A 54,876-nucleotide genomic window follows, 5' to 3' on the forward strand; every position below is an offset into this window, starting at 1 on the left:
ATCTCCAGCCAGTCGTCGCCCTCGCCGATGCGGATCTGGCCCTCGTCGAAGGCGCAGCCGATATCGACCTCGGCCGACGGCTCCGTGAAGGGGAAGAAGCTGGGACGGAAGCGCATCTGCACCTCGTCGACCTCGAAGAAGGCCTCGCAGAAGGCCTCCAGCACGCCCTTCAGGTGGCCCATGTGCACGTTCCGGTCGATCACCAGACCCTCGATCTGGTGGAACATGGGCGTATGGGTCATGTCGCTGTCGGAGCGGTAGGTCCGCCCCGGCACGACGATGCGGTGCGGCGGCGGGTTGTTCTCCATCCAGCGGATCTGCACCGAGGAGGTGTGGGTGCGCAGCAGCTTGCGCTCGCCCGCCTCGTCGGGATGGAAGAAGAAGGTGTCGTGCATCTCCCGGGCCGGGTGGGCCGGCGGGAAGTTCAGCGCCGTGAAGTTGTGGAAGTCGTCCTCGATGTCCGGGCCCTCGGCCACGGCGAAGCCGAGATCGGCGAAGATCTCGGTGATCTCGTCCACCACCTGGCTGACGGGATGGATGCGGCCCGTCTCCTCGGGGCGGACCGGCAGGGTGACGTCGACCGCCTCGGTGGCCAGCCTCGCCTCCATCTCGGCCCGCTTGAGCTCGGCCCGGCGGGTCTCGATGGCGGCGGTGATCTCGTTCTTGAGGCGGTTGAGCTCGGGGGCGACCTGCTGACGCTCCGCCGGGTCCATCTTGCCCAGCGAGCGCATCAGCTCGGTCAGCCGCCCCTTCTTGCCCAGCGCGGCGATACGCGCGTCCTCGAGCGCCGCCATGGAGGCGGCGCTCTCGATCGGACCGGTCAGCTCGGTCTCGAGTTTCTGGATGTCCATGTCAAACGCTTCCGCGATAGTTCGGGCGAAGCGTCAGCCGGCGATCTCAGTTCCCGGCGTATTTCGCTTCGTGGGCGTCCTTGGCCTTCTCGACCAGGACCTTGAAGCCGTCGGGATCGCGCACGGCGATATCGGCCAGCACCTTGCGGTCAACTTCGATACCGGCGGACCGCAGGCCGTCGATAAAGACCGCGTAGGTCAGGCCGTGTTCGCGCACGCCCGCGTTGATGCGCTGGATCCACAGGCTGCGGAAGTTGCGCTTGCGGACCTTGCGGTCGCGGTACTGGTACTGCAGGCCCTTCTCGACGCGCTGGCGCGCGATGGAGAGGACGTTCTTCTGGCGGCCGCGGTAGCCCTTGGCCTGTTCCAGGATTTCCTTGCGCCGCGCACGACTGGCGACGCCACGTTTCACACGTGCCATGAGTTACGTCTCCTTGGTCAGCGTTCAGTCGTTGGGCAGGAAGTATTTCTTGACGAACTTGGCGTCGCTGTCGGCCATGATCGTCGTGCCGCGCTGGTCGCGGATCTGCTTGTTGGTGCGCTTGATCATGCCGTGCTGCTTGCCGGCCTGCTGGCGCCGCACCTTGCCGGTGGCGGTGAGGCTGAATCGCTTCTTCGCCCCGCTCTTCGTCTTCATCTTGGGCATTTGCTTCCTCTTGAACATAAGGTGTCGGGAGCCTTGCGCTCCCAAGCTTCTGGGCCGACACGGCATGCCCTGCCGGACGACCGGAACCGCGGCTTATAGCGGCGGGAATGACAGGGTTCAAGTCCTAGCGCGCGAGCTTCTCCATCAGCTCCGCCAGCTTGTCGGCGTCGGCCTCGTCCAGGCGGGCCATGACGTGGCGTTCGACCGCCTGGCGGTAGACCGGCCAGCTCTCGTCCAGGCGCTGGCGGCCCCTGTCGGTGATGGTCAGCACCTGACCGCGGCGGTCCGCCTCGGGACGGCGCCGGGCCACCAGCCCGTCGATGGCCATGCGCTCGACCAGGCGGGAGGCGTTGTACTGGCGCAGGCGGAGTTCGTCCTGCAGTTCGTACATGCGCAGGCCGTCATCGCCGGCGCGTTTCAGCGCCTGCAGCGCGTCGTGCCAGATCACCGGCGGCAGGCCCTGCGCCTTCAATTCCCCCTCGATCCGCGCCGAGAGCTCGCCGGCGGCCTGGCGCAGGCGCGTCCAGGCGCCCATGGCGAGAATCAGCCGCGCGACGCTCAACGGTCCGCGTTCCGGTCTGTGGCTGTCATCGCGGCCCTCCCTGACGCGCGGAACATGCGTCTGCATCCATAGGACGGACCGGCCCCTGTGACAATGCCGCCCGGCGCCGCCGAATCCCGTTGACCGCGCCCCCGGCGGAGGCGTAGCTTACCTAGCGTCAACAGTGAACGGGAGGCTAGGAATATGAAGCCGCCCAAGCAGGCTCGGCTCTGACCCCACGCATACGGCCCGCCGGCGCCGCCAATGAAGCCGGCATCACCGAAAGACGGCGGTCCATCCGCCGCAGACTGCCGGAGAACACATCCTCCGGCGCCCGGAAACAGCCCGGGCAGCGCCGCGAAAGGTTCCGCGGCCGCGACGCGCCCTCCTCTGATGCCGGCGCGCACGCGGAACCCGCACCGGCGGCGCCGAAAGCCAACGGTGCGAAGGGGAAGCCCCGCCGACCACCTCACCGGCGGGGCTTTCTTCTGTTTCAGCGGCCGACGCGCGGCGACAGCAGCAGCTTGACATAGGACCGCAGCAGCAGGACCTGGCGCGCCAGCAGCGGTGGATCGCGCAACGCCTTGGACATCACGATGCCGCCCTCGATCACGGTCGAGAACATGTCGGCCAGATCGTCGAGATCGACCTCGTCGCGGGGCGGATAGGTCGCCACGATGTCGTCGAGCAGGCTGCGGAAGCGCCGCCGCCAGGCCTGCACCGCGCGCGCGTTGATCTCGCGGATCTCGCTGTCGAACAGCCGCTCCTGATAGCAATAGGTCGCCACCAGGCAGCCCGGATGGCCGGCCGGCAGGTCGGCCATCAGCTCGGCGAACAGTTTCAGCCCCACCAGCATGGCCTGCAGCGGGTCGTCGGTCAGTTCGAAGGCGCGGCCGAAGATGTCGTCCAGCACCTGATCGTCGCGCTCGATATAGCGCTCCAGCAAGGCCCGCGCGAGCGCCGGCTTGTCGGGGAAATGGTAGATGAAGCCGCTCTTGGTGATCTCGGCAGCGGCGATGATCTCGTCGATCGAGGTGGCGCCGAACCCCTTCTCCAGGACCGCCTGCTCCGCGACGTCCATGATGCGTTCACGCGTCTCGAAGCCCTTGCGCATCGCATTTCTCCGGCGAAAACCGTATCGCGAGTACGGTTTTTGCCGCACGACCGTCACGCTGGCAACGCCAAAGAGCCGGCCGCGGTCCCCCAGGCAATTGAAACAGCGGCGAAACGCGGAAACCGGGCTTTCCGCACCACGCGTCTTCTATCGCCGTGCGCCCGGGCGCGCGATGGTCGCCTCGCCTGCCGCGGGACGACGCCGCGGCGCATCATGCAGCGACAGGAGATCGAGCCATGAACGCGAAATACCGTGACAACCTCCCCCAGCTTGACGGCGGAATGTTCCTGACCGACAGCGGCATGGAAACCACGCTGGCGTTCCAGATCGGCCTGGAGATGCCGCATTTCGCCGCCTTCGACCTGCTGCGCGACCGGGTCGGCCGCCAGGTGATCGACAGCTACTACCGCCGGCACGTGAAGATCGCGCGCGACCGGGGCTGCGGCTTCGTGCTCGAATCCCCCACCTGGCGGGCCAATCCGGACTGGGGCGCGAAGCTGGGCTATGACGCGCACGGCCTCGACGCCGTCAACCGCGACGCCATCGCCATGCTGAAATCGATCCGCGACGACCTGGAAACGGCGGCGACGCCCTGTGTCATCTCCGGCAATCTCGGCCCGCGCGGCGACGGCTATGACCCGGGCGAGGTGATGACCGAGGCGGCGGCCTGCGACTACCATGCCGCCCAGATCGCCACCTTCGCCAGCGCCGGCGCCGACATGGTCGCCGCGCTGACCATCACCAACACCCCCGAGGCCATCGGCATCGTCCGCGCCGCCCGGGCGGCCGGCATGCCCGCGGCCATTTCCTTCACGGTGGAAACGGACGGACGGCTGCCGACCGGCGAGACGCTGGGCCAGGCCATCCGGGCGGTCGACGCCGCGACCGACGGCTTCGCCGCCTATTTCATGATCAACTGCGCCCACCCGGACCATTTCGCCGGGACGCTGCGGCAGGGCGGCGACTGGATCCGGCGCATCCGGGGACTGCGGGCCAACGCCTCCCGGCTCAGCCATGCCGAACTGGACGCCGCGGAGGAACTGGACGACGGCAACCCTGCCGAACTCGGCCGGGACTATGCCGAACTGCTGTCGCTCCTGCCCGCCACCGCCGTGGTCGGCGGCTGCTGCGGCACGGACCACCGCCATGTGGAGGCCATTGCAGCCCATTGCGTGGCCCCGGCGCGCCAGGCGGCCTGACCATTGCGCCTTCCCGGGCAGCAAACCCCGCCGGTGACGCCGGCGGGGTTTTCTGTATGAACAGCAGTCCCATGACCGTGCTGATTCGCTCCGCCACGCCGGCCGACGCGCCGGCCACCCTCCGCCTCTTTCGCCGTGCGGTCCGGATCGGCGCCGCCGGGCTCTATTCCCTGCCCCAGCGGCGGGCCTGGGCGCCGGCCCGCCTGCCGCTCGCGGCCTGGCGGACCCGGCAGACACGCAACCTGACCCTGATCGCGGAAATCGGGGGCGCGATCGCGGGCTTCGCCGAGCTGCGGCCCGACGGCCATGTGCACATGCTCTACACCGATCCCGCCTTCACCCGGCGCGGCGTCGGCCGGGCGCTGCTCGCCGCCGGCGACGAAGCGCTCGCCGTCCGGGGCGTGCGCCACCGCAGCGCCTGGGCCAGCGCCGTCTCCCGCGCCGTTTTCGAGCGCGCCGGCTACCGGATCACGGGCCGCCGGGTCGCGGCGCGGCGCGGGCAACGCTTCCTAACCTTCCGCGTTGTACGCTGACGCGCGGGTGAAGCTTGCGCCGCACCTCGGTTCCGAGCCAAAAGAGCGAAGCTTGAGATCGTTGACCTGGGGAGGGACGAAATGGATGTACGCACGCTGATGGAACGTTCGGCGACGTTCTACGCCGACCGGGAATGCATCGTCTGGCGCGACCGGCGGCTGACGTTCCGGCAGGCCTGGGACCGCGGCGTCCGGCTGGCCAACGCGCTGCTCGGCATGGGACTGAAACCCGGCGACCGGGTCGGCGTGCTGGAGGACAACTCCATCGAGGCCGCCGACTTCTTCCTCGGCGCGGCGATCGCCAACATCGTCCGCGTGCCGCTCTATGCCCGCGACCGGCGCGAGATGCACCTGCACATGCTGGGACACACCAACTGCCGCGCGGTGCTGGTCGCCGAGCACTATGCCGGCGACATGGACGGCTTCGTCGACGAACTGCCCGATCTGGAGCGCGTCATCGTGCGCGATGGCGGCTACGAGGACTGGCTGATGAAGCAGTCCGCCGAGACACCCGACATCGCGATCGATCCGGACGACAAGTTCATCATCCGCCATACCGGCGGCACCACGGGCCGGCCCAAGGGCGTGGCCTATTCCCACAGGGCCTGGCTCGCCGCCGGGCGCGACTGGTTCTATCTGTTCCCGCCGGTGGAGCCGGGCGATGTCTGCCTGCATGTCGGGCCGATCAGCCACGGTTCGGGCTACCAGTTCCTGCCGGTCTTCCTGGGCGGCGGCTGCAACCTGCTGCTGGACCATTTCCACCCCGGCGAGACGCTGGAGATCATGGAGAAGGAGCGTGTCGCCTACGCCTTCTTCGTGCCGACCATGCTGAACACCATGCTGCAGGACCCGAGCGCCGAGACCCGGGACTTCTCGAAGCTGAAGTGCATCCTGGCCGCCGCTGCGCCCATCGCCGACGCCACCGCGCTGAAAGCTTACGAAGTCTTCGGCGACGCCATGTACCAGGGCTATGGCCAGACCGAGGTGCTGCCCGTCGCCATCATGGGGCCGCGCCAGTGGTTCGCGGAGATCGAGGGCTCGACGCCGCTGCGCGCCTGCGGCATGCCGCTGCCCTATATCGAGGTGCAGATCTGGGACGAGGAGAACAATCCCGTGCCGCTGGGCGATCCGGGCGAGATCGTCGCCAAGTCGGACGGGCAGATGACCGAGTTCTGGAACAACCCCGAGGCCACGGCCGAGCGCATCGTCGACGGCTGGGTGAAGACCGGCGATGTCGGCCGCCTCGACAGGAACGGCTATCTCTACATCCTCGACCGCGCCGACGACATGATCATCTCCGGCGGCTACAACATCTGGCCGCTGGAGCTGGAGAACGTCATCGCCGACCTGCCCGGCGTGGTCGAGGTCGCGGTCTTCGGCGTGCCGCACGAACGCTGGGGCGAGACGCCGATGGCGCTCTGCGTCCTCGACGGCAGCCACGAGGTCACGGAAGACGACGTGATCCGCACCTGCACCGAGCGCCTCGGCTCCTACAAGAAGCCCTCGCAGGTCGTCTTCCGCAAGGAGCCGCTGCCCAAGTCTCCGGTCGGCAAGATCCGCCGCAAGGAGCTGCGCGAGCCATACTGGGAAGGCGTCGACCGCCGCGTCGCGGGTAGCTGACCGGGGCGGCCGGCGGACGGGGTTAACGGCATCTTTACCGCCGCCGGCGAGGATGGCCGGATCGCGAGAAGCCGGGAGCTGGCCCGATGTCCGACGTCTATCTGGAATATACGGTCATGGACGACATGGTCCGGGTCGCCGCCATCGACGAGGCGACGGGTACGGAAGCCATACTGATCGGTCCCGTCAGCGCCGGCCGCAAGGCCCTGAAGCAGGCCGCGATCCAGAAACTGGAATACGTGCTGGCGAAGCAGGCGAAGGCGGCCCGCTCCGACACCCCCCGCCCCGGCTACTGGGCGTAGTTCACCTAATACCGGGGGTCGTTCCGGGAAGTGTTGTCCGGTGTCCTCGGACCTGATCCCGGGCGCCCGGTCCTTCAGAGAATTCAGCAGGCGCGCGGGCCCGCCAGACCATCCCCCCGCGCCATGCGGGGACCCTGTCTACGCCGCCTTGCGCGGCGCCGCCTGGCGGATCTCGCTTTCGACGTAGCCCTCGAACTGGGTGAAGTTGTCGTTGAAGCGGCCCACCAGCTCTCCGGCCTTGGCGTCATAGGCGCCGCCGTCGTCCCAGGTGCCGCGCGGGTTGAGAACCTCCTCGGGCACCTCCGGACAGGCGGTCGGCACCTGAAAGCCGAAGTTCGGATCGGTCTTGGTCGGGACGTTGTCCAGCGAGCCGTCCAGGGCCGCGTTCAGCAGCGCGCGGGTGTAGGCGATGGGCATGCGCCGGCCGACGCCGTAGACGCCGCCGGTCCAGCCCGTGTTGACCAGCCAGCAGGCCGCGCCATGACGGGCGATCTTCTCGCCCAGCAGCTTGGCGTAGACCGAAGGATGGCGCGGCATGAACGGCGCGCCGAAACAGGTGGAGAAGGTCGCCTGCGGTTCGCTGCCGAGACCCTTTTCGGTGCCGGCCACCTTGGCGGTGTAGCCCGACAGGAAGTGATACATCGCCTGTTCCGGCGTCAGCTTCGCGATGGGCGGCAGCACGCCGAAGGCGTCGGCGGTCAGCATGACCACGTTCTTCGGATGGCCCGCAACGCCGGTCGCCGAGGCGTTGGGGATGAAGTCGATCGGATAGGAGGCGCGCGTGTTCTGCGTCAGCGTGCCGTCGTCGAGATCGAGGACACCGCTCAGCGGGTCCATGACCACGTTCTCCAGCACCGTGCCGAACATGCGCGTCGTCGCGTAGATCTCCGGCTCGGCGTCCGCCGAAAGGTTGATCACCTTGGCGTAGCAGCCACCCTCGAAGTTGAAGACTCCGTCATCCGACCAGCCATGCTCGTCATCGCCGATCAGTTCGCGGCGCGGGTCGGCCGACAGCGTTGTCTTGCCGGTGCCGGAAAGGCCGAAGAAGATCGCCGAATCGCCCGCCTCGCCGACGTTGATCGAACAGTGCATCGGCATCACCTGGCGCGCCGGCAGCAGGTAGTTGAGGATTGAGAACACCGACTTCTTGATCTCGCCGGCATAGTGGGTGCCGCCGATGATCACGATCTTCTTCGCGAAGTTGGCGATGATGAAGCAGTCGGAGCGGGTGCCGTCGCGCTCGGGCGAGGCGCGGAAGTTCGGCGCCTGGATGACGGTGAACTCGGGATCGAACCCGGCCAGCTCATCCGCCGTCGGCTGGATGAACATGTTGCGCGCGAACAGGTTGTGCCAGGCCTTCTCGGTAATCACCCGCACGCCCAGCCGGTAGTCGCGCGACGCGCCCGCCCAGCAGTCCTGCACGAAGACCTCCCGGCCGCTCAGATAGCCCTGCACGCGGGCCAGCAGGGCGTCAAAACGGTCGGCGTCGAAGGGCTTGTTGATCGCGCCCCACGAGATCTCGCTCTCGGAAGACGGTTCCTTGACGATGAACTTGTCCTGGGCCGAGCGGCCGGTATGCACGCCCGTCGTCGCGACCAGCGGACCGCCCACGCCCAGCTTGCCCTCGCCGCGGGCCAGCGCAGCGGTGTAGAGCGCGGCGGTGCCGTAGTTCCAGTGCGCCGTCGCCACGCCGTCCAGCCCCAGTCGGTCCAGCCCGTTGCTGCTGATCGTCGGTCCCAGGTTCTCCAAAGCTTCCTCCCGATGGAATAGGTCCCGCCACGGCGTCGGACGCCAGAAACAGATGCGGAAGTAACGCCCTTCTCCGCGTCACCCTGATTCCGCGCGCTGTCACGAAAGAGCCGCAACCATATCCAAGGCGGCGACCGTTTCAACCGGATTTACTGTCACATGCCGTGCGTTACTGTCACATGCCGTGAGAAGGATTCGCAACAGACTTTCGGATTGTTTTCATCCGCGCCCGCGCGCCGTCCTCACCAGCCGGACCAGTTCCGCACGGGCGCCGTCGGCATCCGCAACGGGCTTGCCGAAGGCGACACGGCAGTGCGCACCGGCGCGCGCCAGGTCCGCGCCTTCCGGGTCGACGCCGGTCATGCGCCAGCCGACGCCGTCCTGTCCGCAGAGTACGTTGGCATAGAGGCCGACCGCGTCCGAATGATCCTCGTTCATGTGCCGGACGATGCCCGACTCGGCCCCGGCCAGCGCGGCCGCGCCGGAAACGTCGGTCAGCAGGCTGTCCGCGTCCACCCAGTCGATCCGCCCGAAGCCGGCGACGATGTGGGCGCGCTCGGGCTCGATTCGCCAGAAGGCGAAGTCGCCGAAGCCGGCGTACATGGCCGCCGAGGGGTGACGGGCGAGGAACCGCGCCTTGGCGTGTTCGTCGTCGGTCTTCGCCGCCCGGCCCAGCACGGTGACCCGCGGCCCGGTCAGGCGCTCGCGATGGCCGCCGGTGCCGTCGAACAGCAGCGAAACCCGGTCGTCGCGGGCGAGGTTCTTCGTGTGCTCGGCCAGGGTCGAGATCAGCAGGATCGGCCGCGCCGCATGATCGACCGCCGTCAGCACCAGGGAGCCGTAGGGCCAGCCGTCGGCGCCCAGTCCTGTCGAGAGCACCGCCGTCGGCTCGCTCCGCATCAGCCGCCGCGATTCGGCGGCCGCGTCCTGGCCTGCGCCGCTCATTTCACCATCAGCGCCCAGTAGTCGAGGTCCAGCACCACCGAAGGATCGCGCTTGCCGTCTTCGGCCTTGTCGGGGAAGTCTACGGCCGCGTGGTCCTTGCAGGCGACGGTGCGCAACCGCAGCGCGCCCACCGGCCCCGGCAGGTCGGCGGTCTCCAGCACCTCCGACCAGGCGTAGATGGTGTCGCCCGCGAAGGTCGGCGCGGTATGCGCCCCGCCGTTGATCGCCGCGATCCACATGGCCGGCGCCAGGCCGTTGTAGCTCAGCGACCGCGCGAGACTGATGATGTGGCCGCCATAGATCAGCCGCCGCCCGAACCGGCCCTGGCCCTCGGTGTGCTGGTTGAAGTGCACCCTGGCCGTGTTCTGGTAGAGCCGGGTCGCCATCATGTGCTCGGCTTCCTCGATGGTGACGCCGTCGGCATGGTCGATGCGCTCGCCCGCCTGGTAGTCGCCGAAGCGGTGCGGCTGGCCCACCCAGGCCGCGTTGTAGCCCGCGGCCTCGATGTCGGGGATCGCCAGGTCGCCCGGGTCGACGCGGGCCGGCAGGTCGGGCACCACCGGCGCGGGCGCCGGCGCATTCTCGTCGCGCTTGCGGATCATCACCCAGCGGCAGTAGTCGAGCACCGTCTCGCCGGCCTGGTTGGTGCCGGTCGAGTTGACGTAGACCGTGCCGGTCTTGCCGTTGGAATTCTCCTTCAGCCCGATCACCTTCGAGGCGGCGGCCAGCGTGTCGCCGGGAAAGACCGGGGCCAGGAAGCGGCCCCGGGCGTAGCCCAGATTGGCCACGGCGTTGAGCGAGACGTCGGGCACGGTCTTGCCGAAGACGATGTGGAAGACCAGCCAGTCGTCGACCGGCGCGCCGGGATAGCCCAGCGCCTGCGCGGCCATATCCGCGCTCTGCAGCGCGAAGCGCCCGCCATAGAGCGCGGTGTAGAGCGCCACCTCGCCCTCGGTGATGGTCCGCGGCGTGGCGTGGACCAGCTCCTGCCCGATCTCGAAATCCTCGAAGAAATTGCCTGGTTTGGTCTTGTCCGACATGGGCGCTCCGGCTGGGTTGAGTTGGTGGATGAAGGCGTTTTCCACCTATCACTAATCCTTCGGGGGCTCCACCGCCTCGTCCGGCCGCCGGGACGCCGCGCCGTCGCCGCCCCTTTCCACCACCTCCAGCGGGTTGCGGAAATAGACCTCGCGGTGCGGGAAGGGGATGGTGACGCCGTGCTCCTGGAAGGTGTCCCAGAGCGCCAGCATCACCTTGCCCTTGATGTTGACCACGCCGTCCGCCGGGTCGCGGATCCAGAAGCGCAGCACGAACTTCAACGAGCTGTCGCCGAACTCGACGAAGTGGCAGACCGGCGTCGGCGTCTTCAGCACCCGGTCGGCGGATCGCGCGGCCTCGACGGCGAGTTCCCGGACCTGATGGGGATTGCTGCCATAGGCGACGCCAAAGGCGATCTCCAGGCGGACATTGGTGTCCGTGTAGGACCAGTTGATCACCCGGTTGGTGATCAGGTCCTCGTTGGGAATCAGGTACTCCCGCCCGTCGCGGGTGATGACGGAGACGTAGCGCGCCTGCAGCCTGGTGATCCAGCCGAAGGTCTCGTCCAGTTCGATCACGTCGCCGGGCTTGATCGACTTGTCCATCAGCAGGATGAAGCCGCTGACCAGGTTGGAGATCACCTTCTGCAGGCCGAAGCCGAGGCCGAGGCCCAGCGCGCCGCCGAACACCGCCAGCGCCGTCAGATCGATGCCGGTCAGGTCGAGGGCCACGAGCACCGCGAGCGACAGCACGACGATGCGGAACAGCTTGGCCAGCAGCACCCGCGTGGCCGGCCGCAGATCCTGGCTGGCCTCCAGCCTGCTTTCCACCAGGCGGCTGGCCAGCACCGACAGCCAGATCAGGATGACCGAGAGTCCGATGGCGTTGACCACGGAAAGCGCCGTGATCCGCGTGTCGCCGATGCTCAGGCCGATATTGTCCAGCGCATCCACGGTCGCCGGCAGGATGCCGAGGATGTTCAGCGCCGCCACCAGCCAGATGACGAAGGCGACCGAACGCGCCAGCGCCTTGTTGCGGATGATGCGGGAGATGATGGAAATCACCACCCAGGCCGTGACCAGATTGGCGAGCACGCCGAGCAGTTCGGTCCTGGCCGGCGGCGCATTGGCCAGCACGATGACGGCCAGCCAGAGCAGGATCATGTAGAGAATCTGCTGCCGGCGGCTGACGAACAGCATGACGAAGCGCTGCAGCGTGCGCTGCCCGGCCATCCGTCCGACCAGACCGAGCAGCAGCGGCCCGGAACGGCGCCGCAGCCAGACAGAGGCGAGCAGCAGCCCCAGCGCCAGCGCCATCTGCAGCAGCACCCATCGCTCCAGCACCCGCTCGGTCCAGAAGGCGCGGTCCTGGATCAGCGGCAGGACCTCGCCGATCCACTGACTCAGTTCCTGTACGAGCGGGATTTCCTCCATTCAGGGCGCTATTCGGCCGCGGCCCGTTCCGGCCTCGCGCTGCGGCGGCGGAGAACCCGGCCGGGACCGGCGACGTCCCTGTAGCCCTTGCCGTCATGCACCTGCACCCCGTTGACCCAGGTGCCCTTCAGCCCCGGCGCCTCCCGCACCAGCCGCTCCCCGCCCGCGGGCAGGTCGGCCAGCTTGATGGTCTTCGAGAGCTTCAGCGCCGCCGGGTCGAAGCGGATGAAGTCGGCCGCCGCGCCGGGGCGCAGCTCGCCGCGGCCGTCCAGGCCATAGATCCGCGCCGGCTCCGAGGTCAGCTTGGCGATGGCCTGGGCCAGGGTGAACTTCTGCGCCTCGCGCACCCAGTGGCTGAGGAAATGGATGCCGAAGCCGGCATCGCAGAACAGCGTGTGATGGGCGCCGGCGTCGGAGAGGCTGACCAGGTTGCCGGGCATCGCCAGCAGTTCCGCCACGCGGTCCTCCTCGACGTTCAGCAGCTTGGCGGTGAAGACCGTCTTCAGGTCTTCCGCCAGCGCCAGGTCGAGACAGGCGTCCAGCGGATCCTTGCCCTGCCGCTGGCCCAGATCGGCCAGGGTCAGACCGACCAGGTCCGCGTTCTCCGGCTTCTGCGCGATGGTGATCTCCACCCGGTCCCAGTGACCGTTGAAGATGCGGGTGCCCGACGGCTTCGCCAGATCGTCGCGGATGCGCCGGCGTACGGCCGGGTCGGCGAAGGCGCGCTTCAGTTCCGCGGCGTCCTCGCTGCCGGGCCAGCCGTCGATGGTCAGCATCGGGTAGGCGGCCTCCAGCGTGAAATCCATGGACAGCGGCTGGCAGGAGCATTGCGGAAAGACCGGCCGGCCCTTCTCGCGCTCGGCGGCGCATTCGCGGGCGAGGCCGATGGCGCGCTCGGGCTGGTTGGAATAGTGCAGCAGCGGCGCATAGATCGTCGCCCCCTGCGACAGCTCGGCCAGTTCGCCCAGAAGCGGGATGGAGGTGGCGTTGCCGCAGGTCGCCATCATGATGCCGCCGCCCCCGGCCTCGCCCAGGGTGCGGGCGAAGGCGCGGAACTCGGCGTCGTCGGCCATGCGCGACGGCACGGGCCGGTTGCCGGCGCCGAAATGGTTCTCGAAGGTGGACGAACCCATGCCCAGCGCGCCGGCCGCCAGCGCGTCGCGGAACAGCGCCTGCATTTCCGCCAGTTCCGCCTCGGTCGCGGCGCGCTCGGAGCCCGCATCGCCCATCACCGCCGTGCGCATCACCGAATGCGAGGCCAGGGCCGCGACGTTCGGGAAGGGCCGCTTGGCCTGGATCAGGTCGAGATACTCGTCGAAGCTCTCGAACGACCAGTCGACGCCCGCGTGCAGGCTTTCCAGCGACATGGCCTCCACGACGGAGAGATTGGCGAGAATCGTGTCCCGCGCCGCCGGCGGCGCCGGGGCGATGCCGAAGCCGCAATTGCCGATGACCACCGTGGTGACCCCCAGCGCCGGCGACGGCGAGGCCGTCGGGTCCCAGGTCAGCTGGGCGTCGTAGTGGGTGTGGACGTCGACGATGCCCGGGGCGATGGCGTCGCCGCCGGCGTCGATCTCCTCGGCGCCCCGGCCATCGACCTTGCCGACCGCGCCGACCACGCCGTCCCGGACCGCCAGATCGCCTTCGACCGGATCGTTGCCCAGCCCGTCGTAGATCCGCGCATTGCGGATCACCAGATCCCAGTCGCTCACCGTCGCCTCCTCCCGTTTACGCCGGTGAGGAGTCTGCCACCCGCCCGGACAGGCGGCAATGGCGGGGGCTATTTCGCCTTGCCGCCGAATTTCTCCACCGTGCGGAAGGCGCCGAGGCCGAGCATGCCGAGCAGCACGGTCAGCAGTTCCTCCATGGCAAGATCGGGCGGCATGGAGGCCTGCAGACCGGTGTTGAGAATCGTCCAGGCGAGCAGATCGCGGGCGACGAAGTTGTAGAACAGCGCCATCCCGCAGACCCAGCCGATGAACGGCCGCCAGCCGGCAACGAAGACGGAGCGGTGGCCGGCCTCCACCTTGTTCAGTTCCGCCTGCACCAGCGACGGCTGCATCATCAGCCGGGCCTTGATCAGGCCGGCGGCGCGCTTCTCCTCGTCGGTCTCGACGAAACGGTCGATGATGCCGGCGACGCCCTCGGCGGCGGAGAGCACCGCGCCGCCGAACAGGTTCTGCAGCAGGCCCGTCACCGCGCTGCCTCCGCCGTCGCCCGGCGGCGCTCGGCCAGCAGCATCTCGTGGATTCGTTCCACCTGGACGCCGATCGCGCGGGTGCGTTCGTCCACCTGCCCGACGCCGCGGTCGAGGCGCGTCAGGCCCGTGTCCAGCCCCTCGATACGCCGCCAGATACGCTCCCGCACCTCCGCCGCGCGGACCAGTTCGTGCTCCAGCCGCTGGACCCGCCCGTCCAGCGAAGCGCCCCACCAGATGGCGGCGGCGAGGTAGCCGACCAGACCCAGGCCGCCCGCCAGCAGGGACCGCACCGGAATGGCCGCCGTTCGCGCGGATGCGGCTTCCCCGGTCATCGTCATGGCCGCCGGCATTTCAGGGAAACCGCCGGTGCGGCGTCGCCGGCGCCGGATCGAGCACCCAGGGCGCAAGAGCGGCGGGCAGGATCGCGCCCGGGCGGAGGCGCAGATTGACGTGCCAGCCGGGTTGCGTCTCCGCCGGCGCGAGCTCCGTGTCGTCGGGGCCGAGAACGGGCGGCAGGCGGATCTCGCCCACCAGGTCGATCATGGCCGCGCCGGCGCGGGCGACCGGCTGCGCGGCCACGGGCGCCGGCCAGCCGGCGGCGGCGAAGGCCGCCTCCATCCCGGCATTGTCGGCGAACCTGAGATAAAGGTCGGTGCTGGTCATGCGGTAATCTCCGTGAGCTGGGCGTCGGAAAGCCGGACGGGCCAGAGCGCCGCTTCCTCGAGGCCGATATTGTGGTGGGTGTCCCAGGACTGGGTCGGCTCCGCGCCGACGATCAGATGGGTGAGGCGCGCCGGATCGGGCTGTGCGGGCGTGGCCGTGGCCGGATCGCCCTCGCCGTCGACCTCGAAGACCGATCCAGCGCCGTCGACGGCCGCCGCCACGGCGACCGAAGCCCCCGCCACGCGCGCCGCACCCTCGCCCAGGGCATCGAGGCCGCCCGCGGGCGTCTCGATCACCGCGCCCGGCTTCTCGGCAGCCGCGCCGCCGGCATGGCCGTGCCGGAAGGCCAGATACTGATCGGCGCCGTCCGCGGCGTCGCCGAGGCTGAGCGGATGGGCGTTATCCCCGCCGGCGCCGTCGGGACCCAGATAGCGGTAGCGAGCCAGCAGCGTGAACTCGGCTGCCGCCACGGGATGGGGCAGCGCCACCTGCAGCGCGTCTGCGGGCCGGGTGACCTGGGCGGCCTCGGTCGGGATATAGCTTGAGGCGCGCCCGCCCGCCTCGACCTGGTAGCCGAAGAAGTCCGCGAAGCCTTCTGCCGCGGCTTCCGCCGAACCGAGGTCCTGAGCGTTCCAGGCGGGGAAGGCCCTGACGTCCAGGTAGTCCAGCGCCTGCGCACCGGGATCGGGAAGCGTCAGCCGCCCCCAGCAGCGGACCCAGCCGTCGGCCCAGTGCTCGAAGCCGTGTGCGTCCCAGGCCCCGGTCAGGTTCGTCGTCTCCGCCGTCGAGAAGGGCAGCAGCGCCGCGTCGAACAGCTTGTTCCGGGCGGGCAGCGCGTCGTCGAATACGAAGACCCGGAGGGCCGGATAGACGCCAGGGTCGGAGCGGCGCACCCAGGCGCTGACGGTCAGCGCCGAGCCCGGCTGAAAGCCGCTCAGGTCGATGAACTGGCGCCGGCTGGAGCTGACACCCGATTCGGTATCGGTGACGCGCGTGCTCTGCCCGCCGTCCGGGGCGGTGGCGCCGATGCCGGTCGTGGGCGCGCCGCTGTCGATCCACGGCGCGGCGGCGAGGTCGGCGGACTGCAGACAGAGATTGGTCGCCGCTTCCTCCTTCAGGACGTAGAGCGGCCGGCCCGACTGCGGATCGTGCCACAGCCGCGCGGCGTCCGCGGCGACGGTCGTCAGCCGCCGGCCGGGGCCGGCGGTCGTGGCCGCGCCATCCCTTTCGCAGGTCACGAGGCCCGTCCCGTGGCCGATCGAAGGCGCCAGCACCAGCGCCGGCGGCGGCGTCGCCGGATGACGGCGCAGGAAATCAGCCCGCGCCGCCACCTGGGCGGCCTCGCCGACCGCGCCGAGTTCGGCGGCGACCTGCGCGACCGCGCCTGCCGCAATGCCGACGGCCTCGATCTCCGCGGCGAGCGGCGCCAGCGCCGCGACAGCGGCGGCATCGACGGCGGCCGTCGCCGAGAGGTCGCGCACACGGATGGCGGCGCCGTCGGCGGGCGCAGCGGCGAAACTCAGCGTCGCACCGTCGACGGAATAGTCTTGCGGGTCGATGACGGCGCCGTCGACGGTCACGATCAGGGCCAGATGACTGACCGGCGCGGCGGCGAGGGCGAAATCGGTGCCGGTCCCGTCGCCGGCGAAGGAACTCGCGGCGGGCACGTTCTGCACCAGCGCGGCAATACCGTCCGCATCCTCCTGGGCCGACGCCGCGCTGGCCTCGGCGCTGGCGGCGGAAGCGGCCGCCGACGCCTCCAGCGCGGCCGCGTTCTCGACCTGCTGCAGGCTGGCGCTGAGGGGGCCGGCCACGGGCTCGCCGTCGCCATCGAAGGCAAGCAGGCGGTTGGCCAGCGCGGTCTTCGCCGGGGCCTCGGCCAGCGCCGGGGCGGCGTCGCGATCGGCGAGACGCAGCGTGCGGTCCAGCCGGCCGCGCAGTTCCTGCGCGATCGCGGTGAGGCGGTCCAGCTCCGTGTTCAGCACATCGGCGCGCAGCGCGCCGCCGGGCAGGAAGTCGCTCACGCGCTCGATCGCGGTGCGCCGGGCGATGACGATCTCGACCCCGGCTGCCGGCGCGACGGCGAACGTCACCGCTCCGCCGCCGCTCTCCCCCGCTCCGTCGACGGTGTAGTCCGCGTCGAGGGTCTTCACAGCGCCGTCCGCCCAGACGGCGAGATCGGCCGCCGCCAGATACGGAAAGGGCGCGGCGAAGACCGTGGCCGCGCCGTCGCCCAGATGGGCGATCCGGGGTTCGGTGTCGTTGATCTTGACGTGTTCGTCGCTCATCGCGCGCTCCGCATCGGCTGTTGCATCTGCCGGTGAAGTTACCGGCTGGGCCGCAAGCCGTATCCGCTTTTCGAAGGGGTGCCCAAGCCGGGGCCTTGCTCTAAAGTGCCGCCTGTCGAGACGAGGGAGAGGAAACCAGCATGAGCGTGAAGAAGCCGGCGGTCGCCATCGCCGCCCTGCCCGGCCGGCGGCAGCGGATGATCGAGTGGGCCAAGGAAGTGGAGGGCCGCGGCTTCGCCGGCGTCTTCGTGACCAGCGTGTCGGCCTGCCTGCCCTTCTGCCAGGCAGTCCTGCAGGAGACGAGCCGCATTACCGTCGGCAGCTCGATCCAGCCGATCTACTTCCAGAGCGCGCGGCTGCTGGCCGACAATGCGGCCTTCATGCACGAGATCTCCGGCGGCCGGTTCCGTCTCGGCATCGGCATCAGCCACGCGCCGGCGCTGCAGCGCTATGGCGTGAACAATTCCGGCAAGCCGCTCACCGACATGCGTCGTTATGTCGAGGAGCTGCGCGACGCAGAGCAGGAGGTCGGCCCGCTGCCGCCCGTGGTGCTGGCGACGCTGCGCAACCGCATGCTCGATCTCGCCGTCGAGAAGGCCGATGGCGCGGTCTGGGCCAACGGCCCGCGCGAGATGGTCAGGAAGCAACTCGCCGAGCGTCCGCGCACCGCCGGGGACGACTTCTCCACCTCAGCCATGATCCCGACGGTGATCGACGACGACGTCACCGCGGCCCGCGCCGTGCACCGCAAGACGCTGGCGCGCTACGTGCAGTTGCCCAATTACCGCGCCTACTGGAAGACCGCCGGCTTCGAGCAGGAGATGACCGACATCGAGGCGGCGATCGAGAGCGGCGATCTGGACCGGCTGCCCGGGATCATGAGCGACGAATGGCTGGACAGCACCACGCTCTCCGGCCCCGAAAGCCGGGTCATGGAGGGCGTCGAAGCCTGGTACGAGGCCGGGATCAAGACGCCGATCCTGGTGCCCTCGGCGATCAAGGGCGGCCAGACGGCGGGACTGGCGGCGATCTTCGACATGTTCGACCGCGCCTGAGGCGGCGGGCCGGTGCGGATCGCCCAGATTTCCGACACCCATCTGAGCGACCGCCACGGCTTTTTCCACGACAACTTCCTGCGGGTCGCCGAGGCGGTGAACGCCTGGGCGCCGGACCTGGTGATCCACACCGGCGACCTGTCGATCAACGGCGCCGACCGGGCCGCCGACATCGCCTTCTCGGTCGCCGAGATGGCGCGCTTCGACGCGCCGGTCCTGGTCCTGCCCGGCAACCACGACATCGGCGAGGAGCCGGGCTTCATGCAGCTCGGTCAGCCGACGGACGAACGCCGGCTGGCGCGCTATGGCGCGATCGCGGGTCCGGACCGCTGGGCGCGCGATGCAGGGCGCTGGCGGCTGATCGGCATCAACGCGCAGGTGATCGGCACCGGCCTCGGCCGGGAGCGTGAACAGGACGCCTGGCTCCGCGGCGAACTCGACGCCGCGAACGGCCGGCCGGTCGGCGTCTTCACCCACAAGCCGCTGTTCTTCCCGCGCCAGCTGGGGGAAGGCGACCGCCCGGCGGAAATCTTCCTGCCCGCGGGCGCCAGGGCGCGGCTGTTCAGCCTGTTGCGCCGCCACCGGGTCCGCTTCGTCGCCAGCGGCCATCTGCACAAGTATCTCGACGTCGCCGTAGGGCCGACGCGCTTCGTCTGGGCGCCGGCCACGGCCTACCGCTCCGGTTTGGACGTTGGCGTCGCCCGGCCCTGTCTGGGGTTCCTCAAGCTGGCGTTGTCAGGCGACGCCTTCCGTTTCGAGCTGGTCGAGCCGGACGGCATGGTCGACCGCCGGCTCAAACCCTTGAAGGGCGGCGAACGCTATCTCAAGGACGCGCCGCCCGCGCCCGTGACGCCCGACCGGGCGGCGGAATGACGATCGAGGGGGGTACGCTTGGCGAGCCACCGCCTATCCTGCCGCCTCGACGGCCGGCGCGGCCGGCCCGGATCGAGCGAGGAGAACGGCAATGGCGAAGATCGGCGGCGGCGGCAACACGGCCGCGCTCGAAGCGGCGACAAAACGAGAGGAAGAGGAGGCGCAGCGCCTGGAGGCCAAGAACGATGCGCGCGTGCGCAATCTCAGGGCCCGGCGGGGCGGACGCCGCGCCCTGCTCGCCTTCACCGACACCGCCCCGACCGCGGGCCTGCAGACCACACTGGGCTAGGCAAGCGCAACCTCCGGGACCGGCGCGGCGCGCCCGCTGAATTGTCGCGCCGGCGGTCGGTCGCGTTCTTTCCGAAGGGACGCCGGATCTTGCGGAGATGCTCAGGCATGAATCCCGGGTTCCGGCTGCGCCGGCCCCGGGATTCGGGCATCGGCTATCTCCTGGACGGGCCGGCGGCCCGATCCGGGACCCATGCCTGAGCCTGTAGGCCTCGACCAGGCAGGCCCTCAGACCCCCGGCGCCCAGTTGCCGTGGAAGCCGTGGGGCACGCGGCAGGGGATCTCGGCCACCGCCACCGGTTCGCCGTCCACGTCCAGGGCGTTGAGGATCACCAGATCGCTGCGGTTCTGCTCGGCGCGGTAGACGTTGAACAGCAGCCAGCCGTCGCCCTCGGCCGCATCGGGTGCGCGGGGCACGAACACCGGCTCCGAGACGTGATGCGCCTCGCCGTCGGAGAAGACGGTGCGGCGGTCGCTCTCCAGGTCCGCGTGGACGATCTCCGTCCAGTTGCCCCGGTCGCCCTTGCGGCGCTGCTCGACGGCGGCGAACCAGCCATGGCGGTAGCCGAGGCCGGCGCGACGTTCGTCGAAGCGCGGGAACTCGCCCGGCCGGCCGTCCAGCACCTGCTCCTTCACCTCGTCGCGGGCGGGATCGATGGTCCAGCGCACCAGCCGCGCCGTGGCTTTCGCCGGGTCGCCTGGCGTGCCGTCGGCATGGGGGAACAGCGGCGCGGCCTCGTACTTCATGACGTCAGCGACGATCCGGCCCTCCCGTTCGAAGGCGTTCATCGGGTGGAAGACGTAACAGGACGGAATCTCGATCCAGTGGGTCATCTCCGGGTGCTGGCCGCGCTTCAGCACGCCCAGCCAGCCGGGCTTGTCGGGCTCCCAGGCGAAGGGCGGCCTGCCCGCCATGGCGCGCTCCAGGCTGCCGGTCAGCGGCAGGACGGGAAAGACCACGTGCCCCTCGGTGACGATGAAGTCGTGGATCATCGCGGCATAGGGCGCATCGAAGGCCGCCGCCTGGGTGACGTTTCCGCCGGCGTCGACGACGTGATAGCTCAGCCGGTCGGTGAAATAGCCGCCGACGGAATAGCCGAAGAACAGCATCTCGCCGGTGGCCGGATCGATCTTCGGGTGCGCGGTCATACGCCCGCCGGTCAGGCCGCCGTCGAAATCGAAATATCCCTTCGAGGCGAGATCCGCCGGATTCATCTCGAAGGGCGGATGCGCCTCCTCCAGCGCCAGCAGGCGTCCGCCGTGCCAGACGATGTTGGTGTTGGCGAGGCCGGAGTCCTTCCCGCGCGCCTCGTCCGCCGAGGTCAGGGGATTGCCGAAGGTGCCGAACAGCGCCTCGCCCGCGGCGCGCTCCAGCTCGAACTTGGGCGTCCTGACCCAGCGGTTGGACCAGCCCACGCGGCCGTCGCGGATGCGGAAGGCGTGGACCATGCCGTCCCCGGCGAACCAGTGATGCTGGCGGTCGCGCGGCGGGTATTGCGGGTTCGGCCCGATGCGGAACAGCGTGCCGTCCAGCTCCGGCGGGATCGCGCCGCGCACCACCAGGTCCGGCGCATCCGCTTCCATGAGGAGCGGCGCGTAATTGCCGGAAAGCTGCGGATGGTCGGGAAAGGGCGCGGTCATCGGCAGTCTCCTCGGGCGTTGGCGGCGGTGCAGCCTAGCGCGCAAGCCGGGCAGCCGGAAGCGCGACAGCCGTGACCGACGCTTGACAATAGCGGTAAATTTACACAATATGCCGCCACGCTCGCACCGCCGGCCGATCCCTCGAAGGGACCCGTCGCGCGCGGCCCACCGGTCGGCCCATCTGTCGCGTGACGGACCCCTCCGGCAATCCCGAGACATCACCGGAGAGAATGATGAGCGACACCGTCGATCAGATGTTCCGTCGCGAATACGCGACCAGCGTCCACATCGCCTATCAGCGCCAGGGGACGAAGCTGCGCAACACCGTGCGCAATCAGGACAAGGTGGAGGGCAGTTCCTGCGTCTTCCACAAGGTGGGCAAGGGCGCGGCCTCGACCAAGGCCCGCCACGGCATGGTGCCGACCATGAACGTCACCCACCAGTCGGTGGAATGCTTCCTGAAGGACTATTACGCCGGCGACTGGGTCGACAAGCTCGACCAGATCAAGTCGGGCTCGGAGGAGATGCATGTCCAGGCCAATGCCGGCGCCTATGCGCTCGGCCGCAAGACCGACGAACTGATCCTGGCCGAGATGGACAAGTCCGCCAACATCGTGGCCACCACCGCCGGCGGCCTGACCAAGGCCAAGGTGCTGGAGGCCTTCGAGATGCTGGGCGAGGCCGACGTGCCCGACGACGGCGACCGCTTCGCCGTCATCGGCTGGAAGCAGTGGTCGGAGCTGCTCGACATCCAGGAATTCGCCAATGCCGACTATGCCGGCGGCGACGACCTGCCCTGGAAGGGCACCCAGGCCAAGCGCTGGCTGGGCACGCTCTGGTTCCCGCATTCGGGACTGAACGCCGACGGCTCGGGCAACCGGCTCTGTCACTGGTACCACAAGACCGCCATCGGCCACGCCATCGGCGTCGACGTCCGCGCCGACATCTCCTGGCACGGCGACCGGGCCGCGCACTTCGTCAACAACTGGATGAGCCAGGGCACGGTGCTGATCGATGGCGACGGCATCGTCACCATCCCCTGCGCCGAATCCTGACCGCCGAAGGAGAGCTGAGCATGGCATTCAAGATCGAGGAACTGGAACGCATGGCCGGCGGCGGCGCGGGCTTCGCGATGTGGGGCTATGTCACCGCCGACGACGACCTGGCCGACGTCACCGCGGCCGGCTATTTCGACGAGGCGCGCGACATGCTGCGCGTCGACGACTGGGTCTTCATCCGGGCCGGCGACGGCAGCGGCGTGGCCATCGTCAACGCCAATGCCGGGGGCACGGTGGATCTGACCGACGCCACCCAGATCGGCGCCGCCGACACGGCGTAGCCGCGCGGCGCACGTCCCTTTGGTGTCATCCCCGCCGCCGCACCGCGGCGCGCGGGGATCGACCCCCGGAGATGCACCGCGCCAGACCCTATGCCGATCCCCGTGTTGCGCTGCGCGGAAACGGGGATGACGAGAAATCCTATCCCTCAGCCCAGGAACGCCCCATGGCCCTCAACCGCATCCAGCTCTGCTCGCGCGCGCTGCTCAAGGTCGGCGCGAGCCCCGTCACCAGCTTCGAGGATGGCACCGCCGAGGCCGAGATCGCCGCGCTGCTCTACGGCGTCACCCGGGACGCGCTGATCTCCGGTCATCCCTGGTCCTTCGCCACGGCGCAGCAGGCGCTGCCGGCACTGACCGCAAAACCGCTCGCGGACTTCGACCGCGCCTTCGCCCTGCCGGCCGATTTCCTGCGCGTGCTTTCCGTCGGCGCGGGCGGCTCGGCGCGCGGCCGCGGCGTCGCCTACCGCATTCACGAACGCCGACTGCACGCCAGCGCCGAGAGCCTCAACCTGACCTATGTCTTCCGCCCCGACGAGACGGCCTCCCCGCCTTTCTTCGACCAGGCGCTGATCGCCCGGCTGGCGGCCGAGTTCTGCCTGCCGCTGACCGAGAACACGGCCCGTACGGAAGCGCTCAGCCGCGCCGCCGAGGTCGAGTTCGCCCGCGCCCGCTCCATCGACGGCCAGCAGCAGACACCGCAGGCGATCGAGAACTTCGCCCTGATCGAGGCGCGGTCCTGAGATGGCGCGCCGCACCCCATCGCAGCAGTTCGGCTTCGCCAACGGCATGCTGGACGAGGCACTGCTGGCCCGCACCGACGTCAAGGCCTACTACGCCGGGGCGCGGGACCTGACCAACATGCTGGGCCTGGCCCAGGGCGGGGTCGAGACGCGCGGCGGCTTCCGCCATGTCGCTGAGATCGCGACACCGCCGGGCGAGACCGCGATCCGGCTGGCGCGCTTCGCCTTCTCCTTCGAGACCACCTATCTGATCGTCTTCTCGCACCGGAAGATCGAGGTCTTCGCCGGCGACGCGCTGGCGGCGACCGTCGAGCCGGACCCCGGGACGCCCGGCGACGAGGACCGGTTCTACACGGCGGACGAACTGACCGCGCTCAACTGGACCCAGAGCCTGGACACCATGATCCTGGTCCATCCCGATCACGCGCCGAAACGGCTGATGCGCCAGGGCGGCGGCGCGAGCTGGGTGCTGGAAGATCTGCCGCTGACGGAGACGCCGAGTTTCGACTTCGGCGCCGGCACAAAGGGCAAGGCGACGCCCTCGGCGGCCACCGGCAACATCGCGATATCGACCACGGATTCGAGTGACTTCGACCATGTGAGCTTCGATCCCGGCGACCCGGCCTACTGGATCCGCATCAATGACGGGCTGGTGAAGCTGACCTCCCGTACCGATGCGGACACCCTGCGCGGCGACGTGATCCAGAAGCTCGACGGCACCGCCCAGGCGGAGACCGGCCACTGGTCGGTGGAAGAGGACGCCTGGTCCGACGGCCGCGGCTGGCCGCGCGCGGCGCACCTGTTCCAGGGCCGGCTCTACTTCGCCGGCACCGCCAGCCGGCCGCAGACGATCTGGGGCAGCCGCGCCGGCCGCTTCTTCAGCTTCGAGACCACGGCCGACGCCTTCGAGGACGAGGCCGTGGAGGTGACGCTGGACAACGACCAGGTCGCCGCGGTCGATCAGCTCTTCGCCGGCAATGACTTCTTCGCCTTCACCTCGGGCGGCGTCTTCGCCAATGCCGAGACGCCGGTCACGCCGGCGAACTTCTTCCTGCGCCGCCACAGCGAACTGCCCGCGGCGGCGCTGCGGCCGGTCGAGATCGACGGCGCCCTGGCCTTCATTCGCCGCGGCGAAGCGGGTGCGCGGCCGAGCTGCAACGAGCTTGTCTTCGACGATGTCCGCCAGATCTTCGTCGCCCAGGACCTCGGGCTCCTGGCCGGCGGGCTGATCGACGACCCCGTGGCCATTGCCGCCCGGCTCGGCACCTCGACCGACGCCGCCAACCACCTGCTGGTGGTCAACGCCGGCGGCGACATGGCGGTGCTGAACACGCGCCGCGCCCAGAAGATCGCAGGCTGGACGCGCATTGCGGCGGCCGGCGGCGGCGAGATCCGCGATGCGGCGACCGTGGGCGGCGAGCTCTACTGCCTGATCGAACGGCAGATCGGCGGGACGACGCGCCGGCTGGTCGAACGGCTCGACGCCGCCTGCTGCCTGGACAGCGCGGTCACGGCCACGATCGGCGGCAACCCGCCGGCCGTGAACTGGACCGGGCTCGACCTCTTCGAGGGCGAGACGGTGCGCCTCGTCGGCGACGGCATCGACATGGGCGAGGCCACGGTCGCCGGCGGCGCGGTCCAGACGCCCTTCCCCGTCTCGACGCTGGAGGCGGGCCTCGTCTACGACTGGGCCGTCGAGACCATGCCGATCGAGGCCGAGCTGACCGACGGCACCCTGGTGGGCAACCGCCACCGCCTGATCCGGGCGACCGTCCGTGCGGGCCGCGCCACGCGTTTCGCGGTGAATGGCCGCGAGGTGAAAGGCGGCCGGCTGGAGTCAGAGGGCTTCGACCAGCCGCCGACATCCTTCGCGGGCCTGAAGACGGTCCGCTTCCTGGGCTGGAGCGGTGGCCGCGAAGGCGGGGGCGCCACGGTCCGGGTCACCGGCCGGTCGACGGAGCCGGCATCCATTCTTTCCATCACCGCGGAGGTCGCGCAGTAATGACGCAGGCAGCATCCATCGCCATGGTCGGGCTTTCCGGCCTGAACGCCGCCAACCAGATCGGCGCCGCCAACGCCGAGAAGAAGCTCGGCCGGGCGCGGACCCGGTTGCAGCTCGCCCGGACCAGGCGCGAGGAGGAAGAGAAACTCGCACGCGGTCTGGCTCGGCAACAGGTCACCGCCGGGGTGCGGGGGGTCAGCGCCTCGTCCGGCTCCCTGATGCGCCAGGCGCTGGCCGCCGACCGGGAAACGCGCCGCCGCATCGGCCTGGCGGCGGGCTCGGCCTCACTGTCCAATGCCAGCGAGGCGCTTCGCGCCTCGCAACGCCGCAACCGCGCCCTGATCAGCTTCGGCCAGACCGTCGCGCGGCGCGCGCCGACCATCTTCGACGACTAGCGCGTTGTCACCGGCCGGCACGGCTTGGCCACAGAAACCCCACAGGGCCTCCGATAGGCTCGGCTCGAGGGCAATGGGGGACCGATCGTGCCGTGCATTCATCTCTGGCTCGCCGCGGCCTGCATGACAGGGTTCGGCGCCGCCTTTCTCGTCGACCTCGAAGCGATGCCGCCGCCCGGCAACTATCTGAACGCCTATGAACACCAGTCGCAAACCGTGCCCTGGCGCACGGACTCCGATGGCGGCGCCTGGCGGGTGCTGACGCTGGGCGAAGATATCCGGGTCTTCGAGTATCGGCGCGACATGGTCCGCAGGCGGGAAGTCACCGCCGCGCCGCCGGGCTGTCTGGAAGGCCTTCTGACCCGGCTGGACGGCGAAGGCGCGCCAGGGGGCCCACGCGGTCTCAGTTCAGCGCGACAATGGCGATGTTGAGCCAGGCCGCGAAGGTTACCCAGGCGAGATAGGGTGCGAGAAGCAGGGCGGGCCCGCGGTGACGGGGCCAGATCGCCCGCATGAGCAGGACGATCGTCAGCCAGAGCGCCACGATCACGACCACCGCCGCCAGCGGCTGCTGCAGGGTGAAGAACACGAAGGTCCATGCCGCGTTGAGCCCGGCGTTGGCGATCCAGAGCGCCGCCAGCCCGCGGCGCGCGCCCGGCGCCGCCGTCATCCAGCTCCAGGCGCCGGCCACCGCGATGATGACATAGAGTGCGGTCCAGACCGGCCCGAAGACCCAGCCGGGCGGCTGCACGACCGATTTCTCGAGGGAGCGGTACCAGGGCCCGATTTCCGTGCCCAGCCCGCCGAGGATGGCGACCACGAGCGCGCCGAGGCCGAAGACAATGGCCGGGCCCAGCCATTTGCGTGTCGAAGTCATGGCGGCGCACCTCGGATCGCGGCGCGGTCGGGCCCATGCGCCCGATTGACGCCAGGGCCGATGCCTATTGCTGCGGAACCGGCTGGCCGTCCTCGCCGACCTTGAAGGAGACGCTCTCGCCGCAGCCGCAGCGGTCGGCCTCGTTCGGGTTGGAGAAGGTGAAGCCGGAGCGGAACATGGTCTCTTCGTAGTCCATCTCCGCGCCGAGCAGGAACATGGTCGCGGTCGGGTCGATGAAGACCTTCACGCCGGCGGCGTCGACGGTCTCCTCGAACTTCTTCTGCTCGGTGGCGTATTCCACGTTGTAGGTCATGCCCGAGCAACCGCCGGACTTGACGCCGACGCGGACGCCGAGGGGCTTCTCGCCCTGCTTCTCCGCGCGCGCGATCAGCGCCTTGACCTGTTCGACCGCACGCTCGGTCACGGTCATGATCGGTTTGCCGTCAGGAGCGCCAAACATCCCGGTCTCCTTTCCTCGCTTCCTTGCCTTCCTCGGGCTTGACCCGAGGATCCTTGAACCGGCGTTTCCGCGACACAGGCCCGTGGATCAAGTCCAGGGGCGCCAGGAACTGCGGATTGCCATTCATCAGAACATGTCCAGTTCGAGACGCGCCTCGTCCGACATGCGGTCGGGGGTCCAGGGCGGCTCGAAGACGAGTTGCACCATCACCTTGCCCGCGCCTTCGGTCTTGACCACGGCGTCGGCGACCCATTGCGGGATCTCCTCGGCCACCGGGCAGGCGGGCGCTGTCAGCGTCATGTCGACGTCGATATCGCCGTTGTCCTTGCAGTCGAGGCGATAGATAAGGCCGAGTTCGTAGATGTCGACCGGGATCTCCGGGTCGTAGACGGTCTTGAGCTGCGTCACGACCTTCTCCGGGTCCACCGCCGTCAGCCCGTCGCGGGATTCGCCGGCATAGGCGACCACGTCCTCGGGCGGGGTCATCATGAAATCCATTCCGGGGGCGCCGTTCATCGACATTACCTCAAGCCTCCGTCGCGGCCGGCTGACCGGCCAGTTTCTGCATGTGTTTCAGCATCGCCATCATGCCCACCTGGCGCTGGAAGGTGAGCGCGCCGAGATTGAGCCGCCGGACGTCGTCGACGTTGAACTGCCGGATTTCCTCGTCCGTCAGGCCGGAGAACGTCTTCGTCATCATGCGGACCAGTCCCTTGACGATCGCGGCCTCCGAGGCGCCCCTGAAATAGTGCCGCCCGCCCTCTCGGTCATGGACGATCCAGACCCGGGACATGCAGCCGTGCATCAGGTTGTCCTCGGTCTTCCATTCCTCCGGGAATTCCTCGCGGTCCTGCGCCTTGGCGAGATCGAGGATGTACTCGAAGCGCATGTCCTCATCGTCCAGCGCCTCCAGCGTCTCCGCGAATTCCTGGTAGTCCTCGCGCGCCATCAGCCGAGCATCCTCTTCGCCTTCTCGATTCCTTCGGCCAGCGCATCGACCTCGGCCAGGGTGTTGTAGAGGCCGAAGCTCGCCCGCACCGTGCCGATCACGCCCAGCCGGTCCATCAGCGGTTCCGCGCAGTGATGGCCGACGCGGCAGGCGACGCCCTGGCGGTCAAGCACCGCAGCCACGTCGTAGGGGTGAATGCCGTCCACCAGGAACGAAACGATCGCCGCCTTGTCCGCGGCCGTGCCGATCAGACGAACGCCGTCGATCGAACGCAGACGTTCATTGGCGTAGTTCAACAACCCTTGTTCATGCGCGGCGATGGCGTCGCGGCCGAGTTCCTCGACATAGCCGATGGCCGCGCCGAGGCCGATGGCCTCCACGATCGCCGGCGTCCCGGCCTCGAAGCGGTGCGGCGCCTCCTTGTAGGTGGTGCCCTTGAACGAGACCTTCTCGATCATCTCGCCGCCGCCCTGCCAGGGCGGCATGGCGTTGAGCAGGTCCAGCTTGCCGTAAAGCACGCCGAGGCCGGTGGGGCCGTAGAGCTTGTGGGCGGTGAAGCCGTAGAAGTCGGCGTCCAGGTCGCGCACATCGACGGGCCCGTGGACCGCGGCCTGCGCCCCGTCCAGCAGCACCTTCGCCCCCGCGTCATGGGCCAGTTGCACCAGTTCCTTCGCCGGCACGCGGGTGCCCAGCACGTTGGAGCAGTGGGTGATGGCGACGAACCTGGTCCGGTCGGTCAGCAGTTCGGCGAAACGCTCCAGCCGGAAGGAGCCGTCGTCCTCCACCGGCGCGACAACCAGCTTCACGCCGGTTGCCTCCGCCAGCATCTGCCAGGGCACGATGTTCGCGTGATGCTCCATCTCGGAGACGATGACCTCGTCGCCTTCCCGCAGGAACGCCCGGCCGAAGGAATTGGCCACGAGATTGATCGCCGCGGTGACGTTCGCGGTGAAGACGATCTCGTCGGGGCTGCCGGCGTTCAGGAACTTCTGCACCCGCTCGCGCGCCGTCTCGAAGGCATCGGTCGTCGCCGCCGACATGTAGTGCGCCCCGCGGTGGACGTTGGAGTACTGGTGCTCCATGCAGTCGCGCATGGCCTCGATGACCTGCCGCGGCTTCTGGGCGCTGGCGCCGGAATCGAGGAACACCAGCGGCTTGCCGTAGACCGTCTCCGACAGGATCGGGAAATCGCGGCGCACCGCCTCGACATTGTAGGCGGTGCTGTTCGCCAGCACTGGAGCGCGGGAATCAGCCATGGTTCGCGTCTCCTTCGCCCAGGGCCGCATGCAGCCGCTCCAGCAGCCGCCCGCGCAGTGTCTCGTCGGCGATCCCGTCGAAGATCTCCTCGAGGAAGGCCTGGACCAGCAGGGCCCGGGCCTCGGCCTCCGGCACGCCGCGGGCGCGCAGGTAGAAAAGCTGATCGGCGTCCAGTTCGCCCACGGTAGCGCCGTGGCTGCACTTCACGTCGTCAGCGAAGATCTCCAGCGCCGGCTTGGAGTCGATCTCGGCCTTCGGACCCAGCAGCAGCGCCTTGTTGAGCTGATGGCCGTCGGTCTTCTGTGCGTCCTTGCGCACCAGGATGCCGCCCTGGAATACGCCGCGCGCGCTGTCGCCCAGCACGCCCTTGTAGACTTCGTGGCTGGAGGTGCGCGGGACCGCATGGTCGATCCGCGTCGTGTGATCCAGCAATTGCTCGCCGCGGCCGGCATAGGCGCCCAGCAGGCGAAGTTCCGCGCCCTCGCCCATCAGGATCGCGTGCACCTCGTCGCGCGCCAGCCGGCCGCCCAGCGAGAGAACGAACCGCTCATAGCGGGAGTCGCGGCCCAGTTCGGCCGAAGTGTCGGCCAGGTGGAAAGCACCCCGCGCCTCGTCCTGCACCTTGATGTGGCGCAGCCGCGCGTTCCGGCCCAGCCGCACCGCGGCGCCATGGCCGGCGAGATAGTCGCCGTCGCCCAGGTGCCGCTCGATCAGCGTCGCTTCGGCGTTCTCGCCCAGCAGCACGCGCAGGCCGGCATGGTGCCCGGCCGCGCCGGCGGCGCCGTCGGAGAGAAAGACCACCTCGATCGCCTGCGTCAGCGTCTTGCCGCGCGGAATCTCGATGACGACGACGCCCTTGGCCAGCGCGGTGACGATATCCTGCACCGCCGAGTCATGCGGCTCTTCCGCAAGCTCCGGACGGGCGTCAACCGTAATTCCGTTAACATGCGCGGCGGGCGCTTCGGCGCGGCCATTGCGGACGACGATCTGCAGCGCCCCGTCGACCAGCGGCGCCGGGACAGCGGGCATCGCGCCTTCGCGCCCGCCACTCTGCAGGAACTTCTCCAGCGGGCGGAGGCTGGTGAACTTCCAGTCCTCCTGCCGCGTCGTCGGCAGGCCGCGGCCGCGCAGCCGCTCGGCCGCCGCCTTGCGGACAGCATCACCGCGGTCATGGCCGGCAAGCAGGATATCGAGAACGTCGCTCATCGCCGCCTCAAGCCGCCTTTTCCGCACCGAACGCCGCGTAGCCCTTTTCCTCGAGCTCGAGGGCCAGGGACTTGTCGCCGGACTTGGCAATCCGGCCGTCCGCCAGCACGTGCACGCGGTCGGGCACGATGTGGTCCAGCAGGCGCTGATAGTGGGTGATGACCAGCATGCCGCGTTCCGGGCTGCGCAGCGCGTTGACGCCGTCGGCGACGATCTTCAGCGCGTCGATGTCGAGACCGGAATCGGTCTCGTCGAGCAGGCAGAACTTCGGCGCCAGCATGGCCATCTGCAGAATCTCGTTGCGTTTCTTCTCGCCGCCGGAAAAGCCGACATTGACCGGGCGCTTCAGCATCGCCTCGGCGATGTCGAGATCCTTCGCCTTCTCGCGCACCAGTTTCATGAACTCGAGCGCGCTCAGCTCTTCCTCGTCGCGCTGGCGGCGCAGTGCGTTGACCGACGTCTTCAGGAAGGTGAGCGTGGCGACGCCCGGAATCTCCACGGGGTACTGGAAGCCCAGAAACAGCCCCGCCGCGGCGCGCTCCTCCGGCTCCATCGCCAGCATGTCGCGCCCTTCGAACGTGGCGCTGCCCGCGGTAACCTCGTAGCCTTCCCGGCCCGCCAGCGCATAGGCCAGCGTCGACTTGCCGGCGCCGTTCGGCCCCATGATGGCGTGCACCTCGCCCGCCGCCACTTCCAGGTCGATGCCTTTCAGGATGGGCTTTCCGTCCACTTCGACGTGAAGGTTCTCGATCTTCAGCATTCAAACTCTCTCCCGGTCGTCATGCCCGTCTTCGTGCGGGCATCCGGCAAACCATTCGACGTGCGGCGATGCCGCTCCGGCCCTCCGCACAGGGCGGGGGTGACACTCAGTGTTTCAAAACTCACCCGACGCTGCCCTCCAGGCTGATGCCCACCAGCTTGGTCGCCTCGACGGCGAACTCCATGGGCAGTTCCCGCATCACCTCGCGGCAGAAGCCGTTGACGATCAGCGCCACCGCCTCCTCGTCGGAAAGGCCGCGCTGACGGCAATAGAACAGCTGGTCGTCGGAAATCTTCGAGGTCGTCGCCTCGTGCTCGACGCGGGCCGAGGGGTTCTTCGATTCGATGTAAGGCACGGTGTGCGCCCCGCACCGGTCGCCGATCAGCAGCGAGTCGCACTGGGTATAGTTGCGCGCGCCCTCGGCGCCCGGCTGGATGCGCACCAGGCCACGATAGGTCTGGTTGGCGTGGCCCGCCGAAATGCCCTTGGAGATGATCGTCGACTTCGTGTTCTTGCCGATGTGGATCATCTTGGTGCCGGTGTCGGCCTGCTGGCGGTTGTTGGTGATGGCGACCGAATAGAATTCGCCCACCGAGTTGTCGCCCTGCAGGATGCAGCTCGGATACTTCCACGTGATCGCCGAACCGGTTTCCACCTGGGTCCAGGAAATCTTGGAGTTGCGGCCGCGGCAGGCGCCGCGCTTGGTGACGAAATTGTAGATTCCGCCCTTGCCGTTCTCGTCGCCCGGATACCAGTTCTGCACCGTGGAGTACTTGATCTCCGCATCGTCCAGCGCGATCAGCTCGACCACTGCGGCATGGAGCTGGTTCTCGTCGCGCATCGGCGCGGTGCAGCCTTCCAGATAGCTGACGTAGGAGCCTTCGTCGGCGATGATCAGCGTGCGCTCGAACTGGCCGGTGTTTTCCTGGTTGATGCGGAAATAGGTCGACAGCTCCATGGGACAGCGCACGCCCTTGGGGATATAGACGAAGCTGCCGTCGGTGAAGACGGCCGAGTTCAGGCAGGCGTGCTTGTTGTCGGAAAACGGCACCACCGAACCCAGATACTTCCGCACCAGTTCGGGATGGTCGCGGACCGCCTCCGAGATCGGGCAGAAGATGATGCCCTTTTCCTTGAGCTGCTTCTGATAGGTGGTGCCGACGGAGACACTGTCGAAGACCGCGTCCACCGCCACCTTCGGCGCACCCTCCACGCCGGCCAGCACTTCCTGCTCGCGAAGCGGAATGCCCAGCTTCTCGTAGGTTTCCAGCAGCTTCGGGTCGACCTCGTCCAGACTCTTCGGCTTGTCCTGGCTCTTCGGCGCCGCATAGTAGTAGGCGTCCTGATAGTCGATCGGCGGGTGATCCACGAAGGCCCAGCCCGGCTCCGGCATCTTCTGCCAGCGCGCATAGGCCTTCAGCCGCCATTCCAGCAGCCAGTCGGGCTCGCCCTTCTTGGCCGAGATCAGGCGGATGATGTCCTCGTCGAGGCCCTTCGGCGCGAGATCCATGTCGATCTCGGTCGAGAAGCCGTACTTGTAGCGCTCGGCGAGGCTCTCGACCTGTTCGACGGTTTCGGCCCGTGCTGCCATTCAGATACGCTCCTCTTCCCGTTCCCGGACGGGTTCGGCCGGGGGAAACGCCATCGGCTGCACGGCCATGTCGGCGAGCGTGACGCTCTCCAGCGCCGTGCGGATGGCGTTGTTAACCTTGTTCCAGTTACCACGCATGCCGCAGAAGGATTCGACATGGCAACTGTCGTCCGCGCCGTCGACACAGGCGGTCAGCGCGATGGGCCCTTCCAGGGCCTGGACGATCTCGGCCACGGTGATTTCGTCGGGCGTGCGGTCCAGCCGGTAGCCGCCCTGCGCGCCCCGGATCGAGACCAGCAGTCCGCCGCGGGCCAGTTCCTTCAGCAGCTTCGAGACGGTCGGCTGGGGCACGCCGGTGCCGTCGGCGATCTGCGTCGCCGCGAAGACGCGGCCGGTGGACTGGCCCATATGGCCCATCATCACCACCGCGTAGTCCGTCATTTTACTCAGACGCATCATGGCCTTGGCATGCCCGCTTCGATACCGAACCGTTCTGGTCCCCTATGTATCGGACTGCAGGCGAAAATCAAGAGCGGATTGGTACGGATTGTCGTGTGGTCAGTCGGCGCGGCGGCGCAGCAGGCCGCGGTAGATCTCCTGATCGCCCACCACGCCGACCAGCCGGCCCTCGTCGACCACCAGCACCGGCGCCCGCGAACCGGCGCAGAGTTCGATCGCCGTCTGGATGACGATGTCCGGGCCCGCGGCCGTCACCGTGTCCGGCCGGATCATGTCGACCGCGCCCTCCTGCAGGTGAACGATCGCCACGTCATGGCCGTCCCGGCGGGCCGATGCCGGACCGCCCGCGTCATTCAGGGCGATGCGCCAGCCGCCTTCCAGCAGCACCGCGCCGCCCTCCCGCGCCAGCTTGGCCACGGGGCGCATGATGGTCGCGGCCCGCAGCACCTGCAGCGGGTTCATGTGCCGGACGAAATCGGCGACGTAGTCGCTCGCCGGATTGAGCACGATGTCCTCCGGCTGGCCGGTCTGGACGATCTCCCCGCCCTCCATGATCGCGATGCGGTTGCCCAGCTTGATCGCCTCGTCCAGGTCGTGGCTGACGAAGATGATGGTCTTCTTCAGCCGTGTCTGCAGGTCCAGCAGTTCGTCCTGAAGGCGGGTGCGGATCAGCGGGTCGAGGGCCGAGAAGGGCTCGTCCATCAACAGGATCGGCGCATCCGTAGCGAAGGCGCGGGCCAGGCCGACGCGCTGCTGCATGCCGCCGGAGAGCTCGTCGACGCGCCGGTCGCCCCAGTCCTCCAGATGCACCAGTGCCAGCTGGCGGCGCACCCGCTCCGCGCGCTCCCGCGCCGGCACGCCGGAAAGCTCCAGCCCGAAGCCGACATTCTCGGCGACGCTGCGCCAGGGCAGCAGCGCGAACTGCTGGAACACCATGGCGACCCGGCCGGTGCGCAGGCGCCGCAGCTCGGAGGCCGGGCAGCGCGTGACCTCGACCTCGCGCTCGCCGTCATGAACCGTCACCTCGCCGCGCGTGGCGCGGGTGAGCCCGTTGACGCAGCGCAGCAGCGTCGACTTGCCCGAACCCGACAGCCCCATCAGGACGACGATCTCGCCCGCGTTGACATCCAGGCTGGCGCCCTTCACGCCCACCACATTGCCGGTCTCGGCCTGGATCTCGGCGCGGCTCATGCCCCGGTCGATCATGGGCAGGGCCCGGGCCGGCTTCTCGCCGAAGACGATGTCGACGTCGCGGAAACGGACGACGGGCGCGCTCATCGGCCGGCGGGGCCGTCGTCGCGGCGGCAGAGCCGGTCGAGGATGATGGCGATCAGCACGATGGCGAGGCCGACCTCGAAGCCCTTGGCGATGTTGACGGTGTTGAGCGCGCGCAGCGTCGGCACGCCCAGGCCGTCCGCGCCCACCAGGGCGGCGATGACCACCATGGAGAGCGAGAGCATGATGGTCTGCGTCAGCCCCGCCAGGATCGACGGCAGGGCGTAGGGCAGTTCCACCTTCCACAGCAGCTGCCAGCCCGTGGCGCCGAAGGCCTCGCCGGCCTCGATCAGCGGCTTCGGCGTCGAGCTGACGCCGAGATGGGTCAGCCGGATCGGCGCCGGCAGGGCGAAGATCACGGTGGCGATCAGCCCCGGCACCATGCCCAGCCCGAACAGGATCAGCGCCGGAATCAGATAGACGAAGGTCGGGATCGTCTGCATCAGGTCGAGCACCGGCCGGATCGCCTTGTAGAGCCAGGGGCGGTGCGCCGCGGCGACTCCCAGCGGCACGCCCGCGGCCATGCAGACCAGCGCCGCCGACAGCACCAGCGCCAGGGTCTCGGTCGTCTCCTCCCAGTAGTCCTGGTTGATGATCAGCAACAGCGAGAGGACGACGAAGGCGGTGAAGGCGATGGAGCGTTTCAGCGCCCAGGCCAATGCACCCGTGAAGGCGATGACGATGAACGGGTGCGGCGTCTGCAGCAGCCAGAGCAGGCCGCCGATCATGGTCTCCAGTCCCACCGAAACGGCGTCGAAGAACCAGTCGAGATTGTCGGTGATCCAGTCGACCAGGTCGCGGACCCAGCCTCCGATCGGGATCTTTCGCTCCGTCAGCCAGTCCATCCGCGCCCGCGCCCCCTCGCTGCGCCGCCCCGCTCAGGCGGCGGACGGCGCCCCGGCGCCGCCCGCGCCCGGGGGCCGGTTCAGATGCCGAGCTCCGCCTTCACCGCTTCCAGCGCATTGCCGTCCGCGGTGGTGCGGACGCCTTTCAGCCAGGTTTCCAGCATCTCGGGATGGTTCTTCAGCCAGGCCCGGGCCGCATTCTCGGGATCCTGATCCTCGTTCAGGATCGCGCCCATGATCTCGTTCTCCATGGCCAGCGTGAACTTCAGATTGTTCAGGAACCGGGCCACGTTCGGGCACTCCTCCAGATAGCCCTGGCGGACATTGGTATAGACCGTGGCGCCGCCGTAATCGGGGCCGAAATAGTCGTCGCCGCCCGACAGATAGGCCATGTCGTAATTGGCGTTCATCGGGTGCGGGGCCCAGCCCAGGAAGACGATGTGTTCCTTGTTCTTCACCGCGCGGCCGACCTGCGCCAGCATGCCCTGCTCGGAGCTTTCGACGACCTCGAAGCCGTTCAGGCCGAAGGCGTCGGCGGCGATCATGTCGAGGATCAGGCGGTTGCCGTCATTGCCCGGCTCGATGCCGTAGATCTTGCCGTCGAGCTGTTCGCGGAACTCGGCGATATCGGAGAAATCCTGCAGTCCCGCGTCATAGGTGTATTGCGGCACGGCCAGGGTGTACTTGGCGCCCTCCAGATTGACGCCGACCACGTCGACGCTGCCTTCCTCGCGGTAGGGGGCCAGATCGGCTTCCATCGTCGGCATCCAGTTGCCCAGGAAGACGTCGATGTCGGCGTTCTTCAGCGACGTATAGGTGACCGGCACCGACAGCACCTTCACGTCGGGACTGTAGCCCAGCGCCTCCAGCACCACCGTGGTGGCGGCCGTCGTGGCTGTGATATCGGTCCAGCCCACGTCGGAGAAGCGGACTTCCTTGCACTTCTCCGGTTCGTCATAGACGTTCTGCGCCGCGACAGCCGTGGCCGGGACGGCGAGGGCCAGACAGGCCGCAACGGAAAGGATCAGGTTCCTCATGACGCACTCCCTTTTGTTATCTCTCGCGTCGGGTAACCACGATCCGTCCTGCCGCACCGGGCGTCAAGGCGTCCTTGCGCCTCGCGCCGGCCGCGATATATAGCGCCGGTCATGGACATCGATCTGGAAATCCCGGGCCCGCGGGCGGACGCACGCGTCGTCGTCGCCATGTCCGGCGGCGTCGACTCGTCGGTCACGGCCGCGCTCTGCAAGGAAGCCGGCTACGACGTGGTCGGCATCACGCTGCAGCTTTACGACCACGGCCAGGCGACGGCGCGCAAGGGCGCCTGCTGCGCCGGCCAGGACATCCACGACGCCCGCCGCGTGGCCGACCGGATCGGCATCCCCCACTACGTCCTGGACTATGAAAGCCGTTTCCGGGACGCGGTGGTCGACGACTTCGCCGACGCCTATCTGCGCGGCGAGACGCCGGTGCCCTGCATCCGCTGCAACCAGACGGTGAAGTTCCGCGACCTGCTGGCGACGGCGAAGGACCTGGGCGCCGCGGCGCTGGCGACAGGCCACTATGTCCGCCGCGCCGTCGGACCCGGCGGGCCGGAACTGCGCAACGCCGCCGACGACAGCCGCGACCAGAGCTACTTCCTGTTCGCCACCACGCGCGAACAGCTCGACTTCCTGCGCTTTCCCCTGGGCGGCCTGCCCAAGCCGGCGGTCCGCGCCCACGCCGAGCGCCTGGGCCTGCCGGTGGCGGCCAAGCCCGACAGCCAGGATATCTGCTTCGTGCCCAACGGCGACTACCGCCGCGTGATCGAGCGCCTGCGCCCCGACGCCCGCGTGCCGGGCGAGATCGTCGACCTGTCCGGCCGGGTGCTGGGCCGCCATGACGGCGTGATCGGTTTCACCATCGGCCAGCGCAAGGGCCTGGGACTGGGCGGCGAAGGCGGCGGCGAGACCGAGCCGCGCTATGTCGTCCGCCTCGATCCGGCGCGCGCGCGCGTCGTCGTCGGCCCGCGCGATGCGCTCGCCTGCCACGCGCTGACGGTGAAGGAACTGAACTGGCTGGGCGCCGACACGATCCCGCCGGAAGGCCTGGAGGTCATGGCGAAGATCCGCAACACCGCGCCCGCCACCCCGGCCCGGCTTTTCGCCGGCGAAGACGGCTGGGCGACAGTGCGCTTCGATCAGCCGGAGTTCGGCGTCTCGCCGGGCCAGGCCTGCGTCTTCTACGACGGCGACCGGGTGCTCGGCGGCGGCTGGATCGTCGAGGCCGAAAGCGCCGCGGCGGCGTAGGGATCGTTCACAGGCGATTACCGTTGACGCCCTTGGACTTGATCCAAGGGCCCAGCAAAGCCGATTGACTGGGTCCTGGGGTCAGGCCCCAGGACGCCATTGTGGTTGCGACCGTCTCGTCAGAACGCGCGCCGGCCGGCCCAGCCAACCCCGGCGCGCGGACCTGCCTAGTTCACCAGTTCGATACCGATGGCGGTCGCCTCGCCGCCCCCGATGCAGATGCCGGCGACGCCGCGCTCCAGCTTGCGCGCCTTCAGCGCGTTGATCAGCGTGATCATGATGCGCGCGCCCGACGCGCCGATGGGATGGCCCAGCGCGCAGGCGCCGCCATTGACGTTGACCCGCTCGGCATCGAGCTGCAGCTCCTGCATCGCGGCCATGGGGACGACGGCGAAGGCCTCGTTGATCTCGTAGAGGTCGACATCGTCCTTCGTCCAGCCGAGCTTCTCGTGCAGCTTGTCGATGGCCTTGACCGGCGCGGTGGTGAACCAGTTGGGCGCCTGGGCGTGGCTGGTGTGGCCGAGAATGCGGGCGATGGGGGTCAGCCCGCGGCGCTCGGCCTCCGACTGGCGCATCATCACCAGCGCCGCCGCGCCGTCGGAGATGGACGACGAATTCGCCGCCGTCACGGTGCCGTCCTTGCGGAAAGCGGGCTTCAGCGTCGGGATCTTGTCCAGGTTGGCGTTGCGCGGCTGTTCGTCGGAATCCACCGTCACCTCGCCATTGCGGGTCTTCACCGTCACCGGCGCGATCTCCCCGGCGAAGGTGCCATCGGCCTGCGCGGTCTGCGCCCGCTTCAGGCTGCGGATGGCGTACTCGTCCTGCTGGTCGCGGGTGAACTGGTAGTGCTGGGCGCAGTCCTCGGCGAAGGTGCCCATCAGCCGGCCCTTGTCATAGGCGTCCTCCAGGCCGTCCAGGAACATGTGGTCCTTGACCTCGCCATGGCCGAGGCGGAGGCCGCCGCGGGCCTTGGGCAGCAGGTAGGGGCTGTTGGTCATGGACTCCATGCCGCCGGCGACCATGACGTTGTTGACGCCGGCGAGCAGCAGGTCGTGGCTGAACATCGCCGCCTTCATGCCGGAGCCGCACATCTTGTTGATCGTCGTGCAGCCCGTGGCGTCCGGGATGCCGGCGCCCTTGGAAGCCTGGCGGGCGGGGGCCTGTCCCTGGCCGGCGGGCAGCACGTTGCCCATGATCACTTCCTCGACGTCCTCGCCGCTCAGGCCGGCGCGCTCCAGCGCGGCGCGGATGGCGGCGGCGCCCAGCACGGCGGCGGTCTCGCCGGCCAGTTCACCCTGGAAGCCGCCCATGGGGGTGCGGGCCATGCCCACGACGACGATCGGATCGCTGGTGCTCATCTGAGGGTCTCCTTCGGCAGGAATTCGCTGTTCGCTGGCTACAACATAGGGCGGGGCCTGTCCCGCGCAAAACCGGCATCGCCGCCCCGCATCGGCTTGTGGACGGACGCCGTTTGGCCCACTCTGCCCGCGACTTGCAAACGGGTCTTGGGGAGGGCTCTTCGTTGAAACGCCGAAACGTCCTGCTGATCACCACCGATCAGCAGCGCCATGACGCGCTGGGCTGCACCGGCGGCCGGGTCGCGCGCACGCCCGTGCTGGACCGGCTGGCCGGCGAAGGCGTGGTCTACGACCAGGCGCGGAACCAGAACGTGGTCTGCATGCCGGCGCGGTCGACCATCCTGACGGGCCAGCACATCCGCCGCCACGGCGTCGTCTCCAACGGCATTCCGCTGCCCGAGGACGCGCCGCACGTGGCCCGCATCCTCAATGACGCCGGTTACGCCACGGCGCTGATCGGCAAGGCGCATTTCGAGCCCGCCTCCCATACCGGCTTCTTCGAGAACCGCGCCGCCGCGGCGGGGAATTTCGGCCCGCACCGGGGCTTCGACCGCATGGAACTGGCGGGCCATACCGGCCGCCCTGGGCGCAGCCTGTTCCACTACCCGAAATGGCTGGCCGACCGGTATCCGGACCATGTCGAGGACTACTACCAGACGGTCGTCGGGCGGCAGGTCAACGGCGCCGGCGGCGGCGACACCGGCGCGCCGCAGGTCTGGCACAACCCGATCCCGCGCGACCTCTACCACACCGACTGGACGGCCGACCGCGCCATCGACTGGCTGGAGAGCCTGGCGGGCGACGCGCCGTGGTTCCTCTGGCTCAGCTTCCCCGACCCGCACCATCCCTGGGACCCGCCGCAGTCGCAGCTGGGCCGCGTGAACTGGCGCGACCTCGACCTGCCGGCGGGCTATCCGGGCTCGGCGGAGGCCTGCCGCGAGCTTCTGGCGGGCAAGCCCCGGCACTGGCTGGACTGGTACGAGGGCCGCCGCCGCTTCAACTTCGAGACGCCGCCCAGCTTCCGGCCCGCCGACCTGACGCCCGACCAGATCCGGGAGATCGACGCCGTCACCCATGTCGAGAACGAGCTGATCGACGAGGCCGTGGGCCGGGTCATGGACGCCATCGGCGCGCGCGGCTGGGACGCGGACACCGACGTGCTCTACACCACCGATCACGGCGAGTTCCAGGGCGACTTCGGCATGCTGTTCAAGGGGCCGTACCACGTGGACTCCCTGATGCGCGTGCCCATGTTCTGGCGGCCCGCGCCGTCGGCGAACGCCGCGCCCGGCCGCGTCGACGCGCCCGTCGGCCATGTCGACCTGGCGCCCACCATCTGCGCCATCGCGGGGCTGGCCCCGGATCCGGAGATGCAGGGCGCGCCGCTGCCGCTCGACGAGGCGGCCGGTGCGGACCGCAACTGCACCTTCACCGAATGGCACGACCGCTTCGAGGAAACCGACGTCGATCTCGTCACCATGACCACGCGCGACTGGATCGTCACGGTCTACGAACCCGGCAACTACTTCACCGGCGAGGAGGGCGAGCTCTACGACCTCGCCAACGATCCCCGGCAGTGGTTCAATCTGTGGGACGATCCGGGCTACCGGAAGGTCCGGGACGAACTGGTGGCGTCACTGCGCGAATCCATGCCCGCGGGCCGCGACGAGCCGCTGGAGAAGATCGCGCCGGTCTGAAAACGCGCGGCGAACGCCCGGGAGGACAAGCCCATGAATCTCTACCGTCTGCTGCAGGAAGCCGAAGCGAAGGGCCGGCCCGTCCGCGTCGGGCTGATCGGCGCCGGCAAGTTCGGTTCCATGTTCCTGGCCCAGTGCCGCCGCACGCCGGGGATGCATCTGCTGGGCGTGGTCGACCTGGCCGAGGGCCGCGCCGCCGAAAGCTGCCGGACCACCGGCTGGCCGGACGAGCGGATCGACGCGAAGGACCCGGCGGACGCGCTGAAGACCGGCAAGACCTGGTGCGGGCAGGACGCGATGAAGCTGATCGAGGCGGACGCGCTGGACGTCGTCATCGACGCGACCGGCCACCCGGCCGCCGGCATCCAGCATGCGCTCGCGGCGTTCCGCAACAGGCGCCATGTGGTCATGGTCAATGTCGAGGCCGACGTGCTGGCCGGGCCGCTGCTGGCGCGGCGCGCGGCGGAGGCCGGCGTGGTCTGTTCAATGGCCTATGGCGACCAGCCGGCGCTGATTTCCGAGCAGGTCGACTGGGCGCGGGCCATCGGCCTGGAGGTGGTCTGCGCCGGCAAGGGCACCAAGTACCGCCCGGTCTATCACCGCTCCACGCCGGACACGGTCTGGGATTACTACGGCCTGACCGCCGAACACGCGGCCGCCTCCGGCATGAACCCGCAGATGTTCAACTCCTTCCTGGACGGCACCAAGTCGGCGATCGAGATGGCGGCGGTGGCCAATGCCTGCGGACTGACGCCGCAGAGCCATGGCCTGAGCTTCCCGCCCGCGGCGGTCGAGGAGCTCTGTTCGATCCTGCGCCCGCACAATCTGGGCGGCGTGCTGGAGCACGAGGGCACCGTCGAGGTGGTCTCCTGCGAGACCCGGGACGGCGCGCCCGTGCCGAACGATCTCCGCTGGGGCACCTATGTCACCTTCAAGGCGCCGGACGACTATGTCCGCCGCTGTTTCTCCGACTACGGCCTCGTGGTCGACGACACCGGCGACTATGCGGCGCTCTGGCGGCCCTATCACCTGATCGGCCTGGAGCTCGGCATCTCGGTCGCCTCGGTGGCCTTGCGCGGCGAACCCACCGGCGCGACCGGCGAATTCCGCGGCGACGTCGCCGCCACCGCCAAGCGCCCGCTGAAGGCCGGCGAGATGCTGGACGGCGAAGGCGGCTACACGGTCTATGGCCGGCTCATGCGGGCCGACGAGTCGCTGAAGGCCGGCGTGCTGCCGCTCGGCCTGGCGCACGGGGTGAAGCTGAAACGCGACATCGCCGAGGATGCGGCCGTCACCTGGGACGACGTGGAATTCGACGCCGCCGACCCGACGGTGGCCTTCCGCCGCGAGATGGAGGCGGCGTTCCGCAATTGATCCGAGGGCCCGGGACCTTGACATTTTCTCGTTGGCGTCCTGGGGCTTGACCGCAGGACCCAGTCCTTCGGTTCGCTGGGCCCTTGGATCGAGTCCAAGGGCGACAAGCTTCCCAAGCTGCCAAGGGGATCGATCAGCCGCCCCTCCGACGCCGCCTACCGGAATTCGAGCCCCGCGAAATCGCCCTTGTCGCGCCACTCCCTGAGGTATCTGAAGTACGCCAGCGCGCCGGCCGGATAGCCGACGAAGTTGAGCTTGTCCTCCGGCCCGCGCGGCTGGCCCTCGTTGTTGTAGTAGCCGGGCGTGCAGTCGGGCCCGCCGATCAGCCGCTCCGGCGCGGTCAGCAGCAGCTCGATCCACTTCTGCTCCGCCTCGGCGGTGACCTCGACCTCTTCGGCGCCCCTTGAAAGCGCCTCGGCGACGATACGGCCGATGGTCCGCCCCGCCTCGGTCAGGTTGTGCGGCACGTTGGAGATCAGGTTCGCGCCCTGGGTCGGCTGCACGAAGAAGGCGTTGGGGAAGCCGTGCGCGTGGATGCCGTGGAGCGTCCGCATGCCCTTCGACCAGTGCTCCGAGAGCCGCTGCCCGTCCCGGCCGGCGATGTCGAAGCCCGCGCGGCGGGTCCATTCGGTGCCGACCTCGAAGCCGGAGGCGTAGATGATGCAGTCGACCTCGTATTCCCGGCCCTGGGCGACCACGCCCTTCTCCGTGATACGCTCGACGCCCTTGCCGTCGGTGTCGATCAGCTGCGTGGAGGGCTCGTTGAAAGCCTGAAGATAGGCGTCGTGGAAACAGGGCCGCTTGCAGAGCTGCCGGTACCAGGCCTTCAGCTTCTCCGCCGTCTCCGGGTCCTGCACCACCGTCTCGGCGCGGCGGCGGATTTCCTCCATCTTCTCGAAGTCCGAATCCTCGTAGACCGCCATCATCTTCTCGATGGTCATCTCGCCCGGCGGCAGCTGCATGATCTTGGTGCGGACCCGGCGCGAGATCTCGGTCCAGCCGTCCCGGACCCAGTCCTCCGCCATCGTCAGCCCGCCCTGGTTGGCGGTGAAATTCTCCAGCCAGCGGTCCTGCCAGCCGGGCGTGGCGATCTCGCCGAACCAGTCCGGATCGATGGGGCGGTTGTCGCGCACATCGACAGAGGAGGGCGTGCGCTGGAAGACGTAGAGCCGCTCGCAGGCCTTCGCGAGGTGCGGCACGCACTGCACCGCGGTCGCGCCGGTGCCGATGACCGCCACGCGCTTGTCGGCGAGGTTCTCCATCCGCGGATCGGCCGGATCGCCCCCTGTGTAGGCGTAGTCCCAGCGGCTGGTGTGGAAGCTGTGGCCGCGAAAGTCCTCGATGCCGGGGATGCCCGGCAGCTTGGGTACGTGCAGCGGACCGGTGCCCATGCCGACGAACTGCGCGGTGAAGCAGTCGCCGCGGCTGGTCTCGATCGTCCAGACCTTCGCCGCCTCGTCCCAGCGGATGTCCTCGACCTCGGTGTGGAACAGGGCGTGCTCGTAGAGGCCGAACTGCGTCGCGATGCGCACGCAGTGTTCGCGGATTTCCGGCCCGTGCGCGTATTTCTCGCTCGGCATGTGGCCGGTCTCTTCCAGCAGCGGCATGTAGATCATCGAGGCGGTGTCGCACTGCGCGCCGGGATAACGGTTCCAGTACCAGGTGCCGCCGAAGTCGCCGCCCTTCTCGATGATGCGGACGTCGTCGAGTCCGGCTTCCTTCAGCCGCGCGCCGGTCACCAGTCCGGCGAAGCCGCCGCCGATGAAGGCGAAGGTCACGTGGTCGGCGACCGGCGCCCGCTGGACGAAGGCGGTGTAGGGATCGTCGGCATAGTGCGCGAGCTGTCCCCGGAGCTGCAGGTACTGGTCGTTGCCGTCGGCCCGGAGGCGCTTTTCCCGCTCCTCTGCATAGCGCTGCTTCAGCGCTTCCTTGTCGATGACGGGAGCGGGCGTGTCGGCCATGTTGCGTTCCTCCGGATCTGTTCCGGTTCCGGCATAGCCCCGTCACGCGCCGGGTTGCAAGCGAAGAGGCGCAGGTCGGGGCCGGGTCCTCAGTCCTCGTCCGGATTGCGCAGCAGGACCTCGCGCTTGCCGACATGGTCCGCGGCCGAGACCATGCCCTCTTCCTCCATCTGCTCGACGATGCGGGCGGCGCGGTTGTAGCCGATCTTGAGCTGGCGCTGGACGAAGCTGGTCGACGCCTTGCCCGAGCGCGCCACGACCTCCACGGCCTGGTCGAACAGCGGATCGTCCGACGACCCGCCGCCCTCGCCGGTGAAGCCGTCGCCGTCGTCCTCGGGCTCCTTGGTGACGTCCTCCAGGTACTGGGGACGCCCGGTCTTCGCCAGCCAGCGGGTGATCTTCTCCACGTCGCCGTCGGAAACGAAGGGACCGTGCACGCGCACGATCCGCGAACCGTTCGGCATGTAGAGCATGTCGCCCTGACCCAGCAGCTGCTCGGCGCCCTGCTCGCCCAGGATGGTGCGGCTGTCGATCTTCGAGGTGACCGAGAAGCTGATGCGGGTCGGGAAGTTCGCCTTGATGGTGCCGGTGATGACGTCCACCGACGGGCGCTGCGTTGCCATGATCAGGTGGATGCCGGCGGCCCGCGCCATCTGCGCCAGGCGCTGGATCGCGCCCTCGATGTCCTTGCCGGCGACCAGCATCAGGTCGGCCATCTCGTCGACGACGATGACGATCTGCGGCAACGGCTCGGTATCCAGCGGCACGTCCTCGTAGGCCGGCTCGTCGGTCTCCGGATCGAAGCCCGTCTGCACCCGCTTGGACAGGGTCTCACCCTTCGCCGCCGCCTCCTTCACCCGCTCGTTGAAGGCGGCGATGTTGCGGACGTTGAGGTCCGACATCTTGCGGTAGCGGGATTCCATCTCCTTGACCGCCCATTTCAGGGCCACGACCGCCTTTTTCGGCTCCGTGACCACCGGCGTCAGCAGGTGCGGAATGCCCTCGTAGACCGACAGCTCCAGCATCTTCGGGTCAATCATGATCATGCGGCACTGCTCCGGCGTCATGCGGTAGAGGAGCGACAGGATCATGGTGTTGACGGCGACCGACTTGCCCGAGCCGGTGGTGCCCGCGATCAGCAGATGCGGCATGCGGGCCAGGTCCGCGAAGACCGGCTCGCCGCCGATGTCCTTGCCCAGCGCCAGCGCCAGCGTGCCCGGGTTCTTCTCGAAGGCCGCCGAGGCCAGCATCTCGCGCAGATAGACCACCTCGCGGGTGTTGTTGGGCAGTTCGATGCCCAGCGCGTCGCGCCCCGGCACCACGGCGACGCGGGCCGAGATTGCGCTCATCGAGCGGGCGATGTCGTCGGCCAGCCCGATAACGCGGGAGGACTTGGTGCCCGGCGCGGGCTTGAGTTCGTAGAGGGTGACGACCGGGCCGGGGCGGACATCGGTGATTTCGCCCTTGACGCCGAAGTCGTCCAGCACGCTTTCCAGCATGCGCGCGTTCTGCTCAAGCGCATCGGCGCCGGCGCGGGCCGGATAGTCGTCCGCCGTAGGCTCGTAGAGCAGGCCGAGCGGCGGCAGCTTCGGCTCCTCGCCGTCCTTCGCGCCGAGGTCGAGTTCGGGTTCACGCTCCTTTGCCGCGCGTTGGCCGGGCCTGGTCCGGACCGGTGTCGGCGCGACACGCTGCGTCTTCGTGGCCTTCGTCTTCTTCGGCTTCGCGGTCCGGCGCTCCGAGATCGTCTCTCCTTCATCTGCGGCATCGTCCCGGCCAGCGTCCGTCCCGCGGCGACGGGTCAGGCCGCCCAGCGCCGAGAAGGGCAGCGCCATCCAGCCCGGCGGCACGGCGCTCGCCCAGGCCAGTCCGGCAAAGGCGAAGATGGCCAGCAGCGCGCCCGTGGCCGCACCCGCCCAGACCGGCGCGCCGTCGATGAAGGCGGCCATGCCGGCGCCCGCGGCGCCCAGCACGCCGCCGAAATGCGCCGGCGGCGCGGCGAACCAGGGCGCCAGCGCGCCGAGCCCCATGGCCCCGCAGCAGGCCGCGAACACCGTCACGGCGCCGCGCCAGCGCAGGGCGGAAGCCGGCCGGTGGGCGATGATGCGGAGCGCGTGACAGAAGGGCACGGCCAGCACGATCAGGGCGATCGGGCCCATGAGCTGCAGCATCAGGTCGGCGAACACCGCGCCTGCCGGACCCAGCAGGTTCGCCGTCTCGCCCGCCCCGGCGCGGTTCCAGCTCGGGTCCGCCGGGTCATGGCTGGCGACAGCCACGATGGCGGCCAGGACAGCCGCGGCCAGACCCACGCCGGCGAGTTCGACCAGACGCCGGCCGAGGAAGCGTTTCAGTTCAGGCGCGGCGAAGGAGATGCCGGTTCTGCTGGCGGTGGATCCGGCCATGGCGGACTACTCCATCAGTTCGGAAATCTTGGTGAGCGCGTCGGCCACGGTCTCGCGGTCGTGCACCAGGGCGACGCGGACAAAGGGCCGGCCCGGATTGCCGTCCGCCCCGTCGCGGGCGAGATAGCCGCCGGGCAGCACGCGCACGCCCGTGCGCTGCCAGAGGCGGGCGGCGAAGGCCTCCCCGTCGCCGACGTCGAGCCACAGGAAGAATCCGCCGGCGGGGCGGGCATAGCCCTTGCGGTTGCCCAGCTTCTGGTCGGCCAGATCGAACAGCGCGCGGTAGTGGTCGCGGGTCTTTCCGACATGTTCCTCGTCGCGCCAGAGCGCCGTGGAGGCCGCCGCCACCGGGTTCGGCAGCGGCGCGCCGCCGAAACTGCGCAGCTTCGCATAGCGCGCGACCAGATCGGGATCGCCGGCCATGAAGCCCGAGCGCAGGCCCGGCGCGCTGGAACGCTTGGAGAGCGAATGGAAGACGACGAGATTGCGGAACCGCTCCGGCGTCGCCGCCGCGACCTCCAGCCCGCCCGGCGGCGGCGTCTCGTCGTAGATTTCGGCGTAACACTCGTCCAGCGCCAGCACGATGCCGTGGGCGCGCGCGATCTCCAGCGCGCGTCGGAGCCAGCCCGCGTCGGCGATCGAGCCCTGCGGATTGGCCGGCGTGCAGATGTAGAGCAGCGCCGCGCGCTTCAGAACGTCCTCCTCCAGCGCCTCGAGATCGGGCAGGAAGCCGTTCGCCGCCGTCGCCGGCATCAGGTGGACCTCCGCGCCGGCCATGGTCGCAGCGCCCAGATAGCACTGGTAGAAGGGGTTCGGGACCAGCACCAGCGGCCGGGTCGCCGCGCGGACCGCGGGCACCACCAGCTGGGCGATGTTGTAGAGCCCTTCGCGCGTGCCGTTGAGCGGCATGATCTCGGTTTCGGCGTCCATCGCCGCGCCGCCGGTCAGGCCATAGCGCCGGTCGAGCCAGTCGGCGATGGCGCGGCGCAGTTCCGGCGTGCTGTTGGCCGCCGGATACTTGCCGAAACCGGCGGCGTCCTTCGCCAGCGCGTCCATCAACAGCGGCGGCGGACCCAGCTGCGGCTCGCCGAGCGCGAAATTGAGCGTCGGACCCCCACCCTCGGTGCCATCCAGCAGGTCCCGCAGGCGCTGGAACGGATAGTCGGTCAGCAGATCGAGGCGGGCATTGGTCATCGAAGCCGGGCACGCGAATCGGTGGAGACAAAAGACTCAACCAGATTAGTCGGTTGAGAACAGTTCCGCAACTGACGCTTCAATTGTCGCGCGGCAACGGCGAACCGCTTGCCAGCACGGAGTAATCCCCCTCCCCGGCCCTCCCCCTTGGACAAGGGGGAGGGTTGCGTCCGCGCCAGCGGAGGCGGGAAGGGGTCGAACCCATCATCAATCGGAAGCCCGACGCCTGCGCTACGCGCTCAGGCCCCTGGCGTGGAAGACGAAACCCAGCAGGTTCATGAGCAACTGCGCGGCCAGGAAGGCGGTGGTGCCGTCGCGGTCGTAGTCGGGCGCCACCTCGACCAGGTCGACGCCGACGATCTCGCCCCGGCCGGCCAGCCCCTGCAGGAACTCCAGGATCTCGTAGTAGAGAAAGCCGCCGTGGCTCGGCGTGCCGGTGCCCGGCGCGATCGACGGATCGAAGCCGTCGATGTCGATGGTCAGGTAATAGCGCCGGTCCGCCGGCACCCGCGCCAGCACGCCGTCCACGCCCAGCTTCCTGAACTGCCGGACCGAGAGGATGTCGGAGCCGGCGGCCCGGGCGGCGGCGTAGTCGTCGCGGTTCGACGAGGAGACGTTGCGGATGCCGAGCTGGCTGAAGCCTGTGACATGCGCCATCTCCGAGGCGCGCCTGAGCGGATTGCCGTGGCCGTAGCGGACGCCGTGGCGTTCGTCGACGAAATCGAGATGGGCGTCGATGTGGACGATATGCACCGGCGGCCGGTCGTCGAAGGCCCGGATGCAGGGGATGTGGACCGAATGGTCGCCGCCGAGAACCACCGGCAGCGCCCCCGCAGCCAGGATGCGCCGCACGCCCGCTTCGATGTTGGCATGGCTTTTCGTGGTATCGGTATGGATGATGTCGGCGTCGCCGATGTCCACGATGCGCACCCGATCGGCGGGAAGGTAGGTCACGTCATCCTCGAAATCGTAGGCGCCGCCATGGCCGAAGGAGAACAGGGTCGAGGCCTCGCGGATCGCGCGGGGGCCGAAACGCGCGCCGGCCCGGTACTGGGTCCCCATGTCGTAGGGCGCGCCAAAGACGGCGACGTCGGCCTCGATCCGGTCCCAGTCGAGACAGACGGGCTGCTTGGCGAAGGTGCAGTGCCCGACGAAGGGCAGGTTGAGCCGTCCGGAGTCATAGGCGTTGCCCGTCATCGCAGCGTTCTCCCGGTTCTGCTGGTCGCGGCCATGGTCGGCCTTCTCGCCCTGCTGCCGCAAGCCCCCGCCCGCGCCCAGGCCGTCGATGTCGCCATCGTGCTGGCGGTCGACGTCTCGGCCAGCGTCGACGCCGGCGAGTACGGCCTGCAGATGCGCGGCGTCGCCGAGGCGATCGCCCACCCCACGGTGACCGACGCCATCGAACAGGGTGAAGTCGGCGCCGTGGCGCTCTCTCTGGTGCAATGGTCGTCGGACGCCGAGCAGGCCGTGGTGGTCCCGTGGACCCGCATCGACGGCGCGGCGTCGGCGCAGGGGCTGGCCGCCCGGATCTGGTCGGCGCCTCGCGCCTTCCGCTTCCGGGGCACGAAGATCGGCGCGGCGCTCCGGTTCTGTTTCGGCCATCTCGACCGCGCGCCCTTCCCGGCGGCGCGGCGGGTGGTCGACCTTTCGGGCGACGGCGTCAACCGCGGCCCGCCCCTGCTGCGCGAGACCCGGGCGGAAGCGATCCGGCGCGGCATCACGGTCAACGGCCTGCCGATCCTCAGCGACGAGCCGCGCCTGGGCCAGTACTTTCAGGACTGGCTGATTGCCGGCCCCGGCGCGTTCGTCATCGCCGCTGACAGCTTCGAGGCCTTCCGGCCCGCCATGGTGCGCAAACTTGTGCGTGAAATCCGGGGCATGCCGATGGTATCGAAGCGCTGAGGAGGACACCGTCCATGCAGATCGAGCTGAGCCCCGAGGAACAGGCCCTGCAGCGGAAGGCCCGGGAAATTGCGCGCGACGTCATCGCCCCGCGCGCCGCGGAGATCGACCGCACCGAAGCCTATCCCTGGGATCACGTGGAGACCCTGAAGGAGGCCGGGCTGATGGGCCTGACCATCCCGGAGGATCTCGGCGGCCAGGGCCGGAGCTTTCTCGACGCCGTGCTGGTGATCGAGGAAATGGCGAAGGTCTGCGGCGTCACCGGCCGCATCGCCGTGGAATCCAACATGGGCGCGATCTCCGCCATCCTGACCTACGGCACGCCCGAGCAGCGCCGCATGGCCGCCGATTTCGTGCTCTCGGGCGACAAGCCGGCGATCTGCATCACCGAGCCGGAGGCGGGCTCGGCGGCGACCGAGATGACCACCCGCGCCGAGAAGCGCGGCGACCGCTGGGTGCTGAACGGAAGGAAACACTGGATCACCGGCGGCGGGGTCTCCCGGCTGCACCTGATCTTCGCCCGCGCCTTCGACGAGGACGGGAACGAACTCGGCATCGGCGGTTTCATCGCCGTGCGCGAGGAGGACGAAGGCCTGCGTATCGGCAAGCGGGAGCCCACCATGGGCCTGCGCGGTATTCCGGAAGCCGAGGTGATCTTCGAGGATCTGGCGCTGCCCGAGTCGCGCGTGCTGATGCCGCCTTCCGGCTTCCGGCGCGGTTTCGCCGACCTGATGAACGCCTACAACTCCCAGCGTGTCGGCGCCGGCACGATGGCGCTGGGCATCGCGGCAGGCGCGCTGGAGCATGCCCGCGACTACGCCCTGGAGCGGGTGCAGTTCGGACGCCCCATCGCCGAGTTCCAGGGCCTGCAATGGATGCTGGCCGACATGGCGATCCAGGTCGACGCAGCGCGGCTGATGCTGCACGGCGCCGCCCGTAGCCGCGGACCGGACGGCAGCCCCTTCCCCGATCCCTATTCGGCCGCCCAGGCCAAGGTCTTCGCCTCGGAAATGGCGATCAAGGTGACCAACGACGCGCTGCAGGTCTTCGGCGCGAAGGGCTATTCGCGCGATGCGCCGATGGAGCGGATGGTGCGCGACGCGCGCATGTTCACCATCGGCGGCGGCACGGCGCAGGTGCTGCGCACCGTCGTCGCCTCCGGCCTGCTCGGCATGAAGCTGCCGCAGACCCGCGACGGCTATGCCGGGAAGAATTCGCCGTCGCCGAAGCAGGCAGCGGAATGACCATCCGTCGGCTTCCTCGGGCTTGACCCGAGGGCCGAGCGAACCGAAGAACCGTGTGCCCGGGTCGAGCCCGGGCACGCCGTCATTCTTCTACGTGCGACGATCCAACGACCGGTGAAGCCTCCATGACCGACGCCCTCGACCTCGCCCGCGACCTGATCCGCTGCCCGTCCGTGACCCCGGCCGAAGCCGGCGCGCTGGACTGCCTGGAGGCGGCGCTGAAACCGCTGGGCTTCGCCTGTCACCGCCTGACCTTCTCCGAGGAAGGCACGCCGGACGTGGAGAATCTCTACGCCCGCTACGGCGCCGAGGGCCCGGTCTTCTGCTTCGCCGGCCATGTCGACGTCGTCCCCGTCGGCGACGCCGCGGCCTGGCGCCACGACCCCTTCGGTGCGGAAATCGAGGACGGCCAGCTTTACGGCCGCGGCGCCACCGACATGAAGACCGCCATCGCCTGCATGGTGGAGGCGGCCGAGCGCGTCATCGCCGACGGGTTCACGGGCTCGATCGCCTTCCTGATCACCGGCGACGAGGAGGGCCCGGCGATCAACGGCACGACAAAGGTGCTCGACTGGATGGCCGAGCGGGGCGAGACCATCGACGCCTGCCTGGTGGGCGAGCCGACCAACCCCGTCACCCTGGGCGAAATGGCCAAGATCGGCCGCCGCGGCTCCTTCTCCGGCCGGCTGGTGGTCAACGGCACCCAGGGCCACATCGCCTATCCGCACCTGGCCGACAATCCCCTGCCGCGGCTGGTGAAGATGCTCGACCGCATTGCGGCGATCGACCTGGACGACGGCAACGAGCACTTCCAGCCGTCGAACCTGGAGATCACCACGATCGACGTCGGCAACACCGCTTCCAACGTCATTCCGGCCAGCGGCCAGGCGTTCTTCAATGTCCGCTACAACACGCTGCAGAACGCCGCCGGGCTGGAGGCGAAGATCCGCGCCGCCTGCGACAGCGTCGGCGGCGACTACACGCTGACGGTGCGCAATTCCGGCGACCCGTTCCTGACCGAGCCCGGCGATCTGACGGCCAACCTGCACGACGCCATTCTGGCCGAGCTTTCGGTCGAGCCCGACCTCTCGACGACGGGCGGCACCTCGGACGCGCGCTTCATCAAGAACGCCTGTCCGGTGGTCGAGTTCGGCCTTGTCAGCCAGACCATGCACAAGGTCGACGAACGCTGCGCCATAGCCGACATCCCGAAGCTGACGGCGATCTACGAGCGGGTGCTGCGGGGATTCTTCGCGAAGGGCTGATACCGCTTTTTGAGTACGATCACCTGAATTGATTCCGGCGCCCTTGGACTTGATCCAAGGGCCCAGCGAACCAAAGAACTGGGTCCTCGGGTCAAGCCCGAGGACGCCGTTGAGAAATGCAAATCCTCACGCCGCCTCGGGCATGGGGATGTCCATGAGGTCGGGCTGAACCTCCTCGATGAAGCGCCGCGTCTGGTCGAACAGTTCGGCGTCGCCGTCGCCGACGGGGCGCAGGATGAACTTGCTCGCCCCGGCGCCGACATATTCGCGCAGCCGTTTCAGGATCGTTCCCGCATCGCCGACGACGAAATAGTCCGAGGGATCGCGCTTCAGCCGCTTCGAAAACCGCTCCATCTCCTTCGCCACCGCCGGATCGTCCGGGCTGCCGAAGCGGAAGGGGAAGCCCGCGCCGAAATGGTCCTCGGGCACCTGGCGGCCCTGGGCGATGGCGGTCTCCCGGATCGAGCGGATGACGGGCGCGAGTTGCGCCGGCGTCTCGAAAGCGGCCTGCCAGCCGGTGCCGTACTTCGCGGTCCGCTTCACCGCCGCCGCGGTCGAGCCGCCGATCCACATGGGGATGCGCGGATTCACCGGCGTCGGCGAGATGCGCGCGCCCCTGAGCTGGAAGAAGCGGCCGTCGAAGTCCACCGTCTCCCCCTGCCAGAGCCGCATGATGATCTCCAGGGCCTCGTCGGCGCGCGCGCCGCGGCCGGCCAGCGGCGTGCCCGTGGCCTCCCAGTCCGGGGCCAGCTTGGCGCCGATGCCGAAGGCCGGCAGCAGCCGTCCGCCGCCGGAAATGAAGTCGATCGTCGCGCACTGCTTGGCCAGCAGCACCGGCTCCCTGAGCGCCAGCGAGGCGACGTTCATGCCGAATTTCAGTTTCCTCGTCCGCCCGGCGATGGCGGCCAGCACGGTCATCGGCTCCAGGTGCGGGCGCGACGAAGCGATGCGGTCGGACTGCCAGAAGCTGTTGACCCCGCCCGCCTCCAGCATGTCGATCCAGTCCCAGAACGCCGCCGCGCCCGAGAAGGGCAGCTCCCCGAATCCCAGTCCCGCTCTTACCGGCATGGCGCCTCTCCCCGTTCATGGCTGGCCTGTGGCCGCGACAATCTCCAGAATAGTGGCGCGGCGGATCGCATTAGGCAAAGGGGAGGCCGGGAGATGGCGCTGAAACTGGCGGAGAAGACCGAGTTCGGGTTCATGGGGCGGATGGCGGACCGGGAGGCGGCGATCGCCACCGTGAAGCTGGCCGAGGACAACGGCTTCAGCTCGATCTGGCTGGGCGATCACATCGCCTTCGCGGTGCCGATCATGGACCCGCTGCTGCAGCTCGCCCAGGCCGCTGCGCTGTCCGACAAGGTGACGGTGGCGACCGGCGTCTACCTGCTGGCGCTGCGTCACCCGGCGCTGACGGCCAAGCTGACCTCGACGCTCGACAACCTTTCGGGCGGTCGCTTCATCTTCGGCACGGGCGTGGGCGGCGAGTTCCCCGGCGAATTCGCCGCCGTCGGCGTGCCCCACAAGGAGCGCGGCGCCCGCGTCTCCGAATCCATCGAGGTCATCCGCAAGCTCTGGACCGGCGAGAAGGTGAGCCACAAGGGCCGCCACTTCGACATCCCCGAGACGCAGATGCTGCCGAAGCCCGTGCAGCCCGGCGGCCCGCCGCTCTGGGTCGGCGGCCGGTCGGGCGCGGCGTTGCGGCGCGCGGCGCAGCTCTGCGACGGCTGGATTTCCTATGTCGTCACGCCGGAGATGTTCGCCGAATCCCTCGCCACCATCGAGCAGGAGATGGCGAAGGCCGGCCGCACGGTGGACCGCTACGGCACGGGGCACCTCTACTTCTTCCGTATCGACGACGACTTCGACACCGCCTGGGACAAGGCGACCGCGCACCTCACGCGGCGCTACGCCATGGACTTCCGCAAGCCCGCGAAGCGCTACGCCGCGCTCGGCACGCCGGAGCAGGTGGCGGAGAAGATCCGCGCCTTCCACGCCGCGGGCGTGCGCCACTTCGTCATGGACCCGACGGGCCCCGACGGCGAGGAGATGGCGCAGCTCGAACGCTTCGCGAAGGAGGTCCGGCCGCTGCTCGGCGACCTCTGAGGGGGCCCGGCCGCGTCGCGCCCAAGCGTCTTGACAGGCGCAGCCCGCCGGACCTATATCGCGCGCTCGGCGGCGGGGTAGCTCAGTCGGTTAGAGCAGCGGAATCATAATCCGCGTGTCGGGGGTTCGAATCCCTCCCCCGCTACCAACAAAATCAGATAGTTACAGCCTTTTGGCTAATGAGAAATCTCAAATTCAAGGAAATAGGTAACAGTATAGGTAACAGTCGCTGAAAGCGGCTCCCAACCATCTCTGCAAGCACCTTTCGGCCATCTGAATGAGCATGTCGGAGCGGCATCACGAAGCTCGATATTGAGCAATCCGGAAGTGAATTTGTGGCCCTGATACCATCGCCGGTTAAACTTCAGTAGCATGGCGGCTGGCGCCAGATTGAGGAGAGGACGATGGCCGAGCATCCCCATCCCGTTGATATTTACGTGGGAAGCCGCATACGGCTCTGCCGGACACTCAAGGGGATGAGTCAGCAGAAGCTCGCCGAGGCTCTGAACCTGACGTTTCAACAGATACAGAAGTACGAGAAGGGCGCAAACCGCGTCGGTGCGAGCCGGCTTTTCGAGATGAGCCACATCCTGGATGTGCCGGTCTCCTTCTTTTTCGAAGGTGCACCGGTTGCAGACACGGCCGAGACCGAAGGCCCCGATATCGATGAAAATACGATTCCGGCAGAAGACGCGGAGAAGCTGTTCCGCCGGGAAATCCTGGAGTTCGTACGTGTCTACGATCGCATTCCCGAACCGGCGGTGCGTCAACGGCTCTACGCGCTCGCCAAGACCCTGGCGCGCCCGGAGTAGCGTGGGGAGACAAGTGGATTCCGGGCTGGCTCAAGATCGCTTAGTTTCTCACAATGTCCCCTGAACAAGCGAAGCTCCTCGCTGGCTCAATCGATTTTCTCGACTCAGGCTCAGCGGGGCCCGATATCCTGCGGTTCCTGGCCTG

Annotated in this window: 55 protein-coding genes and 1 tRNA gene (2 of these 56 cut by a window edge); 23 read left to right on the top strand and 33 right to left on the bottom strand. The window is 68.9% G+C overall.

The genetic code is table 11. The features are described from left to right. From pheS to CWC60_RS13575, 5 genes are all read right to left on the bottom strand, one after another. Positions 1-851, bottom strand: the 5' portion of a protein-coding gene (pheS, locus tag CWC60_RS13555; RefSeq protein WP_109794470.1) for a phenylalanine--tRNA ligase subunit alpha. 223 nt of this gene lie to the left of the window's left edge; 851 of the gene's 1,074 nt are visible here — the first part of the coding sequence; its start codon is at positions 849-851; its stop codon lies off the left edge, out of view. A 46-nt stretch (positions 852-897) separates the two neighbouring features. Then, positions 898-1,272: a 50S ribosomal protein L20 gene (gene rplT / locus CWC60_RS13560; protein WP_109794471.1), complete on the bottom strand. Its 375-nt coding sequence runs from the start codon at positions 1,270-1,272 to the stop codon at positions 898-900. A 24-nt stretch (positions 1,273-1,296) separates the two neighbouring features. Beyond that, positions 1,297-1,497: a 50S ribosomal protein L35 gene (rpmI, locus tag CWC60_RS13565; RefSeq protein WP_109794472.1), complete on the bottom strand. Its 201-nt coding sequence runs from the start codon at positions 1,495-1,497 to the stop codon at positions 1,297-1,299. 124 nt (positions 1,498-1,621) lie between these two features. Then, the gene (locus CWC60_RS13570; RefSeq protein WP_164516540.1) at positions 1,622-2,059 is read right to left on the bottom strand and encodes a MarR family winged helix-turn-helix transcriptional regulator; all 438 of its coding nucleotides are present in this window, start codon (positions 2,057-2,059) and stop codon (positions 1,622-1,624) included. A gap of 472 nt (positions 2,060-2,531) precedes the next feature. Next, a complete protein-coding gene (locus CWC60_RS13575) occupies positions 2,532-3,152 on the bottom strand; it encodes a TetR/AcrR family transcriptional regulator (RefSeq protein ID WP_109794474.1) in 621 nt (206 codons plus the stop codon). A 236-nt stretch (positions 3,153-3,388) separates the two neighbouring features. On the opposite strand from CWC60_RS13575, the gene CWC60_RS13580 reads away from it, so the two are divergent. The 4 genes from CWC60_RS13580 to CWC60_RS13595 all read left to right on the top strand — a co-directional run bounded on the left by CWC60_RS13580 (position 3,389) and on the right by CWC60_RS13595 (position 6,806). After that, the gene (locus CWC60_RS13580; protein WP_109794475.1) at positions 3,389-4,351 is read left to right on the top strand and encodes a homocysteine S-methyltransferase family protein; all 963 of its coding nucleotides are present in this window, start codon (positions 3,389-3,391) and stop codon (positions 4,349-4,351) included. 71 nt (positions 4,352-4,422) lie between these two features. After that, positions 4,423-4,884, top strand: coding sequence for a GNAT family N-acetyltransferase (locus tag CWC60_RS13585; RefSeq protein WP_164516541.1), 462 nt, complete (start codon positions 4,423-4,425; stop codon positions 4,882-4,884). Between the two features lie 81 nt (positions 4,885-4,965). Further along, positions 4,966-6,504, top strand: coding sequence for a class I adenylate-forming enzyme family protein (locus CWC60_RS13590; protein ID WP_109794477.1), 1,539 nt, complete (start codon positions 4,966-4,968; stop codon positions 6,502-6,504). Between the two features lie 86 nt (positions 6,505-6,590). Beyond that, positions 6,591-6,806 (top strand): DUF6898 family protein, encoded by a 216-nt coding sequence (locus CWC60_RS13595; RefSeq protein ID WP_206419927.1) that lies wholly within the window; start codon positions 6,591-6,593, stop codon positions 6,804-6,806. 138 nt (positions 6,807-6,944) lie between these two features. Here CWC60_RS13595 and CWC60_RS13600 read toward each other — a convergent pair whose 3' ends face one another. The 9 genes from CWC60_RS13600 to CWC60_RS13635 form a co-directional block, all read right to left on the bottom strand. Then, positions 6,945-8,555: a phosphoenolpyruvate carboxykinase gene (locus tag CWC60_RS13600; RefSeq protein ID WP_109794478.1), complete on the bottom strand. Its 1,611-nt coding sequence runs from the start codon at positions 8,553-8,555 to the stop codon at positions 6,945-6,947. A 219-nt stretch (positions 8,556-8,774) separates the two neighbouring features. Further along, on the bottom strand, positions 8,775-9,500 hold the full coding sequence (locus CWC60_RS13605; RefSeq protein ID WP_109794479.1) for a HugZ family pyridoxamine 5'-phosphate oxidase: 726 nt from the start codon (positions 9,498-9,500) through the stop codon (positions 8,775-8,777). Further along, positions 9,497-10,540 (bottom strand): MaoC family dehydratase, encoded by a 1,044-nt coding sequence (locus CWC60_RS13610; RefSeq protein WP_109794480.1) that lies wholly within the window; start codon positions 10,538-10,540, stop codon positions 9,497-9,499. Before CWC60_RS13610 ends, CWC60_RS13605 begins: the two co-directional genes overlap by 4 nt. 51 nt (positions 10,541-10,591) lie before the next feature. Next, entirely contained in the window at positions 10,592-11,971 is a 1,380-nt protein-coding gene (locus tag CWC60_RS13615; RefSeq protein ID WP_109794481.1) for a mechanosensitive ion channel family protein, read from the bottom strand. An 8-nt stretch (positions 11,972-11,979) separates the two neighbouring features. Next, on the bottom strand, positions 11,980-13,683 hold the full coding sequence (locus CWC60_RS13620; protein ID WP_164516542.1) for an N-acyl-D-amino-acid deacylase family protein: 1,704 nt from the start codon (positions 13,681-13,683) through the stop codon (positions 11,980-11,982). Between the two features lie 68 nt (positions 13,684-13,751). After that, entirely contained in the window at positions 13,752-14,168 is a 417-nt protein-coding gene (locus tag CWC60_RS23660; RefSeq protein ID WP_164516543.1) for a 3TM-type holin, read from the bottom strand. Continuing rightward, positions 14,165-14,503: a DUF1644 domain-containing protein gene (locus CWC60_RS23665; RefSeq protein ID WP_164516544.1), complete on the bottom strand. Its 339-nt coding sequence runs from the start codon at positions 14,501-14,503 to the stop codon at positions 14,165-14,167. Before CWC60_RS23665 ends, CWC60_RS23660 begins: the two co-directional genes overlap by 4 nt. A 19-nt stretch (positions 14,504-14,522) precedes the next feature. Next, positions 14,523-14,834 (bottom strand): hypothetical protein, encoded by a 312-nt coding sequence (locus tag CWC60_RS13630; RefSeq protein ID WP_109794484.1) that lies wholly within the window; start codon positions 14,832-14,834, stop codon positions 14,523-14,525. Further along, the gene (locus tag CWC60_RS13635; protein WP_109794485.1) at positions 14,831-17,122 is read right to left on the bottom strand and encodes a phage tail fiber domain-containing protein; all 2,292 of its coding nucleotides are present in this window, start codon (positions 17,120-17,122) and stop codon (positions 14,831-14,833) included. The genes CWC60_RS13630 and CWC60_RS13635 overlap by 4 nt, the downstream gene beginning before the upstream one ends. A 140-nt stretch (positions 17,123-17,262) precedes the next feature. Here CWC60_RS13635 and CWC60_RS13640 point away from each other — a divergent pair, with 140 nt between their 5' ends. The 3 genes from CWC60_RS13640 (at position 17,263) to CWC60_RS13650 (ending at position 19,339) form a co-directional block, all read left to right on the top strand. Beyond that, the gene (locus CWC60_RS13640) at positions 17,263-18,177 is read left to right on the top strand and encodes an LLM class flavin-dependent oxidoreductase (RefSeq protein WP_109794486.1); all 915 of its coding nucleotides are present in this window, start codon (positions 17,263-17,265) and stop codon (positions 18,175-18,177) included. A 12-nt stretch (positions 18,178-18,189) separates the two neighbouring features. Continuing rightward, complete coding sequence (locus CWC60_RS13645; protein WP_109794487.1) at positions 18,190-19,050, top strand: metallophosphoesterase family protein; 861 nt, start codon at positions 18,190-18,192, stop codon at positions 19,048-19,050. 91 nt (positions 19,051-19,141) lie between these two features. Then, entirely contained in the window at positions 19,142-19,339 is a 198-nt protein-coding gene (locus CWC60_RS13650) for a hypothetical protein (protein WP_109794488.1), read from the top strand. Between the two features lie 227 nt (positions 19,340-19,566). Here the strand turns inward: CWC60_RS13650 and CWC60_RS13655 are convergent, their stop codons facing one another. After that, positions 19,567-20,979 (bottom strand): carotenoid oxygenase family protein, encoded by a 1,413-nt coding sequence (locus tag CWC60_RS13655; RefSeq protein WP_109794489.1) that lies wholly within the window; start codon positions 20,977-20,979, stop codon positions 19,567-19,569. 233 nt (positions 20,980-21,212) lie between these two features. On the opposite strand from CWC60_RS13655, the gene CWC60_RS13660 reads away from it, so the two are divergent. From CWC60_RS13660 to CWC60_RS13685, 6 genes are all read left to right on the top strand, one after another. Continuing rightward, positions 21,213-22,034 (top strand): phage capsid protein, encoded by an 822-nt coding sequence (locus tag CWC60_RS13660; RefSeq protein WP_109794541.1) that lies wholly within the window; start codon positions 21,213-21,215, stop codon positions 22,032-22,034. Between the two features lie 20 nt (positions 22,035-22,054). Then, entirely contained in the window at positions 22,055-22,318 is a 264-nt protein-coding gene (locus CWC60_RS13665) for a hypothetical protein (RefSeq protein ID WP_109794490.1), read from the top strand. A 164-nt stretch (positions 22,319-22,482) separates the two neighbouring features. Next, positions 22,483-23,058 carry a phage connector family protein gene (locus CWC60_RS13670; protein ID WP_109794491.1) on the top strand — a complete coding sequence of 192 codons (576 nt, stop codon included), beginning with the start codon at positions 22,483-22,485 and terminating at the stop codon, positions 23,056-23,058. A gap of 1 nt (position 23,059) precedes the next feature. Continuing rightward, positions 23,060-25,060 (top strand): phage tail protein, encoded by a 2,001-nt coding sequence (locus CWC60_RS13675; protein ID WP_109794492.1) that lies wholly within the window; start codon positions 23,060-23,062, stop codon positions 25,058-25,060. Further along, positions 25,060-25,455, top strand: a complete 396-nt coding sequence (locus CWC60_RS13680; RefSeq protein WP_109794493.1) for a hypothetical protein — start codon at positions 25,060-25,062, stop codon at positions 25,453-25,455. Before CWC60_RS13675 ends, CWC60_RS13680 begins: the two co-directional genes overlap by 1 nt. An 87-nt stretch (positions 25,456-25,542) precedes the next feature. Beyond that, complete coding sequence (locus tag CWC60_RS13685; protein ID WP_109796301.1) at positions 25,543-25,887, top strand: hypothetical protein; 345 nt, start codon at positions 25,543-25,545, stop codon at positions 25,885-25,887. On the opposite strand, the gene CWC60_RS13690 is transcribed toward CWC60_RS13685, so the two are convergent. The 12 genes from CWC60_RS13690 to CWC60_RS13745 all read right to left on the bottom strand — a co-directional run bounded on the left by CWC60_RS13690 (position 25,859) and on the right by CWC60_RS13745 (position 36,171). After that, a complete protein-coding gene (locus CWC60_RS13690) occupies positions 25,859-26,332 on the bottom strand; it encodes a TspO/MBR family protein (RefSeq protein ID WP_109794495.1) in 474 nt (157 codons plus the stop codon). The two genes, CWC60_RS13685 and CWC60_RS13690, sit on opposite strands and share 29 nt — an antisense overlap. Positions 26,333-26,396: 64 nt before the next feature. Then, positions 26,397-26,792: a HesB/IscA family protein gene (locus CWC60_RS13695; protein ID WP_206419928.1), complete on the bottom strand. Its 396-nt coding sequence runs from the start codon at positions 26,790-26,792 to the stop codon at positions 26,397-26,399. Between the two features lie 126 nt (positions 26,793-26,918). Beyond that, complete coding sequence (locus CWC60_RS13700; RefSeq protein WP_206419929.1) at positions 26,919-27,308, bottom strand: SUF system Fe-S cluster assembly protein; 390 nt, start codon at positions 27,306-27,308, stop codon at positions 26,919-26,921. Between the two features lie 10 nt (positions 27,309-27,318). Next, the gene (locus CWC60_RS13705; RefSeq protein ID WP_109794497.1) at positions 27,319-27,741 is read right to left on the bottom strand and encodes a SufE family protein; all 423 of its coding nucleotides are present in this window, start codon (positions 27,739-27,741) and stop codon (positions 27,319-27,321) included. Then, positions 27,741-28,997: an aminotransferase class V-fold PLP-dependent enzyme gene (locus CWC60_RS13710; RefSeq protein WP_109794498.1), complete on the bottom strand. Its 1,257-nt coding sequence runs from the start codon at positions 28,995-28,997 to the stop codon at positions 27,741-27,743. Before CWC60_RS13710 ends, CWC60_RS13705 begins: the two co-directional genes overlap by 1 nt. Further along, positions 28,990-30,204, bottom strand: a complete 1,215-nt coding sequence (gene sufD, locus CWC60_RS13715; RefSeq protein ID WP_109794499.1) for a Fe-S cluster assembly protein SufD — start codon at positions 30,202-30,204, stop codon at positions 28,990-28,992. The genes CWC60_RS13710 and sufD overlap by 8 nt, the downstream gene beginning before the upstream one ends. A 7-nt stretch (positions 30,205-30,211) precedes the next feature. Beyond that, positions 30,212-30,964 (bottom strand): Fe-S cluster assembly ATPase SufC, encoded by a 753-nt coding sequence (gene sufC / locus CWC60_RS13720; protein WP_109794500.1) that lies wholly within the window; start codon positions 30,962-30,964, stop codon positions 30,212-30,214. A 121-nt stretch (positions 30,965-31,085) separates the two neighbouring features. Further along, positions 31,086-32,555: a Fe-S cluster assembly protein SufB gene (gene sufB / locus CWC60_RS13725; RefSeq protein WP_109794501.1), complete on the bottom strand. Its 1,470-nt coding sequence runs from the start codon at positions 32,553-32,555 to the stop codon at positions 31,086-31,088. Further along, the gene (locus tag CWC60_RS13730) at positions 32,556-33,014 is read right to left on the bottom strand and encodes an SUF system Fe-S cluster assembly regulator (RefSeq protein ID WP_109794502.1); all 459 of its coding nucleotides are present in this window, start codon (positions 33,012-33,014) and stop codon (positions 32,556-32,558) included. It lies immediately after the preceding gene. 99 nt (positions 33,015-33,113) lie between these two features. Continuing rightward, positions 33,114-34,292 (bottom strand): choline ABC transporter ATP-binding protein, encoded by a 1,179-nt coding sequence (gene choV, locus CWC60_RS13735; protein ID WP_109794503.1) that lies wholly within the window; start codon positions 34,290-34,292, stop codon positions 33,114-33,116. Continuing rightward, positions 34,289-35,134: a choline ABC transporter permease subunit gene (gene choW, locus CWC60_RS13740; protein WP_109794504.1), complete on the bottom strand. Its 846-nt coding sequence runs from the start codon at positions 35,132-35,134 to the stop codon at positions 34,289-34,291. Before choW ends, choV begins: the two co-directional genes overlap by 4 nt. A gap of 80 nt (positions 35,135-35,214) precedes the next feature. Then, positions 35,215-36,171, bottom strand: a complete 957-nt coding sequence (locus tag CWC60_RS13745) for a choline ABC transporter substrate-binding protein (RefSeq protein WP_109794505.1) — start codon at positions 36,169-36,171, stop codon at positions 35,215-35,217. A gap of 111 nt (positions 36,172-36,282) precedes the next feature. Between CWC60_RS13745 and mnmA the strand changes: the two genes are divergently transcribed. Beyond that, positions 36,283-37,422, top strand: coding sequence for a tRNA 2-thiouridine(34) synthase MnmA (gene mnmA / locus CWC60_RS13750; protein WP_109794506.1), 1,140 nt, complete (start codon positions 36,283-36,285; stop codon positions 37,420-37,422). A 167-nt stretch (positions 37,423-37,589) separates the two neighbouring features. Here mnmA and CWC60_RS13755 read toward each other — a convergent pair whose 3' ends face one another. Further along, positions 37,590-38,780: an acetyl-CoA C-acetyltransferase gene (locus tag CWC60_RS13755; protein ID WP_109794507.1), complete on the bottom strand. Its 1,191-nt coding sequence runs from the start codon at positions 38,778-38,780 to the stop codon at positions 37,590-37,592. Between the two features lie 164 nt (positions 38,781-38,944). On the opposite strand from CWC60_RS13755, the gene CWC60_RS13760 reads away from it, so the two are divergent. Both CWC60_RS13760 and CWC60_RS13765 read left to right on the top strand, forming a co-directional pair. Continuing rightward, positions 38,945-40,477 carry a sulfatase family protein gene (locus CWC60_RS13760; RefSeq protein ID WP_109794508.1) on the top strand — a complete coding sequence of 511 codons (1,533 nt, stop codon included), beginning with the start codon at positions 38,945-38,947 and terminating at the stop codon, positions 40,475-40,477. Between the two features lie 33 nt (positions 40,478-40,510). Continuing rightward, positions 40,511-41,851 (top strand): NAD(P)H-dependent oxidoreductase, encoded by a 1,341-nt coding sequence (locus CWC60_RS13765; protein ID WP_109794509.1) that lies wholly within the window; start codon positions 40,511-40,513, stop codon positions 41,849-41,851. A gap of 155 nt (positions 41,852-42,006) precedes the next feature. On the opposite strand, the gene CWC60_RS13770 is transcribed toward CWC60_RS13765, so the two are convergent. The 4 genes from CWC60_RS13770 to speB all read right to left on the bottom strand — a co-directional run bounded on the left by CWC60_RS13770 (position 42,007) and on the right by speB (position 48,602). Beyond that, positions 42,007-43,812: a flavin-containing monooxygenase gene (locus CWC60_RS13770; RefSeq protein WP_109794510.1), complete on the bottom strand. Its 1,806-nt coding sequence runs from the start codon at positions 43,810-43,812 to the stop codon at positions 42,007-42,009. An 89-nt stretch (positions 43,813-43,901) separates the two neighbouring features. Next, positions 43,902-46,211: an FtsK/SpoIIIE family DNA translocase gene (locus CWC60_RS13775; protein ID WP_109794511.1), complete on the bottom strand. Its 2,310-nt coding sequence runs from the start codon at positions 46,209-46,211 to the stop codon at positions 43,902-43,904. 6 nt (positions 46,212-46,217) lie between these two features. Further along, positions 46,218-47,405 (bottom strand): aminotransferase class I/II-fold pyridoxal phosphate-dependent enzyme, encoded by a 1,188-nt coding sequence (locus tag CWC60_RS13780; protein ID WP_109794512.1) that lies wholly within the window; start codon positions 47,403-47,405, stop codon positions 46,218-46,220. 231 nt (positions 47,406-47,636) lie between these two features. Next, positions 47,637-48,602: an agmatinase gene (gene speB / locus CWC60_RS13785; protein ID WP_109794543.1), complete on the bottom strand. Its 966-nt coding sequence runs from the start codon at positions 48,600-48,602 to the stop codon at positions 47,637-47,639. A 33-nt stretch (positions 48,603-48,635) separates the two neighbouring features. On the opposite strand from speB, the gene CWC60_RS13790 reads away from it, so the two are divergent. From CWC60_RS13790 to dapE, 3 genes are all read left to right on the top strand, one after another. After that, a complete protein-coding gene (locus CWC60_RS13790; RefSeq protein WP_109794513.1) occupies positions 48,636-49,307 on the top strand; it encodes a DUF1194 domain-containing protein in 672 nt (223 codons plus the stop codon). Between the two features lie 14 nt (positions 49,308-49,321). Further along, positions 49,322-50,551, top strand: coding sequence for a 3-sulfinopropanoyl-CoA desulfinase (gene acdA / locus CWC60_RS13795; protein ID WP_109794514.1), 1,230 nt, complete (start codon positions 49,322-49,324; stop codon positions 50,549-50,551). A 125-nt stretch (positions 50,552-50,676) separates the two neighbouring features. Further along, positions 50,677-51,816, top strand: a complete 1,140-nt coding sequence (dapE, locus tag CWC60_RS13800) for a succinyl-diaminopimelate desuccinylase (RefSeq protein ID WP_109794515.1) — start codon at positions 50,677-50,679, stop codon at positions 51,814-51,816. 126 nt (positions 51,817-51,942) lie between these two features. On the opposite strand, the gene CWC60_RS13805 is transcribed toward dapE, so the two are convergent. Next, positions 51,943-52,884 carry an LLM class flavin-dependent oxidoreductase gene (locus tag CWC60_RS13805; RefSeq protein WP_109794516.1) on the bottom strand — a complete coding sequence of 314 codons (942 nt, stop codon included), beginning with the start codon at positions 52,882-52,884 and terminating at the stop codon, positions 51,943-51,945. 93 nt (positions 52,885-52,977) lie between these two features. On the opposite strand from CWC60_RS13805, the gene CWC60_RS13810 reads away from it, so the two are divergent. The 4 genes from CWC60_RS13810 to CWC60_RS13825 all read left to right on the top strand — a co-directional run. Then, complete coding sequence (locus tag CWC60_RS13810) at positions 52,978-53,919, top strand: LLM class flavin-dependent oxidoreductase (RefSeq protein WP_109794517.1); 942 nt, start codon at positions 52,978-52,980, stop codon at positions 53,917-53,919. 71 nt (positions 53,920-53,990) lie between these two features. Next, positions 53,991-54,067: transfer RNA gene (locus tag CWC60_RS13815), tRNA-Met, on the top strand. A 256-nt stretch (positions 54,068-54,323) separates the two neighbouring features. Next, positions 54,324-54,731 carry a helix-turn-helix domain-containing protein gene (locus CWC60_RS13820; protein WP_109794518.1) on the top strand — a complete coding sequence of 136 codons (408 nt, stop codon included), beginning with the start codon at positions 54,324-54,326 and terminating at the stop codon, positions 54,729-54,731. A gap of 53 nt (positions 54,732-54,784) precedes the next feature. Then, positions 54,785-54,876, top strand: partial view of a YcaO-like family protein gene (locus CWC60_RS13825; protein ID WP_109794519.1) — the beginning only. Its footprint extends 1,177 nt past the window's final position; only the first 92 of its 1,269 coding nucleotides appear in the window; its start codon is at positions 54,785-54,787; its stop codon lies off the right edge, out of view.

This window comes from Minwuia thermotolerans (assembly GCF_002924445.1).
In the GTDB taxonomy this organism is placed as follows: domain Bacteria; phylum Pseudomonadota; class Alphaproteobacteria; order Minwuiales; family Minwuiaceae; genus Minwuia; species Minwuia thermotolerans.

What these genes read in the sequence shown, in the direction of transcription:
- rplT (WP_109794471.1), bottom strand. Translation starts at nt 1,272, where the DNA reads ATGGCACGTGTGAAACGTGGCGTCGCCAGTCGTGCGCGGCGCAAGGAA.
- rpmI (WP_109794472.1), bottom strand. Translation starts at nt 1,497, where the DNA reads ATGCCCAAGATGAAGACGAAGAGCGGGGCGAAGAAGCGATTCAGCCTC.
- CWC60_RS13575 (WP_109794474.1), bottom strand. Translation starts at nt 3,152, where the DNA reads ATGCGCAAGGGCTTCGAGACGCGTGAACGCATCATGGACGTCGCGGAG.
- CWC60_RS13580 (WP_109794475.1), top strand. Translation starts at nt 3,389, where the DNA reads ATGAACGCGAAATACCGTGACAACCTCCCCCAGCTTGACGGCGGAATG.
- CWC60_RS13585 (WP_164516541.1), top strand. Translation starts at nt 4,423, where the DNA reads ATGACCGTGCTGATTCGCTCCGCCACGCCGGCCGACGCGCCGGCCACC.
- CWC60_RS13590 (WP_109794477.1), top strand. Translation starts at nt 4,966, where the DNA reads ATGGATGTACGCACGCTGATGGAACGTTCGGCGACGTTCTACGCCGAC.
- CWC60_RS13595 (WP_206419927.1), top strand. Translation starts at nt 6,591, where the DNA reads ATGTCCGACGTCTATCTGGAATATACGGTCATGGACGACATGGTCCGG.
- CWC60_RS13605 (WP_109794479.1), bottom strand. Translation starts at nt 9,500, where the DNA reads ATGAGCGGCGCAGGCCAGGACGCGGCCGCCGAATCGCGGCGGCTGATG.
- CWC60_RS13610 (WP_109794480.1), bottom strand. Translation starts at nt 10,540, where the DNA reads ATGTCGGACAAGACCAAACCAGGCAATTTCTTCGAGGATTTCGAGATC.
- CWC60_RS13615 (WP_109794481.1), bottom strand. Translation starts at nt 11,971, where the DNA reads ATGGAGGAAATCCCGCTCGTACAGGAACTGAGTCAGTGGATCGGCGAG.
- CWC60_RS23665 (WP_164516544.1), bottom strand. Translation starts at nt 14,503, where the DNA reads ATGACCGGGGAAGCCGCATCCGCGCGAACGGCGGCCATTCCGGTGCGG.
- CWC60_RS13630 (WP_109794484.1), bottom strand. Translation starts at nt 14,834, where the DNA reads ATGACCAGCACCGACCTTTATCTCAGGTTCGCCGACAATGCCGGGATG.
- CWC60_RS13635 (WP_109794485.1), bottom strand. Translation starts at nt 17,122, where the DNA reads ATGAGCGACGAACACGTCAAGATCAACGACACCGAACCCCGGATCGCC.
- CWC60_RS13640 (WP_109794486.1), top strand. Translation starts at nt 17,263, where the DNA reads ATGAGCGTGAAGAAGCCGGCGGTCGCCATCGCCGCCCTGCCCGGCCGG.
- CWC60_RS13650 (WP_109794488.1), top strand. Translation starts at nt 19,142, where the DNA reads ATGGCGAAGATCGGCGGCGGCGGCAACACGGCCGCGCTCGAAGCGGCG.
- CWC60_RS13655 (WP_109794489.1), bottom strand. Translation starts at nt 20,979, where the DNA reads ATGACCGCGCCCTTTCCCGACCATCCGCAGCTTTCCGGCAATTACGCG.
- CWC60_RS13660 (WP_109794541.1), top strand. Translation starts at nt 21,213, where the DNA reads ATGAGCGACACCGTCGATCAGATGTTCCGTCGCGAATACGCGACCAGC.
- CWC60_RS13665 (WP_109794490.1), top strand. Translation starts at nt 22,055, where the DNA reads ATGGCATTCAAGATCGAGGAACTGGAACGCATGGCCGGCGGCGGCGCG.
- CWC60_RS13670 (WP_109794491.1), top strand. Translation starts at nt 22,483, where the DNA reads ATGGCCCTCAACCGCATCCAGCTCTGCTCGCGCGCGCTGCTCAAGGTC.
- CWC60_RS13675 (WP_109794492.1), top strand. Translation starts at nt 23,060, where the DNA reads ATGGCGCGCCGCACCCCATCGCAGCAGTTCGGCTTCGCCAACGGCATG.
- CWC60_RS13680 (WP_109794493.1), top strand. Translation starts at nt 25,060, where the DNA reads ATGACGCAGGCAGCATCCATCGCCATGGTCGGGCTTTCCGGCCTGAAC.
- CWC60_RS13690 (WP_109794495.1), bottom strand. Translation starts at nt 26,332, where the DNA reads ATGACTTCGACACGCAAATGGCTGGGCCCGGCCATTGTCTTCGGCCTC.
- CWC60_RS13695 (WP_206419928.1), bottom strand. Translation starts at nt 26,792, where the DNA reads ATGTTTGGCGCTCCTGACGGCAAACCGATCATGACCGTGACCGAGCGT.
- CWC60_RS13700 (WP_206419929.1), bottom strand. Translation starts at nt 27,308, where the DNA reads ATGAACGGCGCCCCCGGAATGGATTTCATGATGACCCCGCCCGAGGAC.
- CWC60_RS13705 (WP_109794497.1), bottom strand. Translation starts at nt 27,741, where the DNA reads ATGGCGCGCGAGGACTACCAGGAATTCGCGGAGACGCTGGAGGCGCTG.
- CWC60_RS13710 (WP_109794498.1), bottom strand. Translation starts at nt 28,997, where the DNA reads ATGGCTGATTCCCGCGCTCCAGTGCTGGCGAACAGCACCGCCTACAAT.
- sufD (WP_109794499.1), bottom strand. Translation starts at nt 30,204, where the DNA reads ATGAGCGACGTTCTCGATATCCTGCTTGCCGGCCATGACCGCGGTGAT.
- sufC (WP_109794500.1), bottom strand. Translation starts at nt 30,964, where the DNA reads ATGCTGAAGATCGAGAACCTTCACGTCGAAGTGGACGGAAAGCCCATC.
- sufB (WP_109794501.1), bottom strand. Translation starts at nt 32,555, where the DNA reads ATGGCAGCACGGGCCGAAACCGTCGAACAGGTCGAGAGCCTCGCCGAG.
- CWC60_RS13730 (WP_109794502.1), bottom strand. Translation starts at nt 33,014, where the DNA reads ATGATGCGTCTGAGTAAAATGACGGACTACGCGGTGGTGATGATGGGC.
- choV (WP_109794503.1), bottom strand. Translation starts at nt 34,292, where the DNA reads ATGAGCGCGCCCGTCGTCCGTTTCCGCGACGTCGACATCGTCTTCGGC.
- choW (WP_109794504.1), bottom strand. Translation starts at nt 35,134, where the DNA reads ATGGACTGGCTGACGGAGCGAAAGATCCCGATCGGAGGCTGGGTCCGC.
- CWC60_RS13745 (WP_109794505.1), bottom strand. Translation starts at nt 36,171, where the DNA reads ATGAGGAACCTGATCCTTTCCGTTGCGGCCTGTCTGGCCCTCGCCGTC.
- mnmA (WP_109794506.1), top strand. Translation starts at nt 36,283, where the DNA reads ATGGACATCGATCTGGAAATCCCGGGCCCGCGGGCGGACGCACGCGTC.
- CWC60_RS13755 (WP_109794507.1), bottom strand. Translation starts at nt 38,780, where the DNA reads ATGAGCACCAGCGATCCGATCGTCGTCGTGGGCATGGCCCGCACCCCC.
- CWC60_RS13765 (WP_109794509.1), top strand. Translation starts at nt 40,511, where the DNA reads ATGAATCTCTACCGTCTGCTGCAGGAAGCCGAAGCGAAGGGCCGGCCC.
- CWC60_RS13770 (WP_109794510.1), bottom strand. Translation starts at nt 43,812, where the DNA reads ATGGCCGACACGCCCGCTCCCGTCATCGACAAGGAAGCGCTGAAGCAG.
- CWC60_RS13775 (WP_109794511.1), bottom strand. Translation starts at nt 46,211, where the DNA reads ATGGCCGGATCCACCGCCAGCAGAACCGGCATCTCCTTCGCCGCGCCT.
- CWC60_RS13780 (WP_109794512.1), bottom strand. Translation starts at nt 47,405, where the DNA reads ATGACCAATGCCCGCCTCGATCTGCTGACCGACTATCCGTTCCAGCGC.
- speB (WP_109794543.1), bottom strand. Translation starts at nt 48,602, where the DNA reads ATGACGGGCAACGCCTATGACTCCGGACGGCTCAACCTGCCCTTCGTC.
- CWC60_RS13790 (WP_109794513.1), top strand. Translation starts at nt 48,636, where the DNA reads ATGGTCGGCCTTCTCGCCCTGCTGCCGCAAGCCCCCGCCCGCGCCCAG.
- acdA (WP_109794514.1), top strand. Translation starts at nt 49,322, where the DNA reads ATGCAGATCGAGCTGAGCCCCGAGGAACAGGCCCTGCAGCGGAAGGCC.
- dapE (WP_109794515.1), top strand. Translation starts at nt 50,677, where the DNA reads ATGACCGACGCCCTCGACCTCGCCCGCGACCTGATCCGCTGCCCGTCC.
- CWC60_RS13805 (WP_109794516.1), bottom strand. Translation starts at nt 52,884, where the DNA reads ATGCCGGTAAGAGCGGGACTGGGATTCGGGGAGCTGCCCTTCTCGGGC.
- CWC60_RS13810 (WP_109794517.1), top strand. Translation starts at nt 52,978, where the DNA reads ATGGCGCTGAAACTGGCGGAGAAGACCGAGTTCGGGTTCATGGGGCGG.
- CWC60_RS13820 (WP_109794518.1), top strand. Translation starts at nt 54,324, where the DNA reads ATGGCCGAGCATCCCCATCCCGTTGATATTTACGTGGGAAGCCGCATA.